This window comes from Arthrobacter sp. RCC_34 (assembly GCF_041360795.1).
Classification (GTDB): domain Bacteria; phylum Actinomycetota; class Actinomycetes; order Actinomycetales; family Micrococcaceae; genus Arthrobacter_E.
The window spans coordinates 518,016-574,330 of record NZ_JBFUPW010000003.1; the positions used below are offsets into that span (position 1 = coordinate 518,016).

Below are 56,315 nucleotides of genomic sequence, written 5' to 3' on the forward strand. Positions count from 1 at the left end.
GGCGGGCCCCGGCCCGGGCGGGGCCCCCCGGGGGGGGCCCACGGCCGGTCCGTTTAACAAGTCGGGCGGGAGCGGGCGTCAGCCCGCGAAGAACTCCGCGAGGGGCTCGATGAGGCGGGCGGGGGCGCGGTTCACGCCGTCGTGGCCGAGGCCGGGGATCACGCTGTACGCGGAGCCGGACAGGACCTCGTGCAGACGGCCGCAGGCCACCCCGAAGTACGCCGGGCTCTTCTCGCCGACCATGATGAGAGTCTCGAGCGGCAGTTCCAGGAACGGCTCGGCGGACATGTCGGCGGCGATCATCGCCTTGATCTCGCGGACGCCGTTGGGGAGCTGTTCGCGCATCTCCTTGCCGAAGCCGGTGGTGGCGGTCAGCTTGTTGCCGAGCGTCAGCATGTGCAGCGGCATGCGGGACAGGGCGCCGTGCGGTTCCAGGCCGCGCATCACGATCGCCAGGGCCTTCTCGGTGTCGCCGCCGGCACGGGCGGCCTCGTACTCGCCGATCCACGGAGCCTGGACGCTGCCGTCGATCGAGACGGCCGGGTCGTAGACGGCCAGGTGGTCCACGGGGATGCTGCGGGCCGCGTGCAGCACGAGGGCCCCGCCGAAGCTGTGACCGAAGAGGTCCCGGGTGCCGGTGTGCTCCAGCACGACTTTCAGATCCTCGACGTCCTGCTCGAGGGAGTACGAGTCGGTCTGCGGGGTCGATTTGCCCTGACCGCGGCGGTTGAGCACGTGGACCGGCCGCTTCAGCGCCTCGGAGAGGGCCTTGGCGAACTTGGCGTAATCGGCGGCGGTGACCAGCGAACCGATCACCACGACGACGCCCGGGCCCGAGGAGTCCTCGCCTCCGGCGTAGGTGTTCAGTTCCAGCTCGGCACCGTCAGCGGTGCGCACCAACTCACGCTTCATGACACGAGCCTAGCGGAGCAGTCTGGACGAGTCATGAACCCGTCAGGCGGCGGCCTCCGCCGGCCCGCGCTGCGGCGACTTCCGCTTCCGACCACGGTGCTGTTCCTCGCGGGCGCCGTGCACGTGGAACTCGGCGAGGGCGGTGACGAGCCGCTTACCGACGGCCGGGACGGACCCGTGCACGCAACGCGGCACCTGGCGCAGCGGGCCCGGCACGGAGCCGTGGAGGAGGCGCGCCGTCTGCTTGAAGTACTCAGGGCTGCGGGCACCGTAGAAGATGCAGCACTCCTGCGCGATGCCGGCGAAGTCCTCGGCGTGCGCCTCCTCTTCCAGGGCCGCTTTCAGCTCCCCGACGGAGGCGGGCATGAGCTCCGCGAACACCTTGTTGGCCTTGGTCCGGCCGAGCGCGCCGAAGAGGAGGCCGAGGATCGGTTCGGGCGCCCGGGAGAGGGCGGTGCCCGGCAGCATGCCCCGCCGCATGCGGGCCATGGCGCGGGGGACGTCGCCGTCGTTCACCGCCTGGGAGAAGGCGGGCAGCCAGTCCACGGGGGTGCTGCCGTCGATGTTGACGGCCGGGTCGTAGACGGAGAGGCGGGAGACGCCGAGCCCGGAGCCGCTGTGCCGTGCCGCGTTGAGCACGACGGCCCCTCCGAGCGAGTGTCCCAGCACGTGCTTCGCCCCGGTGTGCCGCAGTACGGCCTCCAGGTCCGCGATCTCCAGGTCCATGCCGTACTCAGAGCCCTGCTCGGGGGACTGCCCGTGGCCGCGGCGGTCGTAGACGTGCACGGACCAGCTGCGGCCGTCGTCCTCGGATTCGAGGGCGGTCACGAAGGCCTGCGCGAAAGGCCGGTAGAGCGCCGCGGTGAGGAACGCCCCGCCGACGACGACGAGACTCCGGTCCGCGTCCGCCTCGCCATAACTGTCCATCGCCAACTCCGCCCCGTCCCCGGCACGGACGATGGATTCGGTGCGGGGAACTTCCAGGACCTTCCGGAACTTCACGACCCCATGCTAGCGTCCAGGTGGGTGCCCTCTGCGTCACGTAAACTAAGGGACTGTGACTGCTGAAAACCCCACCCCCCTTTCCGAGGCCTCCGACGCGAACGAGCAGATGCGGGTTCGCCAGGAGAAGCGCCAGAAGCTGCTCGAGCTCGGCATGGAGGCCTATCCGGTGGGGGTGGAACGCACTCACTCCCTGGACGAGATCCGTGAGAAGTACGCCCACCTGGTGGCCGATGAGACCACCGGGGACATCGTGGGCGTCACGGGCCGTGTGGTCTTCGTGCGCAACACCGGCAAGCTCTGCTTCGCCACCCTCCAGGACGGCAACGGCGTCCGCCTCCAGGCCATGCTGAGCCTGGCCGTGGTGGGCGAGGAGGCTCTCGCCCAGTGGAAGGCACTCGTCGACCTGGGCGACCACGTCTTCATCAAGGGCGAGGTCATCTCCTCCCGCCGTGGCGAGCTGTCCATCATGGCAGAGTCGTGGCGGATGGCCTCCAAGGCCCTGCGCCCGCTGCCCGTGCTGCACGCCGGACTGAACGAGGAGACCCGCGTCCGCCAGCGGTACGTCGACCTCCTGGTCCGCGACGAAGCGCGCCAGATGGTCTACACGCGGGCCTCCATCACGCGGTCCATCCGCGAGACGCTCAACCGCCACGGCTACGTGGAGGTCGAGACCCCGATTCTCAACCTGGTCCACGGCGGCGCCTCGGCCCGCCCGTTCGAGACCCACCTCAACGCCTTCGACCAGAAGATGACCCTGCGCATCGCCACCGAACTCTATTTGAAGCGTGCCGTGGTGGGCGGGATCGAACGTGTCTACGACATGGGACGCGTCTTCCGGAATGAGGGTGTCGATTCCACGCACAGCCCGGAATTCACCACTCTGGAATGCTATGAGGCGTGGGCCGATCAATTCGTGATGGCCGAGCGGATGAAAGAGATCATCCTGGACGCCGCGGACGCAATTGGCGCGGGCCGTGTGATCCAGACCGAGGCCGGCGAAATCGACCTCGGCGGGGAATGGGCCTGGCTCGGTGTCTATCCCGGTCTCTCCAGTGCCGTCGGCCAGGAAATCACCCCGGACACCACCGAGGAAGAACTGCGCGCGATCGCTGAAAAGCACGACGTGAAGATCGACCCGGCATGGGGTGCGGAAAAACTCGTGGTCGAGCTTTTCGGCGAGATCGTGGAACCGACCCTGCTGAATCCGACTTTCGTCTACGATTACCCGCCGTCGGCTCAGCCGCTCGCCCGCCCGCACCGCGAGGACGGCCGGCTGATCGAGGCCTGGGATCTGATCATCGGCGGCATGGAACGCGGCACCGCTTTCTCCGAGCTGATCGACCCCGTGATCCAGCGCGAGCGTCTGACGGAGCAGTCCCGTCTGGCCGCCGCCGGCGACGACGAGGCGATGCAGCTGGATGAGGATTTCCTGCGCGCCCTCGAATACGGCGCTCCGCCCATGGGCGGCATCGGCCTCGGCGTGGACCGGCTGGTGATGCTCTTCACCGGCGCCGGAATCCGCGAGACGATTCTCTTCCCCCTCCTCAAGCCAGAGGCGAACTGATATGGAATACATCGCCGTTATTCTGCCGTCCCTCGTGGTCGGCCTGCTGTTCTGGTTCGCCATCCGCGCTTTGCTGAATGCGGACCGTTCAGAGCGTGAGGCGCTCGCCAAGGCGGAGGAAGAGTGGGACGCCAAGGCAAAGAATAACAACGGTGAATCCGGCGGCTCCGCCAATAATTCGGGTGCTGACTAATCCGGATTATTGACTCATTGAATTGATTCGTCCATACTTTAGTGCGGGGGCGCAGCCAATACGGGTCGTATGACCTGCTTTAACCACCACACGATGGGAGCCATAGTTCATGGCACAGCGAGTCAAAATCATTCTTGTCGACGACGTCGACGGCGGCGTAGCCGATGAAACCATCCGCTTCGGGCTGGATGGAAACAACTATGAGATTGATCTCTCCGCTGAAAATGCTCAGAAGTTCCGGGGCGCATTTGAGGAATACATCACTGTCGCCCGTCGGGTGACCAGCACCACCCGCACTCCGAAGCGCGCCGCGGCGAAGGGGCAGGACACTGCCCAGATCCGCAAGTGGGCTCAGGAGAACGGCTACAAGGTCAGCTCCCGCGGCCGCGTGCACGCCGACATCATCGAGGCGTACCACAAGGCCAACAGCTGACCTCAGGGGCAACGGCTTCGCGGCCGGTCCTGGACTTCAGAGTCCGGGGCCGGCCTTTTCCGTGTCCTCTTCCAGACCCTCCTCCGTGTCCGCGCAAGTCGGGGTGATTCCCCCTCTGGCGAACACGCCCCACAAGCCGCTGGTCCGCACGTAGCATCTAATTACGTCGTATCTGAGGAGTGTGGCGAAATGTTTGAGAGATTCACGGACAGAGCTCGCCGGGTAGTCGTCCTTGCACAGGAAGAAGCCCGGCTGCTCAACCACAATTACATCGGGACCGAGCACATCCTGCTGGGCCTCATCCACGAGGGTGACGGCATCGCCGCGAAAGCGCTCGAGTCCCTGGGAATCTCGCTTGACGGCGTCCGCGAGCAGGTCCAGGAGATCATCGGCCAGGGCCAGCAGGCGCCGTCGGGTCACATTCCCTTCACCCCGCGTGCCAAGAAGGTCCTGGAGCTGTCTCTGCGTGAGGCACTCCAGCTCGGCCACAACTACATCGGCACCGAGCACATCCTGCTGGGTCTCATCCGCGAGGGTGAAGGCGTCGCCGCGCAGGTCCTGGTCAAGCTGGGCGCAGACCTCTCCAAGGTCCGCCAGCAGGTCAACCAGCTCCTGACGGGTTACCAGGGTGGCAAGGAGACCGCCGGTGCCGGCGTGGGCTCGGGCCAGCAGGAAGGCACCCCGGCCGGTTCCGTGGTGCTGGACCAGTTCGGCCGCAACCTGACCCAGGCCGCGCGGGAGAACAAGCTCGATCCGGTCATCGGCCGTGAGCACGAGATGGAACGCGTCATGCAGGTCCTCTCGCGCCGCACCAAGAACAACCCGGTCCTGATCGGTGAGCCCGGCGTCGGCAAGACCGCCGTCGTCGAAGGTCTCGCTCAGGCGATCGTGCGCGGCGATGTCCCGGAGACCATCAAGAACAAGCAGCTCTACACCCTGGACCTCGGGTCTCTGGTGGCGGGCTCGCGGTACCGCGGTGATTTCGAGGAGCGCCTGAAGAAGGTGCTCAAGGAGATCCGCACCCGTGGCGACATCATCCTGTTCATCGACGAGATCCACACCCTGGTGGGTGCGGGCGCCGCCGAGGGCGCGATCGACGCCGCGTCGATCCTGAAGCCGATGCTGGCCCGTGGTGAACTCCAGACCATCGGCGCCACCACGCTGGACGAGTACCGCAAGCACATCGAGAAGGACGCCGCGCTCGAGCGCCGCTTCCAGCCCATCCAGGTGGCGGAGCCGAGCGTGGAACACGCCGTCCAGATCCTGAAGGGGCTGCGCGACCGCTACGAGGCGCACCACCGTGTGAGCATCACCGACGGCGCCCTCGAGGCCGCCGCCACGCTCGCGCAGCGGTACATCTCGGACCGCTTCCTGCCGGACAAGGCCATCGACCTGATCGACGAGGCCGGAGCCCGTCTGCGCATCCGCCGCATGACGCCTCCCGCCGAGCTCAAGGAGATGGACGTCGCCATCGAGGCGGTCAAGCGGGAGAAGGAATCCGCCATCGACGCCCAGGACTTCGAGGGCGCCGCGGCACTGCGTGACCGTGAGCAGAAGCTCGTGACCGAGCGTCACGAGAAGGAAGAGGCCTGGCGCAACGGCGGTCCGGACGAGATCGCCGAGGTGGATGAGGAACTCATCGCCGAAGTGCTGGCCAACTCCACGGGCATCCCGGTCTTCAAGCTGACGCAGGAGGAGTCCAGCCGTCTGCTCAAGATGGAGGACGAGCTGCACAAGCGTGTGGTGGGCCAGGACGACGCCATCAAGGCACTGTCCCAGGCCATCCGCCGCACCCGTGCCGGCCTCAAGGATCCGAAGCGCCCGGGTGGCTCGTTCATCTTCGCCGGCCCCACCGGCGTCGGAAAGACCGAGCTGGCCAAGGCTCTCGCGGAGTTCCTGTTCGGCGACGAGGACGCCCTCATCACGCTGGACATGTCCGAGTACTCGGAGAAGCACACCGTGTCGCGGCTCTTCGGAGCGCCTCCCGGATACGTGGGCTACGAAGAGGGCGGCCAGCTGACGGAGAAGGTCCGTCGCCGTCCGTTCTCCGTGGTGCTGTTCGACGAGGTGGAGAAGGCTCACGCCGATCTCTTCAACTCGCTCCTGCAGATTCTGGAGGACGGCCGACTGACCGACTCCCAGGGCCGCGTGGTGGACTTCAAGAACACCGTGATCATCATGACCACGAACCTCGGCACCCGGGACATCTCCAAGGGCGTCATGACGGGCTTCCAGTCCGGCACGGACACCAAGACGGGCTACGACCGGATGCGGGCCCGGGTCACGGAGGAGCTCAAGCAGCACTTCCGCCCCGAGTTCCTGAACCGTGTCGATGACGTCGTGGTGTTCCCGCAGCTGACGCAGGACGAGATCATCGAGATCGTCGACCTGTTCGTGAACCGCCTGGAGAACCGTCTGAAGGACCGGGACATGGGCATCGAGCTCACGCCCGCCGCCAAGGTCCTGCTGGCCACCCGTGGCTACGACCCCGCGATGGGTGCCCGTCCGCTCCGCCGGACCATTCAGCGCGAGATCGAGGACCAGCTCAGCGAGAAGATCCTCTTCGGGGAGCTCAAGGCCGGGGACATCGTCCTGGTGGACGTCGAGGGCGAAGGCGACGAGGCGAAGTTCACCTTCGCCGGCACCGCCAAGCCCACGGTCCCGGAGCTCGCTCCGAGCGCCCACGGTGACAGCAGTGCCGGGGAGCTGGGCAGCGGCGCCGCCTGAGGCCCGCAGCACCGTGTGTGACTGAAGGACGTGCCTGACTGAGCACCGTGCATGACTGAAGGCCGGCGACGGAGGGGAGACCCGCCGTCGCCGGCCTTTCGCATGCCCGGATGTGCATCCCTCCTCATCCGTGAGTCCGCTACGGCCGGGGCGAGTCCGCTACATCATGTAGCGGACTCGGCGCCTCGGCAGCGGACTCAGCCCGGAAGCACGGCGGCGTGCGGCGATGTCCACCCTGCGTCGCACGTTCAACCGGGGCCGGGGGCAAGCCCTACGATGGAGGAATGCCAGCAGCCGACTTCACGCTCCGCCCCGCACGCACCTCCGACGTCCCGGGGATCAAGCGACTCGTGGCGCCGCTGGCTGAGGAACGAATCCTCATGGCCAAGGAGACGGTCGCCTATTACGAAGGCATCCAGGAACTGCGCGTCGCCGAATCCTCCGAGGGTGAGCTGATCGGCTGCGGCGCCCTCCACGTCATGTGGGAGGACCTCGCGGAGATCCGCACTCTCGCCGCCGCGGACAGCTGGCGGGGCAGGGGAGTGGGCCACGCCCTGGTCAAGCGCCTCCTGGAGGAGGCCCGCGCGCTCGGTGTCAGCCGCGTGTTCTGCCTGACCTTCGAAGTCGGCTTCTTCCAGCGCCACGGATTCGAGGTCATGGCGGACCAGAGTGCCGTCGATCCGGCCGTCTACGCCGAGCTGCTGCGCTCCCATGATGAGGGTGTCGCCGAGTTCCTGGACCTCGCCCGGGTCAAGCCCAACACCCTCGGCAACACCCGCATGATCCGCCGGCTCTGAGCTTCACGGACAACCCCCAGGACGCTTCCAGCCCGTCCCTCTACCGTGCCCGGGGCGCTGGTAGTAGGGTCACAAAGAGGCGCTCCGAGACAAGGCAGGTAGTCCCATGAAAAAGCTCATCAATGACCCGCGCGCAGTGGTGGAGGAGGCCGTCGAAGGATTCGGTCTCGCCCACCCCGATCTGGTGACCGTGACCGCGGACCCGCTCTTCATCACCCGCAAGGATGCGCCGGTCGCCGGCAAGGTGGGACTGGTCTCCGGAGGCGGCAGCGGGCACGAACCGCTGCATGCCGGGTTCGTCGGACTCGGGATGCTGGACGCCGCCGTTCCGGGCGCCGTCTTCACCAGCCCCACCCCCGACCAGATCCTCCCGGCGACCCTCGCCGCGAACTCGGGCGCCGGCGTCGTGCAGATCGTCAAGAACTACACCGGTGACGTGCTGAACTTCGAGACCGCCGCCGAACTCGCCCAGGCCGAAGGCGTGGACGTGCGCTCGGTCCTGGTGAACGACGACGTCGCGGTCGAGGACTCGCTCTACACCGCCGGCCGCCGTGGTGTCGGCGGCACGGTGCTGGTGGAGAAGATCGCCGGCGCCGCCGCGGAGCGGGGCGACTCGCTGGACGCCGTCGAGGAGATCGCCAACCGCGTGAACCGCAATGTCCGCACCATGGGCGTCGCTCTCAGTGCCTGCACCGTCCCGCACGCCGGGGTTCCGAGCTTCGACCTGGCCGAGGACGAGATCGAGATCGGCATCGGCATCCACGGCGAGCCCGGCCGGCACCGCATCCCGCTTGAGAACGCGGACGCCATCACCGCACGGCTGCTGTCCCCGGTCCTGGAGGACCTCCAGGCCGCAGCGGGCCAGAAGGTGCTGCTGTTCGTGAACGGCATGGGCGGCACACCGCAGAGCGAGCTCTACATCGTCTTCCGGGCCGCCACCCAGATCCTGGCGGAGGCGGGGCTCGAGGTGCAGCGGAGCCTGGTGGGCAACTACATCACGGCACTTGAGATGCAAGGCTGCTCGATCTCCGTCCTGAAACTGGACGATGAGCTGGTGGAACTCTGGGACGCTCCCGTGCACACCGCGGCACTCCGGTGGGGGGTCTGACGATGGCGCAGACGCTCGACCTTTCCTGGGCCCTCGACTGGCTGCGGCGCTCGGGCGCGGTGCTCGCGGAGAACCGGATGGCGCTCATCGAACTCGACCGGGCGATCGGGGACGCCGATCATGGCGAGAACATGGACCGCGGGTTCACGGCGGCGCTGGCCAAGCTGGAGGAACAGCCCCCGGCGACTCCCGGGGCGGCCCTGAAGTCGCTGGCCATGTCCCTCATGTCCAAGGTGGGCGGCGCCGCGGGGCCGCTCTACGGGACGGCGTTCCTGCGCGCGGCCACGGCCCTGGGCGACGCGGAGGAACTCGACTCTGCGGCCCTGGCGGCAGCCCTGGCGGCGGCCCGCGACGGAATCGTCGCACGGGGCAAGGCCGAACCCGGGGACAAGACCATGATCGACGCCTGGACGCCCGCCGTCGACGCTGCCGAGGCCGCTGTGGGGGATAGCCCCGCCGAACTCCTGGACCGCGCCGCGACCGCCGCCGAGGAGGGCGCCGCCGCCACGGAGCCGCTCGTGGCGCGGAAGGGCAGGGCCAGCTATCTGGGCGAACGCAGCGCAGGGCATCGCGATCCCGGGTCCCAGTCGACGGCTCTTCTGCTCCGTGCCGCTGCGGATGCCGCGGCTGCGGCGTCCTGACCGCTCCTCGCTGGTCAGCGGACCCCGGCCCGCCCGGTGGGCGCTCCCTGTGAGCTGCCGCACCGGCGGTCCGATCCCTGGACAGGAGCCGTCCCGGAGCCTGTCCGGACGGCTAGAATCTACCCTGCGGCCCGCCTCGGCGCGCCGCCCCCTGGCACCCTTCGGGACCAGGTCCATCTCGCTCGTTTCGCCGGAAGGGTCCCATGACTGTCGGAATCGTGGTCGTCTCCCACAGCTCCAAGATCGCGGAGGGGGCCTGTGAGCTGGCCGCCCAGATGGCCCCGTCGGTGCGCCTCGAGGCCGCCGGCGGCACCGACGACGGCGGCCTGGGCACCAGCCTGGAGAAGGTGATGGCCGCGATCGAGGCGGCCAACTCCGGCGAGGGTGTGGTCATCCTGTGCGATCTGGGCTCGGCCGTCATGGTGGCCGAGAGCGCCGTGGAGTTCCTGGGCACGCCGCAGGACGTCTCGCTGGCCGACGCCCCGCTCATCGAGGGCCTCGTCGCAGCGTCGGTCGCCGCTCAGGGCGGCGCCGGAGTGGCCGCGGTGAAGGCCGCCGCCGAGTCGGCGCTGGCGCAGCAGGTGCAGGCCCGCATCGACGACAGCACCGCGCCTCCCGTGCGTCCGCGCACCGTCGCGGATGACGCCGGCGAACCCGTCTCCGTGGGCGGCGCGATCGTCGAGGACTTCGAGGTGCTGAACCAGCTCGGCCTGCATGCCCGCCCCGCCGCGGTGCTCGCAGGGTACCTGGGCGGCCTGGACGTGGAGGTCGACATCAACGGCGCCGACGGCCAGTCCGTCATGATGCTCATGACCCTCGCCGCGGGCCGGGGAACGGTGCTGCATGTGCGCGCGAGCGGCCCCGACGCCCGCCGGGCCATGGATTTCATCGCTGAACAGTGCCGGACGGGTTTCGGAGAGCTCTGACCCCTCGTCCCCCCGTCATCGACTGCTCCATTGGATGCCGTTTCCCGCCGTTTTCGGGGAGAAACGACATCCTGTGGAGCAGTCGATGGGTCAGGTCGACGGATTAAAGGGTGACGCCCGCGTCGCTTTCGGTGGCCAGCCGGTCCTTGAGCAGGCCCGCCAGGCAGCGTTCCAGCTGATCCGCCGGAGCCTGGAGACGGTGCAGCGCGTCGAGCTTCCGGAACACGCCGTCCGGGCCTCCCCACGCGAGATCGACCGACGCCGGGTCCGCGTCCCAGCCTGCCGGTCGTGCCAGGAAGAGCTCACGGGGCACCGGCGCCCCGGCTTCCCGCAGGACGGCCATCATCGCGCCGCGGACCTGCCGGTCGGTGCCGTGCCAGGACTGGCCCTTCGGTGTGTACTCGGGCTCCGGGCGGCCGGCCGCGAGCCACGCGCACTCCGCGGCGACGGGGCACTCCTCGCACTTCGGGGACCGCGCGGTGCAGACCAGGGCGCCCAGCTCCATGACGGCGGCGTTCCATGTGACCGACTCGGCACGGTCCTCGGGCAGGAGCTGCTCCGCGAGCCGGGCCTCCGCCGCCGTGAAAGCCGGCGCCGGTAGCGCGGACCCGGTGAAGAGGCGGGCATGGACCCTGCGGATGTTGGTGTCGACGACGCTCTCCCGCCGGCCGAACGCGAACGCGGCGATGGCCGCGGAGGTGTACGTGCCCACGCCCGGGAGCGCCTGGAGGGCTTCGCGCGTGTCCGGCACGGCGCCGTCGTGCTTCTCGACGATCGCGACGGCGGCCGCATGCAGCCGCTGCGCACGGCGGGGGTATCCGAGGCGGCCCCAGGCGCGGACGGCTTCGGAGGCGGGCTCGGCCGCCAGGTCGGCCGGCGTCGGCCAGCGTTTCATCCACGCCTCCCAGACGGGGAGCACGCGCACCACGGGGGTCTGCTGGAGCATGAACTCGCTGACCATGATGCCCCACGGGCTGCATCCCAGGGAGTGGGGGAGGGCGGTCCGCCACGGGAGGTCGCGGCCGGTGGCCAGGAACCAGTCCTCGATGAGCTGGGCGGTCTTCCGCTTGAGGCTGTCGCTGGGGTACGTGGTCATGGCGGAATCCACTGTATCGCCCCCCGCGTTCCCGGAGCGGCCCGGCGGCGTGCACCCAGGCTCACTGGGTAGGCTTGGAGGTATGGCACGGCAGGGTGTGAGCACAGGCAAGGGGACGCGGCGGAAGGTCAGTCCCGCCGTGTACCGGCGACGGCGCGTGGTGGTCCTCGGCGCATTGATCGTGGTCCTGGCGCTCGTGGCCTGGGGTGTTTTCGGGCTCATGTCGCTCATGAAGGGTCCCGCCGGACCCGCCGTGGCGGCGACCGGCACCGAGACGCCGGCGGTCACGCCACCCGCGACGTCGGCCAGTCCGTCCGCACCTGCGACCCCCGTCTGCGATGAGGGCCGCATCAAGGTCACCGCGACCACGGACAAGAAGACCTACGGGCCCAAGGAGAACCCGGTGCTGACTCTGAAGGTCACCAATGAGGGCGCCGTCGCGTGTCCCATCAACATCGGCACATCGCAGATGGAGTTCCTCATCTCCAGCGGCCAGGACCGGATCTTCAACTCCCGCGACTGCATGGACAAACCGAACGATCTGAAGAAGACCCTGGCGCCCGGTAAGAGCGAGAGCGCCAACTTCGTGTGGCAGCGCAACCGGTCGGTCGAGGGATGCCAGCTGATCACGGCGAAGCCCGGCGCGGGCGGCGCCACGTACGTGTTCCAGGCGACCCTGGGACAGCGCACGAGCGACAAGGCGATCTTCCAGCTCGGCTAGGGCCCTGCCGGTCCTGTCCGGGTCTAGATGTAGCGGTCCAGCAGGCTCGATTCGGCCATGCGGGACAGACCTTCGCGGACGCTTCGGGCACGCTGCTCACCGATGCCGTCCACCTGCATGAGGTCTTCGATCGTGGCGGCCATGAGGTACTGCAGCCCGCCGAAGTGCTCCACGAGGCGGTCGGCGACGGCGCCCGGCACTGCCTTCAGCCCGGAGAGCAGCCGGTAGCCGCGCGGCTCGACGACGGCGTCCGGCGACGCTTCGCCGCCCGCCCCGGCGATGATCGCCGCGATGCGGTGAGGGTCCACGAGATCCTGCGCGCTCAGCTCACGCAGCGCCGCGACGGCCTGCTCGATGTCCTCGGCGGAAGCGTCCGAACCGGCGTAATCCCGCAGGATCACCTCGCTGCCCGGTCCGCGGCCCGCGGTGAGCTCGTCCAGTTGCAGGGCGAGGAGGCGGCCGTCCAGGCCGAGCTCCAGGACGAGCTGGGAGATCTCCTCGGAGATCCGGCGCACCATCTCCTGGCGCTGGAGCGTGACCGCGACGTCGCGCACGGTCACCATGGCCTCGATCTCCAGGGAGGAGAGGGCCGCGGTCACCTGGTCCAGGCGGGAGCGGTAGCGTTCCAGCGTGGCGAGGGCCTGGTTGGCGCGGGCGGAGACCTTCTCGGAACCCTCCAGCACATGGCGGAGGCCGTTCACATAGAGGGCGATGATCTGCATCGACTGGCTGACCGAGATGACCGGGAAGCCCGTCTGCTTGGCGACGCGCTCGGCGGTGCGGTGCCGGGTGCCGGACTCGGTGGTTTCAATGCTCGCATCCGGAACGAGCTGGACGCCGGCTCGGACGATGTGGCGGGCGTCCTTGTCGCAGACGATCGCGCCGTCCATCTTCGCGAGCTCCCGCAGACGGGTGGGGGAGAACTCGATGCCGATCTCGAAGCCACCGGAACAGATGGAGTCGACCGTGCGGTCCGAGCCGAGCACGATGAGCGCGCCGGTGCGTCCGCGGAGGATACGCTCCAGGCCGTCCCGCAGGGCGGTGCCGGGCGCGACGCGGGCCAGCGTCGCCGTGAGCGTCTCTTCTGGTGTGCGGGCCATGCTGACTGTTCCCTTCAGGCGTCCGGGCCGGGGTCTTGCGGCCCGGCTCCAAGAGCCGTTGGACGATCTGCATCGCAGCGCACGCAAAGTGCACCTTCCACGGCTGACACCATCATAGGGTCCTGTGGGGCCGGATTCCGCATCAGGACGCCGGAAAGTGCCCCGTGAAGCCTCGCGTCGGGAGCACGGAAAGTGGTCTCTCCGGTGCTCTCCGGATCACGCGGTTTCGCTCAGCACCGTCTCGATCCTGCCGAGGACCCCGGGCCAGCCGTGGCCCATTCCGTCGAGTGCCTGACGGCCTGCCGGAGTGTCCAGACGGAAGCCCGCGTGCTCGAAATGCAGCACGGTGCCGTCCGCCACGCTTTCCAGCCGCCAGGTGACCGTGGTGTCGAGGACTCCCTCGGCGAAGAGGATCGTGAGGGCCCGGCCGGGCTCGACGGCGAGGACTTCGCAGCGCTGCTCGCCCCAGTGGGCCATGTCGAGCGTGAACCGGTGCCCGACGACGGGCGCGATGTCTCCCGCGGCCCACCAGCGGGCGAGGAGCTCCGGCGTCGTGATGGCTTCCCAGACGCGCTCGATCGGGTGCGGGAAGTGGCGTTCGAGACGGATGGCGTTCTCGGGGTTCTCAGTCATCATCGGTCCGTTCTGTGGGGTGGGGAAGGGGGTCCTGTGCGGAGGTGTCCTGGTGTGGTGAGTGGTCTCCTCCCGCGGACGCGGTGGCGTCGAGGAGGTCTCCCAGGACGTCGAGGCGACGGTTCCAGTACTGCTCGTACGGCTTGAGCCAGTCGCCGGCCTGCGCCAGCCCTGCCGGCTTCAGGTGATAGACGCGGTTCCTGCCTCGGCGTTCCTCCCGGACGAGGCCGGCCTCGCGCAGCACGGCGAGGTGTTCCGAGGCGGCCGACCGGCTCAGCGCGAGCAGTCCGGTGAGCTCGCCGGCCGTGAGCGGTCCCGTGCGCAGGGCATCCAGCATCCTGCGCCGGGCGGGATTGGCGAGAGCGCCGAAGACGTCGGGAAGCACGATGTCATGATATGTCGGAAATATCCGACATATCAAGTCTCCGTCGCGTTGCGTGCTCAGTTGTTGTGGGTTCTGGGGCCTGACACCCGCAACAACTGAGCACGCAACGACGACGGCGTCGGGGCGGCGGAGCTCAGCCCGCCGTCACATGCCCGCCCGCACTCTCACCCGTGGAACAGCAGTTCCAGAGCCTGGGCCAGGTGCTCCACTTCCTTCACCGTGAAGCCGTCCGGCACCGGGCCCGGTCCGTTGGGGCTCGATGGCACGATGGCGTGCGTGAAGCCGAGCCTGCTCGCCTCCTGGATGCGTTTGTTGATCCCGGGCACGGGGCGGACCTCCCCGGCCAGGCCCACTTCGCCGAATGCGATCAGACGGCTGGACAGTGCCTTGCCGGCCTTGGCGGAGGCCACGGCGAGGGCGACGGCCAGATCCGTGGCGGGTTCGCTGAGTTTCACGCCGCCCACGGTGGCCACATAGGAGTCGTCCTTGTGGAGCTGGCAGCCGGCCCGCTGCTGCAGCACCGCCAGGAGCATCGACACCCGGGAGGAATCCAGGCCGCTCGTCGCGCGGCGGGGCTGGGCGTTGGGGGACGTGGCCAGGAGGGACTGCACCTCGGCCACGAGAGGCCGCCGACCCTCGAGGGTCACGGTGATGCAGGTCCCGGACACCGGCTCCTTGGTCCGCGAGACGAAGAGGCCGCTCGGGTCCGCCAGACCCTCGATGCCGTCCTCGTTCAGATCGAAACAGCCCACCTCGTCAGTGGGCCCGTAGCGGTTCTTCACAGCGCGGATGAGCCGCAGCCGAGAGTGACGCTCGCCCTCGAACTGGCACACCACATCGACGAGGTGTTCCAGCAGCCGCGGCCCGGCGATCGAGCCGTCCTTGGTCACATGGCCCACCAGGAGCGTGGTCATGTTCCGTTTCTTGGCCGCGGCGATGAGGGACGCCGCCACCTCGCGCACCTGGGAGACGCCGCCGGCGGACCCTTCCACCTCAGGACTGCTCAGGGTCTGCACGGAGTCCACCACAAGAAGCCGCGGCTCCACGCGTTCGACCTGGCCCAGAGCCTGCGAGAGGTCCGTTTCGGCGGAGAGATACAGGGTGTCCGCCACGGCGTCGATCCGCTCGGCGCGGAGCTTCACCTGCGCGGCAGACTCCTCGCCGGTCACGTAGAGGACGTCCTGGCCCGTGCGGGCGAAGCGCGCCGCGACATCCAGGAGCAGGGTCGACTTGCCGACGCCCGGCTCTCCGGCCAGCAGGATCACGGCGCCCGGCACGAGACCGCCGCCGAGCACCCGGTCCAGCTCGTTCACGCCCGTTGGCAGGAACGCCGCCGCGGCGGCGTCCACCGAGGCGATCGGGAGCGCCGGCTCCAGGACAGTGGCGGCCGCCGTCGTGCGGGCGACCGTGGCGCCGGTCTCCACCACCGTGCCCCACGCCTGGCACTCACCGCAGCGGCCCACCCACTTGATGGTGGTCCAGCCGCATTCGGTGCACTTGTATCCCGGCGCCTTGCTGCCGCGGGTGGTCTTGCTTGCCATGCCCTCAAGCCTATCGGCGGGCACTGACACCAAAGCCGCGGGGCTGCCGATGTGGAAAACCCCGGGGTCAGAGATCCGGCAGGTAGTCCCGGGCCTCCTTGGCCTCCACGCCCGCGGTCTCCAGGAGATCCACCATGAGCGGCCGGAACAGCATGACCACCGTCTCGCCCTCCAGGCGGCTCACCCCCAGCAGGCGGGGATGCAGGCGCGTGGCGATCGACGCGAGGTCCTGCTGCGCGTCCCGCAGCGCGGAGTCGCGGCCCCGGCCGTCGTCGCCCGCATAGCCCACGGCCATGAGGTCCACCGCGTCAGCAGTCTCGAACAGCACCTCCGCGATGCTCTGTGTCGCCTCATCGCTCAGCGCGGTGTGGTTGATGGCGCTGGTCAGCCGCCGGGCGAACACCCGGCAGTTGCGCAGGGCGAGATCGAGGTACTCGACCGCCTCGCCGAGCTGGGAGACCTCGGACCGGTGCCGTCGGTACAGCGGGGACATGGTCGTGACCTCGCCGGAGGCCCGCAAGGTCATCCGCAGGGCGTCCAGACCGGGCTGGCAGTTCCGGGCGCGCACCAGGGCGTGCCAGGCCAGGGTCGAGTCATTGTCGAGGAGGCTCTTCCCGCATTCGCGCAGCACTTCGGAGGTCTGCTGGAGCGTCGAGCGCAATTGCAGCCGTGGCTCCTCGCGCGGATCCCGGGGGGTCAGGAACGTCACGAGCAGGGCGAACACCCCGCCCACCACAGCGTCGAGGCTCCGGGTGAACGGCCCGCCCGCGGGGGCCGGGAGCAGCACCACCAGCAGCGACTGAAGGCCGAGCTGTGTGGCGAAGATGGCGCCACTGTCCAGGAAGCGCGCCAGGAGGATCGAGAAGAGCAGCACGACGGCGGCCTGCCAGATCCCCGAACCGAGCCAGTGCAGCAGGACGTCCCCCACCGCGATGCCCAGCGTGCAGCCGAGGCCGACCTCCAGCACACGGCGCAAGCGCGTGCCCCGGGCGAAACCGAGAGCGATCAGCGAGGACGTCGCCGCGAACAGCGGCCCCACATGCCCCAGGACGAGCTCGGCGAACGTGTACGCCCCCACCGCGCAGAACGTCATCTGCAGTGCGGGGATGAGCGATTCACGCATGCGGATGACGCCCGTCGTGGCGCGCTCCTTCGCTTCCCTGCCGATCGGCTTCACACCGCCCAAGCGCACCATGGGCTCAGTCTATTGCGGAGCCGACGACGGCGCCGTGCGGCCGGCCGTTCACGTCGCCGTGGCCGGTGGTTCAGGAAGTGTCCTTACGGCGTGCGGCAGGCCAACGCAATGCGGCCCGGCCAGAAGTCACGGACTATCCATGGCCGGTTAACCTCGCGTTCACCTTTAACCGCGGATCCCTTTACCTCGGCTCTTTAGTTTCGTTGAAGGTACAAAGGTACGCATCGTCGGCAGGACCGTCACGCACCCGATCGGGGCGGAAGGCAGAGTCCGGGCCGGCGCGACATCAGGACCCTGAAAGGGAACATTGTGAAGGCTCTCCGCTTCGGCCGCCATGCGGCACTCGCAGTCGTCGCAGCAGGCGCTCTGGCGCTGACTGCTTGTGGCTCGGACAACGCGACCGGCAACAACTCGGCTGCTCCCAGCAACAACGGGCCCAAGGTCACCGGCACTCTGACCGGCGTCGGCGCCTCCTCGCAGGGTGCGGCCATGGACGCCTGGAAGACCGGCTTCGCCAGCGCCAACTCCGGCGCCAGCGTGCAGTACTCCCCGGACGGCTCCGGCGCAGGCCGCAAGGCCCTCCTGGACGGCTCCGCCCAGTTCGCCGGTTCCGACGCCTACCTGAAGGACGAGGAGTACGCCTCCTCCAAGGAGAAGTGCGGCCCCAACGGCGCCATCAACATCCCGGTGTACATCTCCCCGATCGCCGTGGCCTTCAACCTGCCGGACGTCAAGGAGCTCAAGCTCGACGCCGACACCACCGCCAAGATCTTCCGCGGCCAGGTCTCCAAGTGGAACGACGCGGCCATCGCGAAGCTGAACCCGGGCGTCACCCTGCCCGACCTCAAGGTCACCCCGGTGAACCGCTCGGATGACTCCGGCACCACCACCAACTTCACCCAGTACCTGAGCGCCGTGTCCCCGTCCGTGTGGACCGACAAGGCTTCCGGCGTCTGGCCGTCCTCCCTCAAGGGCGAGAACGCCAAGGGCACCTCCGGCGTCGTCAAGACCGTCACCGACACCCCCGGCGCCGTGACCTACGCGGATGACTCCGCCGTCTCCGGCAAGCTCGGCGTGGCCTCCATCAAGGTCGGCGAGAGCTTCGTGAAGCCGACCGCCGAGGGCGCCGCCAAGGCCGTCGAGACCGGCAAGTCCGTGGAAGGCCGCGCTCAGGGCGACCTCTCCCTCAAGATCGACCGCACCAGCAAGGATTCCGCGTCCTACCCGCTGACTCTGGCGTCGTACCACATCCTCTGCACCACCTACAAGGACCAGGCCACCGTGGACCTGATCAAGGCGTTCGAGAACTACGTGGTGAGCGACGCCGGCCAGCAGGCCGCCGCCGACGCCGCCAAGTCCGCTCCGCTGAGCAAGAGCCTTCAGGAGAAGGCCAAGGCCGCGATCGAGCAGATCAAGGTCAAGGGCTAGCATTCCCCGCCCGGGAATGACGAGTTCCCTGTCCAGAGCATTCTCCCCGACGTCGTGGGAACCGGGTTCCACACCCGGCGACCACGGCCCGGGGACGCGGAAGGCCTGGACAGGGAACTTTGCCGTTACCCACCCGATCGGGGAATCCGGCTGGGCCGGGACACCCACACTGGACTGGAAGGCAGTTAAGTGAGCAGCAACACCATGACCGAGTCATCGGCCGCAGGACGGGCCGGCGACAAGGTCTTCTCCGGAGCCACGCTCGGCGCCGGGATCCTGATCCTCCTCGTCCTCTTCGGTGTGGCCGCATTCCTGGTCGCTCAGGCGATCCCCGCGCTCGTGGCCGACCCGGCCGACATCCAGGGCGGCGCCGGATTCTGGGCTTACATCTGGCCCATCATCATCGGCACCCTGATCGCCGCCGCGATCGCCCTGGTCATCGCGACTCCGGTGGCCATCGGCGTCGCGCTCTTCATCTCGCACTACGCCCCGCGCCGCCTGGCCTCCGCCCTCGGTTACGTCATCGACCTGCTGGCAGCCATCCCCTCCGTGGTGTACGGCGCCTGGGGCGCGGCGTTCCTGGCCAAGGAGATCTCCCCGGCCTACGACTGGCTGGCCGACAACCTGGGCTGGATCCCGATCTTCGCGGGGCCCGCCTCGGCCACGGGCAAGACCATCCTCACGGCCGGCATCGTCCTGGCGGTCATGGTCCTGCCGATCATCACGTCGCTGTCCCGCGAGATCTTCCTCCAGACGCCCAAGCTGCACGAGGAGGCCGCGCTCGCCCTCGGCGCCACGCGCTGGGAGATGGTCCGCATGGCCGTCCTGCCCTTCGGCCGCCCCGGCATCATCAGCGCCATCATGCTCGGCCTCGGCCGCGCGCTCGGCGAGACCATGGCGGTCGCCCTGGTGCTCTCCTCGGGCGCCCTGACGGCCAGCCTGATCCAGAGCGGCAACCAGACCATCGCCGCGGAGATCGCCCTGAACTTCCCGGAGGCGTCCGGCATCAAGGTGAACACGCTGATCGCCGCCGGCCTGGTCCTCTTCGTCATCACCCTCGGCGTGAACATGATCGCGCGGTGGATCATCACCAAGCACAAGGAATTCTCGGGGGCCAACTGACATGACCACCACCCTGACACCCAATCGCCGCCGCTCCGCGCTGACCAAGGGGCAGCTGCCCAAGTACGCCCCGTGGGTCGTGCTGGGCGCGTCCCTCGTCGTCGGCGCGGCGCTCGTGAACCTCATCGGGTTCAACCCGTTCGGCTGGGGCCTGATCTCCGCCATCCTCTTCACCGTGGGCCTCGTGGCCTGGAGCGGTTCCGTGGAGGGCGCCCGCAAGGCGAAGGACAAGCTGGCCACCTGCCTGGTGTTCGGCTCCTTCATCATCGCGGTGCTGCCCCTGATCTCGGTCATCTGGACGGCGCTGGTGAACGGCATTCCGGGCCTCATGACCCCCGGCTTCCTCGGCACCTCGATGAACGGCGTGACCGGTGTGGCCGACAACAAGGCCGTGGAGAACGGCACCAGGGTCCTGGGCGGCGTGTACCACGCGCTGATCGGCACCCTGCAGATCACGGCCCTGGCCACGGTCATCTCCGTGCCGGTGGGTCTGCTCACGGCGGTCTACCTCGTCGAGTACGGCAACGACCGTTTCCTGGCCCGCGCCATCACCTTCTTCGTGGACGTCATGACCGGCATCCCGTCGATCGTGGCCGGTCTTTTCGCGGCGGCGTTCTTCTTCATCGTGGTGGGTCCCGGCACCAAGACCGGCGCGGTCGCAGCGATCGCGCTCTCGGTGCTCATGATCCCCGTGGTGGTGCGCTCCAGCGAGGAGATGCTCAAGATCGTCCCGAACGAGCTCCGCGAGGCCGCCTACGCCCTGGGCGTGCGCAAGTGGCGCACGATCGTGAAGGTCGTCATCCCGACGGCGATCTCCGGCATCGCGTCCGGCGTCACCCTGGCGATCGCTCGCGTGATCGGTGAGACGGCGCCCATCCTCGTCACGGCCGGCTTCGCGACCGCGATCAACAACAACGTGTTCGGCGGGTGGATGGCTTCGCTCCCGACGTACATCTACACGCAGATCCTGAACCCGACGTCGCCGTCCAACCCCGGTCCGTCGGACCAGCGGGCCTGGGGCGCGGCCCTGGTCCTGATTATCCTGGTGATGCTGCTGAACCTCATCGCCCGCCTGATCGCACGGGTCTTCGCGCCCAAGCAGGGCCGCTAGAGACACCCACTGAAGATTCCGAAGGAACCACAGCAATGAGCAAGAGAATCGACGTCAAGGACCTGAACGTCTACTACGGCAACTTCCTGGCCGTGGAGGGTGTCAACATCAACATCGAGGCCAAGTCGGTCACGGCCTTCATCGGCCCGTCCGGCTGCGGCAAGTCCACTTTCCTCCGCACCCTGAACCGCATGCACGAGGTGCTGCCGGGCGCACATGTGGAAGGCGAAGTCCTGCTGGACGGCGCGGACATCTACGGCCCCGGCGTCGACCCGGTGACCGTCCGCACGAACATCGGCATGGTGTTCCAGCGCCCCAACCCGTTCCCCACCATGTCCATCCGGGACAACGTCCTGGCCGGCGTGAAGCTGAACAACCAGCGGATCTCCAAGGGCGAGGCGGATGCCCTGGTGGAGAAGTCCCTGCAGGGCGCCAACCTCTGGAACGAGGTCAAGGACCGTCTGGACAAGCCCGGTTCGGGTCTTTCGGGCGGCCAGCAGCAGCGTCTCTGCATCGCCCGTGCGATCGCGGTGGAGCCGGCCGTGCTGCTCATGGACGAGCCGTGTTCCGCTCTGGACCCGATCTCGACCCTCGCGGTGGAGGACCTCATCAATGAGCTCAAGGACTCCTACACCGTGGTGATCGTGACCCACAACATGCAGCAGGCCGCCCGTGTCTCGGACAAGACGGCGTTCTTCAACATCGCTGGCACCGGCAAGCCGGGCAAGCTCATCGAGTTCGCGGACACCAGCACCATCTTCAACAACCCGAGCCAGAAGGCCACCGAGGACTACGTCTCCGGCCGCTTCGGGTGATCCTTCCGGACGACCACCGCCAATGCAGAAGACCCACGGAAATGTCCGTGGGTCTTCTGCATTGGCGGAGGTGAAGCCGGCCGGTGTCAGTGCGTCGGTGCGTTCAGTGCGTGAAGTCCGCCGAGATCTCGGCGAGCGTGCGGCCCTTCGTCTCCGGCGCGAGCCACTGGGACAGCGCCGCTCCCAGGAACGCGACGACGGCGGCCACCACCATGCTGGGCCCCATGCCGATGTTGGTGATCGCCCAGGGCAGGGCGAAGGTGCCGAGGGCGGCGCCGATGCGGCTGAACGACGCCGCGAAGCCCATCCCGATGCCCCGCAGGTGGCCCGGGAAGACCTCCGCCGGGTAGACCTGGGTCATCGTGGTGTACCCGGCGTTGAAGAACGAGAACGCCAGGAAGAGCACGAGCACGAGGATCGCGGGGGCGTCCGCCCAGACCCCGATCACGAGCAGGATGCCCGCGCAGAGCCATTGACCGGGCACGGTGAGGATGCGGCGTCCGAGCCGGTCGATCAGCAGCACCGTGGTGACGACGCCCGCGGCCGCCAGCGCGGACAGCCCCACGCCGCCCGCCCAGCCGCCGCCGAAGCCGAACTGGTGGAGGACGTCGTCGGCGAACGTGGCGATCGCGAAGTACGGGGTGACGGCGCAGAACCAGAAGCCCGAGGTGAACAGGGTGGTCCGCCAGTACTGCGGGGAGAACAGCATCTTGAACGAGGCGTTCTTGATCGGGGTCTTGTCCCGGGCGGCCTGGGCTTCCTGGATCGCGCGCAGGTCGATCTCCTCCGTGATGCTGTGATGCATCTGCGGGGACTCGACGTACTTGCGGGCGATCGCGAGCGCCTCGTCGCGACGGCCCTTGGTGATGAGCCAGCTCGGGGACTCGGGAAGGCCGATGCGGGCCAGGAACAGGACGAGGGCGAGGACCGTGCTGGTGCCGATCACGATCCGCCAGGGGGTGCCGGCGTCGTGCAGGGCGGTTCCGATGATGAACGCCATCATGAAGCCGATGTACCAGGCGATCAGCGTCAGCCCGAGGAGTCGCCCGCGGAGTTTCGGCGGGGAGAACTCGGACAGCAGCGGCCCGCCGATGGAGTACTCGCCGCCGATCGCGACGCCCATGAAGAAGCGGATGAGGGCCAGCTGGACCACGGCTCCGTCCCCGGTGGTCACGAAGAACTGGGCGGCGGAGGCGAGCAGGAACAGGCCCATGTCGATCAGGAACATCGGTTTGCGGCCGAACTTGTCGGCCGCCCAGCCGGCGAGCGGCGATCCGACGAAGATGCCGACGAGCGGTCCGGCCGCGATCAGCCCGAGGGACAGCTCGTTCAGCTGAAGATCGGCCCGCATGAGCCCCGTGACGGGGCCGATGATCCCGAGGATGTAGCCGTCGAGGAACATGCCCCCGATGAACACGGCGACGAGCCGCACCATGAACCGGCGCTTGAATCTGGAGTCGGTCGGTTTCGCAGTGGAGGGGTAGACGGAGGCCGTCGTACCGGTCGGTTGGGTCATGGAGTGCAGTTCCCTTCTGGCTTCAGCGGAGACCGCTGACGGCGCCAGAGCGCCTTGTCCGGGACGCGCGGGTGACCTGTGGTCCTGTGTGCGGCGGATGGACGAGCCGTGAGGCCCGCTGCCAGCCGGGATGCCGCGCTGGACGCACGAGGTGACTCCGGCGTCGTCATGGATCACGGTCCGCCGAGCCGATCCTGCGGGTTCCTGGCCTCCTGGTCGCACGCGGCGCCCCGAGGTCAGATCCCGGACCGGCGTCGGCGGGAGTGTGACATATGACTCATATATCAGAACCCTAGGGTGACGCTCCGGCTTGGTCAAGAGTATGACGGAGCGGTTCCCGGCCTGGTTTCCGGCCCGCGACGGCGGCGGGAGGCCTGGGTGCCCCGGCTGACCTGGGCGAGTCCTTGAACGCCGAAACCGTGGGTTTCCGTCGAAACCGCGTGTTTAATACACGGTTTCGACGGAAACCCACGGTTTCAGCGCGGGCCGCGACGCCGGGGCCGCGCCGGGCCCCGACGCCGGCCCTCAGACGAGCGCGTCCGCCTTCGGGGTGCGGGTCCGCTTCCAGGCCGCGATCAGCAGCGGGGACACGGCGATCAGCGCGACGATCACGTACACCGTCACCCCCACGGGCTCGTTGAACAGGCCCGAGAGGTCGCCGCCGCTCAGCTGGAGTGCCTTGCGGAGCTGCCCTTCGATCCGCGGTCCGAGGATCAGGCCGATGACCAGGGGCAGCACGGGAAACCCGAAGCGCCGCATCGCGAATCCGAGGGCGCCCAGAACCAGGAGGATCAGCAAGTCGAAGGCCTGGAGATTCACCGCGTACGCCCCGAGCGAGGCGAAGAACAGGATGCCGGCGTACAGGTACGGACGCGGGATCTGCAGCAGCTTCGCCCAGAGCGGCGCCATCGGCAGGTTGATGACCAGCAGCAGCGTGTTCCCGATGAAGAGGCTCGCGATGAGGCCCCACACCAGATCCGGCTCCTTCTGGAAGAGCAGCGGACCCGGCTGGATGTTGAACTGGGTCAGCGCCGCCAGCATGATGGCCGCCGTCGCATTGGTCGGCAGGCCGAGCGCCAGGGCCGGCGTCAGCGTGCCCGCCGCGGAAGCGTTGTTGGCCGCTTCCGGACCCGCGACGCCCTCGATGGCGCCGTGCCCGAACTCCTCCGGGTGCTTGGACAGCTTCTTCTCCGTGACGTAGGAGAGGAAGGTCGGGATCTCGGCGCCGCCGGCCGGCATGGCGCCGAAGGGGAAGCCCAGTGCGGTGCCCCGCAGCCACGGCTTCCAGGACCGCTTCCAGTCCTCCTTGCCCATCCACGGCTGCCCCACCGGAATGGTGTCCATCCGCTTTCGGCGCAGGTGGGCGGCGATCCAGAGGGCCTCGCCCACCGCGAAGATGGCGACCGCCACCACCACGATGTCCAGACCGTCCGTCAGCAGCGGGATGCCGAACACCAGACGCTGCTGGCCGCTGACCGGGTCGAGCCCGATCAGGCCGATCGCCAGGCCGAGGCCCAGGGAGGCGAAGCCGCGGATCTTCGAGGACCCCAGCACCGCGGTGACGGTCAGCAGGCCCAGGATCATGATGGCCAGGTAACTCGAGGGGCCCAGGCTGACCGCGAACTGCACGACGGCGGGCGCGAACGCCGCCAGGAGCGCCGTGCCGATGGTGCCGGCCACGAAGGAGCCGATCGCCGCGGTCGCGAGGGCCTGTGCCGCTCGTCCCGCTTTCGCCATCTTGTGGCCCTCGATGGCCGTGATGACCGTGGACGATTCGCCCGGGGTGTTGAGCAGGATGGAGGTCGTCGACCCGCCGTACATGCCGCCGTAGTAGATGCCCGCGAACATGATGAGCGCGCCGGTGGGTTCGAGGTTGGCCGTCACCGGCAGGAGGAGCGCCAGGGCCATGGCCGGGCCGATGCCCGGCAGCACGCCCACGGCGGTGCCCAGGAGGACGCCGATGCAGGCGAAGAGGAGATTGGTGGGCGTCGCCGCCGTGGCGAAGCCGTGCATGAGGTTATTGAGGATGTCCATGTCAGAGAATTCCCGCCAGGATCCCGGCCGGCAGGTGGATGCCCAGGCCGAGGTAGAAGCCGTAGAAGGTGCCGACGGCCAGAATCAGCGAGACGATGCCGTCCCGCACGTAGTGGCGGCTGCCCAGCGACCAGACGCTGCCCCAGAACATGATGGTCCCGGAGATCACCCAGCCGAGGGGGTCGATCAGCACGATGTTCAGGATGAAGAAGCCGATGAGCGGCAGCACGGTCTTCCAGTCGGTGGGATGGCTGAGGTCGACGTCCTCGCCTTCCTCGGCCTGGCCGCTGCCGCCCCGCAGGACGTTGACGGCCAGGAGCACGGCGCTGACCACGAGCAGCGATCCGACGATCACCGGCATGGTCTTCGGCCCCACCACGTCGGAGACGGAGTAGGGCACCGTGATGCGGGAGGCGTCCCAGAGCACGACGACGCCGGCCACGCCGAGCAGGGCGGCGATGCCCAGCTCGGCGCGGCTCCGGCCGCCGGGCGCGGCGACCGCGGCGCGCTCGCCGCCGTCGTCGTGCCCGGCGCCGAGGCCTCCGGGGTCCGCGTGACCCCCGGCGTCTGCGGCGGAATGGCTCACGCCAGCCCCAGCTTCTTCAGGACGTCGGCCACGCGCTGGTCCTGGTCCTTCAGGAAGGTGCCGAACTCGTCGCCCGTGATGAACGCGTCGGTCCAGCCGTGGGTCTTGAGCGCGGCCTTCCACTCGTCCGTGTCGTGCATCTTCTTGAGCGTGGCGATCACCTTATCGCGGTCGGCGTCGGAGATGCCGGGAGGGGCCACGATGCCGCGCCAGTTGGTGAACTCGAGGTCGATGCCGGATTCCTTGAAGGTGGGGGCATCCACGCCGTCCAGCCGCTGGGCGCCGCTCACGGCGAGCACCCGGATCTCGCCGGTCTTGATCTGGTCGATGTACTCGCCGGCGCCGGAGGCGGCGAAGCCGAGCTTGTTGCCGAGGATGGCGGGCAGAAGGTCGCCGCCGCCGTCGAAGGAGACGAAGTTGACCTTCTTGGGCTCGATGCCCACGGCCTGGGCCAGCTGCATCGGCAGCAGGTGGTCCGGTCCGCCGGGGTTGGAGCCGCCGCCGACGGCGAGCTTGGACGGGTCGGCCTTCCAGGCGTCGACCAGGTCCTTGATGGTCTTGTAGGGGGAGTTCTTGGGCACCATGATGGCGCCGGGCTCCTGGATCAGGCGGGCGAGCGGCACGGTCTCGGTGAGCTTGGCCGGGGACTTGTTGGTGTAGCTGGCGCCCACCACGCCCAGGCCCATGAGCATGGTGAGATCCTTGTTGCCCTTTTCGTTGACGAGTCGGGCCAGGCCCACGGTGCCTCCGGCGCCGGCCAGGTTGAAGACCTCGACATTGCTGGCGGTCTTGGTCTCGCCCATGACCTTCGCCGCAGTGCGGGCCGTGGTGTCGTACCCGCCGCCCGGGCTGTTGGGGACCATGATGCGCAGGCCCTTGAGGGGCTCGCTGGAGACGCCCGACGCCGAACCCTGGGGATTCGAACCGCCGGAGCCGGTGACGCCGCAGCCGGTGGCGGCCAGGATCAGACCCAGCGCGGCGGCGGCCAGGCGGACGGCTTTGAGTGAACGCATTGGTACTTCCTTTGTTCGCATGACGTCGCTGTCATGAGGGGGTTCCGGAGAGAACGTCCCTCACGCTATGCGGGGATGTGAGGTGGGTCACCCTTGAGTTCTCAAAGATCGTTGTGTTCATTGTGTTCTCGGTCACATACCCTTCGGGCTGTCATGATGGACGCGGGGACGTCCGTCCCCGAGGAGAAAGGACAAGGACCTGTCCCGTGAGTGCCCCATGACGCGTTGGTGGCCTCGGCGGGCCAGGATGTCCCTGGCCGCGCAGTACCTGGTCCTGCAGCTCCTGATCGTGCTGGCCGTCCTGGTGGGCGTGATCGCGGTGTCCCTCGCGCAGTCGGAGGACACCTTCGAACGGGTCGAGGGCCGACGCGCCCTGTCCGCGGCCGAGTCCGTGGCGGCCATGCCCGCCGTGCGCACGCTCCTGCCGAGCGCCCAGCCCGGCCACGGCGCCGCCCTACCGGCCGTGGCGGAATCCGCCCGCACCGTCTCCGGTTCCAGCTTCGTGCTGCTCGTGCGTCCGGACCGCATCATCCTCACCACCCCGGACCCGTCGCTGCTGGGAACCCGGCTGGACCTCGGCCAGAGCCACGTCCTGGAAGGCCGCGCGTGGACGGGCGCGGCGGATGTCTCCGGTCACCACGCACTCGTGGCGCACGTGCCCGTGCTGAGCGACGGCGGCGAACTCGTGGGGTTCGTGGCGGTGGGCAGGGAGTACCCGTCCGTGCTGGACCGCCTGGGCGAGGCGCTGCCGGATCTGGTCACGTACCTGGGAGTCTCCCTGGCGCTCGGCGCGGCCGGTTCGGTCCTGCTTTCGCGGAGGGTCAAGAAGCAGACGCTGGGCCTGGAACCCGAGGAGATCGTGGGTCTCGTGGAGCACCGCGAGGCCATCCTGCACGGGGTGAAGGAGGGCGTCCTCGCCCTCGACCAGAAGCAGCGCATCACCCTCCTCAACGAGAGCGCCCGCGCCATGCTCGGATTGCCGCGCTCCGCCGAGGGGCACAGCCTGGAGGAGCTCGGGGTGGATCCGCGGCTCCGGGAGGTCCTCGCGGGGGAGGACGCCGTGGAGGACCGGATCGTCCTGGCCGGCGAACGGCTCGTGAGCCTCAACCGCCGGCCGGTGGTGAACCGCGGCCGGGAGATCGGCTCCGTCACCACGCTCCGGGACCGGACCGAGCTCGCCGCCCTGGAACAGGAGCTCGGCGCGACGCGCAGCGCCACCGACACCCTCCGGGCCCAGACCCACGAGTTCGCGAACCAGCTGCACACCATCTCCGGCCTCATTCAGCTCGGCGAGTACGACGACGTGCTCCGTTTCGTGGACGGCGTCCGGCTCAGCAGGACCCGGCTCTATGACGAGGTCACCGAACGCCTCCAGGACCCCGCGGTCGCCGCGCTGGTCATCGCGAAAGCCAGCCTCGCGGCCGAGCGGGCCGTGCCCCTGGATCTCGACCCGGAGTCCCGGCTGGGCCGCGTCGGCGAGGGGCTGTCGCGGGACCTGTGCACCGTCGTCGGGAATCTGGTGGACAACGCGCTGGACGCGGTCGCCGGACGCCCTGACGCCCGGGTGACGCTCCTGATCAGCGACGACGGCGGCCGCGTCGGCGTGCGGGTGCGGGATACTGGACCGGGCGTGGCCGGGGACAAGATCCGCGAGGTCTTCCGCCAGGGCTACACCACCAAGGACGCTCTGGGCGAAGGCGGGCACGGCTTCGGTCTGGCCATCACCCAGCTGGTCTGCCGGCGTCGTGGCGGGGACGTGGAGGTCCTCAACGACGGTGGCGCGGTGTTCACGGCGGTGCTCGGACGGGGCGCGGAGGCGGGGGAGAAACCGCCGGAGAAGGAGAGGGCGGAAGCGTGATCAAGGTCCTGATCGTCGATGACGACTTCATGGTGGCCAAGGTCCATGCGGGATTCGTCCGTCAGGTCCCCGGGTTCGGCGTGGTCGGGGTGGCCCACACGGCAGCTCAGGCGCTCCAGGAGGTGGAGCGGACCCGGCCGGATCTGGTGCTCCTGGACATCCATCTGCCCGACCGGAGCGGACTCGAGCTTCTGCAGGAGATGCGGGCGCTCCAGCCCGAGCTCGACGTCCTCGTCATCAGCGCGGCCCGGGAGATGGAGACTGTGCGCAAAGCGCTGCGGGGCGGGATCGTGCACTACCTCATGAAGCCCTTCACGGCCCAGGACCTGGCGGAGCGCCTGGTGCACTACCAGCAGAGCTACCGCCCTCTCGCCGAGTCCGGCAGCGTGGCGGACCAGGCCGATGTGGACCGCGTCTTCGGCGTCGCGCACCGCGAACGGCCCCTGCCCAAGGGCTGCAGCGTCGAGACGCTGCGCATGGTGGAGACTCTTCTGAAGGACCACGACGGCGACGTCTCCGCCACGGAGGCGGCCGCGGTGCTCGGCACGTCCCGGGTGAGCGCTCGCCGCTATCTGGAGTACCTCGCCGAGGAGGGCCGGGCCGTGGTGCGCCTGCGGTACGGGGGAGTCGGCCGGCCGGAGCGCCGGTACGTCTGGAAGTGAGGGCGGCGCCGACCCGGCTCACCGGGTTGAGCGGACCTCTCGCCGCTTCGCCCGGCCGCCCGCCTCACCGCCGAGACAGTGACTTTCCGCTGAAACAGTGTGCATAACACGCTGTTTCAGCGGAAAGTCACTGTTTCGCGAAGGACCTCAGGTCAGTGCGGAGAGCGCCATCTGGAACACGAACGCCAGTGCCGCCGTGGCCACGGGGGTGATCACCCAGTAGCCGAGGATCTTCAGGATGAGGGGCCGGTTGGCCTGGGAGAAGCGCTGGTTCGTCCCCGCGCCCCACATGCCCGCCGCCATCGTGTGAGTGGTGGAGATCGGCCAGCTCAGGGCGATGGCCCCGGCGAACTGGAGCGCGAAGCCGACCGCCTGCGTGACGAAGCCCCGGAGCGGGTCCACCCGGATCATGCGATGCCCCAGCGTGTAGGAGATGCGCCAGCCGCCGAACAGCGTTCCGGCCGTCATGGCCGCGGCCACGAGGGTCACCATCATGAAGGCGAGCTGCTGGCCGTCCTCGTAACCCGCCACGAAGAACGCCATCAACAAGACCAGGAAGGTGCGCTGTCCGTCCTGCAGCCCGTGCCCGAACGCCACCGCGCCCGCCGTGATCGCCTGGGCCCTGCGGAGCCGGCGGTTCACCACGTTGGGCGGCTGGTTCCGGGCCACCCAGGTCGTCGGCCAGACCAGCACATAGGACAGAAGGAACGCCAGGGCCGGGGAGAGCAGCAGGGGCAGCGCCACGGAGTTCCACAGCGTGGCGGAAGCCTCGGGGATCTCCGTGCCGCCCTTGAGGATGGCCGCGGCGCCCGCGCCGAACAGGCCACTCAGCAGCGCGTGGGTCGAAGAGGACGGGATGCCCTTCCACCAGGTGAAGATGTTCCAGATGATGCCGGCGGCCAACCCGGAGACCAGGAGGCTGAGGCCGTTGAGGCCCTCGGGGAGGTGCAGCCAGTTGGTGCCGATCTCGAGCGCGAGCGGGAACGCCAGGACCACGCCGAGCAGGTTGAAGAAGGCGGCCAGCACCACCGCCACGCTGGCGGTCAGTGCCCGTGAGCGGACCGCGAAGGCGATGGCGGACGAGACGTCACGGAAGCCGTTGAGAAAGGTGAAGGTGACCGTCAGCAGGACCGTGAGGACCAGGAAGAAGGCGATCACTCATGATTCCTTGACGATGATCGCACCGACGCTCGTGGCGACGCGGCGCAAGTCCTTGGTGACCTCGACCAGCTGGTTCGCCACGTCCCGGTGCCGGGTGTACTGGGCGAACTTCATGTCGCGGAGCATGTCCGCGACCCACACGCGGTGGCTGCGCTCGGCCCGCTTGGCCAGCCGGAGCACCTCGATCCAGTAGTCCTCGAGCTCGTCCAGGTCGTCCAGCCGACGCATCGCCTCCACGGTGAGTTCCGCCTGGCGGGTGATGATCTCCAGCTGGTCCGCGGCGCGGGTGGGAAGACGCTCGAGTTTGTACAGGCCGATCAGTTCGGCGGCGCCGTCCAGCTTCTCCATGGCGTCATTGAGGTACCGGGACAGGTTGAACATGTCTTCGCGCGGGAGGGTGTTGATGAAACTGGTGCGCATATGGGTCAGGAGCGCGTAATGCAGGTTCATGGACTCGCCCTCGTGCTGATGCATCTCCTCGACCAGGCGGTCGAAGTCCGCGGCGGGGGCTCCCAGGAGCTCGGAGAGAGTGCCGGTGCCCAGCACCAATTGGCGGGCCAGCTGGGTGAGGAGCTTGAGGCCTGCAGTCTCCTGCGGGAAGAGGCTGAGTTTCACGTCGTACCGGTGTCCTTGGCTGGCGTAAAGATCTTGAGGCACGGACCTCAGCATGAGAATGGTGCCGGACCGGATACGCCTCTCGGCGGTAGGCCGCTCGAAGCGGCGAATTGTTGAAGCCCGGGGGTTTCGCGGCCCGACACCAAGTTCAGTTTTCTACTTCCGTGGCCCGGAGTCAACATTGACAGCCGCCGGAATGAGTGATTCAGTCCGCCGTCAGTCCAGGTGGCCGTTGCGCCATGCCGCGGCCGCGAATTCGAGGTCGTCGGCCGTGCGGACCAGGCGGTGGGAGTCTCGTGTGAGACGGGTGGCGTTCGCCTCGTTGCCCAGTTCGGCGGCGTCGGCCAGGCGCGCCTGGCCCAGGGCGATCACCCGGCAGAATGCGGCGAAGCGTTCCAGTGCGACGTCGAACTCGCCGTCGAACGCTCCGGAGAGGATGGCGTCCGACATGTGGCGGATCTCGTCGGCGCCCGGGGGCTCGGCCGCGCCCGCCACGACGTGGGAGACCTGCGCGCCTTCCTTGCCGGCGTTGAAGTACAGGGCCATCCGGTCGGGATCCTTCACGACGGCCGCGCGCAGCGCGTACAGCCGCCAGAGGGCGCCGGGAAGGGAGTGGGCCGGGCTTTCGGCCCAGAGCTCGGCGATCACTTCGATGCCCTGCCGGTCGGCGAGCTTCACGAGGCGTTTCGTCACGTCCGGGTCGTCCGCGGCGCGGCCGTGTTTCACCAGGGCGTGCGCCGCGAGGTGCGCCGCCTCGGAGACACGCGCCGGGTCGGCGCCGCCCGCGAACGGCTCGAAATCGAGGGGTGCGAAGGGCTTCGGCTTGTGGTGCCGTGGGGCTGCTCCCGGGTTCTCGCTCATGCCCTTACGCTACGCCTGGTGCGGGAGCCATGCCAGAGTGGCGTGGAGGCGCACGACGGCGCCGACGGGCACGGAAGGGACGTCGCCTGCGGAGCAGTCACGCCTGCCCGAACCCCTTGCGTGCCTACGGTAGAGTAGTGACGTCCCTAGGGACGGTTGGGCCTTTAGCTCAGTTGGTAGAGCAGTGGACTTTTAATCCATAGGTCGAGGGTTCGATCCCCTCAGGGCCCACCGGGAACGGCCCCGGAATCTCAGGATTCCGGGGCCGTGGTCGTTAACCGGTGCGGGTGGTTCGCGGCGGCGGCGCCGGCCGCCCAGCGCAGTTCCGTTGTCCACAGGCGCTTGGGGGGTCTTCGACGGCGATAAATGTAGGACATATGATGCTGGGAGACGTGTGCACGGGTGCGCGTGGGGGACACGGATGGAGTGGGGATGAATTCAGCGGGCAAGGGTGCCGTCACCATCCGCGAGGCCAGGCCGGGGGACCGCCCGGGACTGATCCGGGTGATGGCTGAGGCGGGCCTGAGTGAAGGCTTCCTGGTGGAGCACGGCGTCGGAGATCCCCGGCTGGGGGACGCTGTGCCGCGCAGGGCGTTCGGCATGAAGGCGTTCCGCAAGGCGATCGTCAAAGGCGCCGGCGAACCGTGGTCCGGCGCTGCGCTCATGCTCGCCACCACGGTCTTCGTGGCGGTGGACCAGGAGGGGATCGTGGTGGGCGGTGGCGTCGTCGCCCCCAGCGTCGCTTCGATCCATGACGCGGTGGCCGGAAGTTCCGCGCGCCGGGAGGAACTCACACTCCGCGGTCTGGCGGACACCCCTCAGATGGTGGCGATCGCGGTGGACCCGGCGCGCCGCAACCGGGGAGTCGGCAAGGCTCTTTTCGACGCGCTCGTCTGGCATTACCGGCTGTCCGGGGCGCCACTCCTCCACGGGGTCATTGAGGCGGAGGCGGAGCCGTGGGTTCCGGAATTCCTGAACCGGGCCGGGTTCCGGGTTGCCGGGCCGGACGCCTTCCTCGACCTCACCTCCGTGTATGCCACCCGGTCATATCTGGCGAGCGGTCCCGGCCGCCGGTTCTTCTATCTGGACCTCCGGAATCCCGGCGTCCACGATTGGGAGATCCCGGCGGCGGTGCGGAACGGCGAGGACGGCGCGGCGTCACGATCGGTGCGGTCTGCTCCTCGCGAACGCTGAAGCCGCGAGGGAACCCTTGCGCGGAACACCTCCCCGGACTGCTGCCCGGATCACTGCGGGAAGTCGAAGGACGCGACGAGGGCCAGATGATCGCTGTCGCCGGCGCGTAGCATCGTGTTCTCCTGAGGCAGGAGCCCGCGCTGGAACACGTGGTCGATGCGGGCGAGCGGGAGGCCGGCCGGCCAGCTGAAGCCGAAGGACGGCGTGCTTTGCGGAGGCTCTGTCAAGGTCGAGCGGATCCCGGCCAGGGCGGGGTCCTGGGCCACCGCGTTGAAGTCCCCCACCGCGACCGCCCGCGGGGCGTCGTCGTCGGCGATCACCTGGGACAGGTCCCGGAGCATCTCATCCCGGGCGTCCTGTTCCCCGGGCCGGACCGAGGCCGCGTGGACGGCGTACAGGGTGAGGGTCCCGCCGGGGGTCTCGACATCCGCCGCCAGCGCTCGTTTCCAGCCCAGCCCCAGTCCCAGCGCCCGCGTGTTGTTCAGGGGGTGCCGGCTCCAGATCCCGACCGTCCCCACGGTGTAGGCGTGGGGGTAGCGCTCCGCCAGCACCTCACGCGCGGCGCTCCGCCCGGCGTCGTCGAGCTCCACCAGGACCACGACGTCGGCGCCCCGCTCGGCGAGTGCGCCCGCCGCCCGCGCTGTGGAGTCCGTTCCGCTGCCGGCCTTCAGGTTCTGGCTCGCCACGGTGATCCGTCCGCTTCCGGCGCCGCCCTGGGCCGGGGTCTGGGCCTGCGCCTGAACCTGGGGAGCGGCGTGCGCCTGCAGGGGGATCAGCGCGGGGGCGGCCATCAGTCCCCAGGCCAGCAGCGGCGCCAGGAGCACGGCCCGGGCCCGGCGCCGCACCCAGGGCAGGCACGCCACGCACAGCAACGCCGGGATCCAGAGCCACGGGAGGATGATCGCGAAGAACGTGCCCGCCGGGCCGGGGAGCACGAGGTGCAGGAACACGGCCGCCGTGACCGCGGCCGCGCAGCCGAGCGCCACCCGGTCCCGCGGGCGGAGCCGGGGAGGGCGAGGCCGGTCCTCCGGGGCGGAGGTGACGGGCGGGTTCGGAGGGTTCACGCGGGGTCCTGAGGTCGGGGACAGGGACGGGGCGCTTGCGGCACGGAACGGGCGCCGGCCCGGATCGTTCTACAGGTATCAGGCGAATCCGGGAGCGGGCTGGGCGCCGACGAGGAGGCCGCCGGCGCCGGGCGTACACTCACACTCACAAGTTTTCGTCCGTCCCCGGCCCCGAACGCAGGTGATCCCTCCCGTGTCCCGTCTCGCCAGCACGCCCGACGAACCCGTGGACCGGCTGCGTCGGCTGCTCAGAGCAGGGGAGTGGCCGGTCGGGTCGAAGATTCCCAACGACGCGGCGCTCGAGAAGATTCTGGAGGCTCCCCACAGTGCGGTCCGGGAGGCCGTGAGGTGCCTGGTGCACGCTGGCCTCCTGGAATCCCTGCCCGGCAAGGGAACGTTCGTCCGGGCATCCAGCGAGCTGCCGGGCGCGCTCGTGGGGCGGGTCAAGGACGAGCTCACCCTTCATGCGATGGAAGCGCGTGAGGCGCTCGAATCGTATGCGGTCCGGCTCGCGGCGGGGCGGATCACGGAAGCACAGCTGGCCGGTCTCCGCGAGGCCGTGGCGGCCCGGGGGAGCGCCGCCGACCTGGAGACTGTGTCCCGGGAGGACGTCCGTTTCCACCGTCTGGTGGTCGCGGCCACCGGCAACTCGCTCATGATGGAGATGTACGAGGGACTCGACCAGGGCAGGGTCTTCGACTTCAGCAGTATGAGAGAGGTGTCCCGGGAAGAGTCGCTCCAGGCTGAACACGAGGACCTCGTGGAGGCGCTGGCCTCACATGATGTGCAGGCCTGCACTCGCGCCGTCGAGCATCTTCTGACGCATGTCCGCTCCAAAGTGCTGGCGACCGGCGCCGCGGACTCAGCCGTGGATCCGGCCGTGGACTCAGCCGGAGGTTGATTCGCGGACGCGCCGCGCTCGGGCCTCACCGGAGACCTTAGGCCTCTCGGGAGATGCGGCCGTTCAGGGGATGCGGTCCGCCAGCAGCGCGGCCGCCTTCGGCTGACGCGTGGTGATCGCTCTCAGGAGCTCGCGGCGCGCGAACTGGATCCTGGCGGAATCGATCGTGGTGGCGGTCTCCGCCGTCTGGGTCATGGCTTCGAGGATCATGAGCCGGTCGTAGATGCGCAGCATGAGGTCATTGCCGGAAGCCACGATGACCTCGCGTTCGAAGTCCTCCCGCCCGGCGCCTCGGTGTTCGCCGCGGAGACCCGTGTCCTCGGCGTCGTCGGTCCGCTCCGCCCCACCAGTCAGGAGACCGCTCAGCCTGGCGAGGCGATCGGTCGAGGCACGCGTGGCGGCGAGCCGGGCTGCCTGGGTCAGAAGCGCCCTGCGGGTCTCCGACACCAGGTGCCAGCGATCGCCGTCGGGTCCCGGTGTTCCCTGGGAGGCGGCGAGGGTGGAACTGTCCTGCGCGCCGCCCTTGACGCCGATCACCACGCGCCCATCCTCGGGCCTCGTGGTGAGGATCCCTCGACGGTGGAGCCCATCGAGGACTTCGTGAGCGTGATCGAGGTCGGAGGCGCCGAAGATCATCGCCAATTCGTCGCGAGTGGGCAGCAGCCCGCCTTCCGGCCAGACCCCTGAGTCGATCCAGTGCTCGAGCTTCGTGCCGAAGTCGTCGGGGACGGGCAGGGGCTTCTGGGGAGTGTGTTCGGAACGCACTCGGCAATTGTACGACAGCTGGACATTTAATTGAATGAATGTGTGCGGAAGTGCGCGTTTGAGTTCGGGGCGATCCCCGGGGCGCTATTTCGAAGCGCTGGGCCTATTGGCGCCGTCGAGCAATTGAAGCGTCGCGGCGACCGCGCCGTCCGGATCGTGATTTTCCAGAGCGTCGAGGATCGCCTGGTGTTCGTCCAGGAGGAATCCGTCCGTATTCAGCCCGGAGTAATTGCTCTCATCGTGAATGACCGCAGGCTCGAGGCCGTGATGCAGTTCGGTGATCAGGGGATTTCCGGAAGCGGCGACGATCCCTTGGTGAAAGCGCACATCCGCCCGCAGGCGCTCGGCCGGAGTCGCGCCTTCGTAGCGTTCGCGGAGGAGCTGCCGGAGTTCGCCGATCTGGCTCTCCGTGATCCGCGAGGCGGCCAGTCGGGCCGCCTGGACCTCCAGTGCTTCGCGGACCTCGAACACCTCATTCACCGATTCCTCGGTGATGCGCCGCCCCAGCACGGCTCCGAGTTCGCTGGTGGAGCGGACATACGTCCCGTCGCCGGGACGGGATTCCAGCAGTCCGAGGTGAACCAGGGCCCGCAGCGCTTCGCGAACCGTGTTGCGGCTGGTGCCGAAGGTCCGGACCAGGTCGTGCTCACCCGGAACCTTGGTCCCCACGGGCCAGGTTCCATTCATGATCTGCTCGCGCAGCTGCGTTCCGATCTGGACGGACAGCGGGACGTTGCGGACAGTGGGTTGTAGGTGATGCACCCCATAAGAGTAGGACATTTAGCACGGAAATGCGTGGGTGATGCGTAAATCCGAGCGGTATGACTCTCCGGAGTGTCGAGGCTCACGGAAATCGCCGGAGGTGCCTTCCGTGTCGTTTTCCAGGGGAATCACACTCGGGGAATGACCGCCGATGGATTGCGGTCGAGGGAATCGCCTGCGGCGGTCGGATCCGCAAGGATTTCTTTTCGCCCGCCGGGAGAAAGTCGTTTCACCTCCGCCGCCTGCTTCCTGTGGATGCTTCACCCGGGCGTTCGCGGTGGGCGCCGGCGGGAAACCGGCAGGCTCGACGATCGTCTTCAAATGTCCGACATTTGCTGATACCTTAACGGCTGAGGGCCGCCGGCGTAGCGGTGGAGGCCGGAGAGAGGGGGAGCCTGATGGGCCGGTTATTCGGCAATCGCCTGCGTGCGGAACGTCTGTCGCGAGGGCTGACGCAGGAGCAGCTGGGCGGGCCTGAGTGTTCGCACAGTTACATCTCTCTGCTGGAACGAGGTGTCCGCGAACCGTCCATGGAGATCCTCGGTGGCCTGGCCCGGCGCCTCGGCCTGCCGCCCGGCGAGCTGGAGCAGTGGGCGCTGCAGCCGACGCTGCAGGACCAGGAGTACTCGCTCGCGGCGCTGCATGCCTGGTGCGCCTGGGATGCCCGCAATTACGAGTCGGCCGCTTCGCACGCCCTCGTGGCGGCGCAGTTCGCCCGGGAGAGCCGGAAAGACGCGACCGTGTGCGAGATGAACCTGCTCCGGGCCGAGTGTCTGACCCGGCTGGGCCGTCACGAGCAGGGCCGGAATCTGGTGACCTTGCTGCTGGCCAACACGCTGGCCTCGGGAAACGCCGGTCTGCGCTCGGAAGCGCTCCAGCTCTCGGCTCGGATGGCCCTGGCGGATCGGTCCTTCCGTGACGCGTCGGCACAGGCGCAGGAGGGCCTGACCCAGGGCGCCGTCCTGCGGGAGGATTCCACAGTACGCCTGGCCGCCCTGCATCTGGTGATCCGGGCCCTGCTGAGCGAAGGCCACAAGGAGGCGGCCTGGCGCCACTGTGAACTGGCGTCCGACGACGTCGTGCCGGAGAGGGCGCCGTCTCACCTGAGAGGCCGCCTGGCCTGGGTGGTCGGGGATGTCGCTTTCGCCCGCGGGATGGCAGAGCGGGGGATCGAACGCCACGAGCAGGCAGCCGCGCTCCTGCGGCCCCAGGTCGATCTGAAGGAGTGGGCCGCGTTCAATCTGAGTTCCGCCCGGGCCCGGCTTGAGGCCGGGGTGGCGGACGAGGGCACGCTCGCCTGTCTCGACCGGGCGGCGGCCGCCCAGGACATCCTGGATCTGAGTGGCGAGGCGCGCCGGGAGCTCAGTCTTCTGAGTGCCCTGTGGCTCCATGCGCGGGGCCGTGACGCCGAAGCCCTGGAACGTCTGGCGTCCTTCGAGGAGCGCACTCAGCGCATGGATCGGCTCTCCTCGGAAGCCGCTTTTCTCGGCGGGCGGATCCTGCTCGGGATGGGTGCGCCGGACGAGGCGCTCGCCCGCCTGGCCCTGGCACAGGAGGGCTTCTTCCGCCTGCGGAACCTCAAGGGCGCGCAAGGGGTCGCCGATCTGATCCTGGAGATCTCCCGTGCGCGGTACGAGGACGCGCCCCCGGTTCTCGCTCACAGCGCGGCGAGCTGACGGCGGGCGGCCCTGAATTCACGGGTTGCCCGGGCTTTACAGGCCGCCCGGGCCTCACGGGTTGAGGGTGCCGCCGGTCTCTTGGAGGTAGCAGCTGCCGCACAAGGACTCGTACTGGACCTCTTCGCCGTCGATGGCGACCTGGCCGCCGTCGAACACGAACCGGCCGCCGACGATCCGGGTGTTGAAGACCGCCTTTCGACCGCAGCGGCAGATGGTCTTGAGCTCTTCGAGCGAGTGGGCGATCTCGAGGAGCCGCGCGGCGCCCGGGAAGGCCTGGGTGCGGAAGTCCGTCCGGATGCCGTACGCCAGCACGGGGATGTCGTCCAGGACGGCGATCCGGAAGAGGCCGTCCGCCTGCTCGGGAGTGAGGAACTGCGCCTCGTCCACCAGGAGACAGGCCACCGGGGCCATGTCGACGTGTTCCAGAAGGGCCTCGGGGTCGTCGCCGGCCGCGCGCTGCCGGACCAGGGAACGGACGTCGGCGTCGTGCGGGATCACGAAGTCGACCTCACGCTTCACGCCGAGGCGGGACACGATCGAGGTGTCGCCCTTCGTGTCGATCCCGGGCTTGGCCAGCAGGACCCGCTGGCCGCGCTCCTCGTAATTGAAGGCCACCTGCAGCAGGGCCGTGGACTTCCCTGAATTCATGGCGCCGTAGCGGAAATAGAGCTTGGCCACGGTCAGCGGCCCTCGGTCCGGGGCGCGGCGGAGGCGCGGCAAGAGAAGGACATGGTTGATAAGTCTAGTGCCGCACGAAGCCGGGTGACTCAGGCGCTGACGTACACCTTGCGCAGCGTCTCGTGCACGGTCCAGACGGTGCGCTGGCCCTCCCGCAGGCGCACGAGGTCGCCCGGCCCGACGTCCAGCGTGTGCGTGACCGCGCCGTCCTCCCCCTGGAAATTGATCCGGGCCGAGCCGCTGAGCACAACGAACACCTCTTCGGCCTCCACGTCCGTGGCGACGCCCGGGGTCATCTCCCAGATGCCCACGCCCGAGCCGTCGAGGTCCTCGAGCTCCAGGACGGCCGCCGTGGGCGAACCACTCAGGACCTGCTCGGCCGGCAGGGCCTCGTGGACCAGTTCGGCGGTGGGGACGTGGCGCAGCGCTGCGGCCGGGGATGTGATTCCCATGATTCTCCTGCTCGGGTGAGGTGCGATGGCTGTCCGCATACTATACCGAGCAGTCCAGTTTGCGGAAGGGTCACCACCGGGCAGGGGCGGGGTGCCGACGACTGGCCGCGGGTGCAGAATGGCGGAAGGGCTGGATGCCGGTTCGGGTGTCCTGGCAGGGATCGGCTGCTCCGTGGGCGACCCGGCCCCGCGGCAAGGAGGCAGGCATGAGGATTGCCATCGCAGGAGGCAGTGGCACCGTGGGCGAGCGTGTCACGCGGGCCGTCCGGAAGCGGGGGCACGAGGCGGTGGTGCTGTCGCGCGCGTCCGGCGTGGACGTCCGTGACTCCGGGGCTGTCCGCCGGGCGCTGGAGGGGGCGGACGCCGTCGTCGACGTGCTGAACATCAGCACTCTGAATGTCGACCGCGCCACCGAGTTCTTCACCGCCGCCACCGCGACCCTGCTGGACGCGGAGAAGGTGGCAGGCGTCGGGCATCATGTGGCGCTGTCGATCGTCGGTGTGGACCGTGCGCCGCACGGTTACTACGCGGCCAAGCTGGCCCAGGAGCGCCTGGTGGAGTCCGGCGACGTCCCGTGGAGCATCCAGCGTGCCACGCAGTTCCACGACTTCGCCCGGCAGATGTACGACGGCGCGCGGCTGGGTCCGCTGCACCTGGCGCCCCGCGGGCGGGTCCAGCCGGTCAGCGTCGAGGAGGTCGCGGACCGTCTGGTGGAGGTCGTCGAAGGCGGTCCCGCCGGACGGGTGGCCGACCTCGCCGGACCGCAGGAGGAGAGTCTGGAGCGGATGGTGCGGGCCTATGCACGTGCACAGGGGGCGGGTGGCTGGGTCCCCGCGATCTCCTTGCCCGGTGGACTCGGCCGGGCACAACGGGACGGGTCGCTGCTGCCCGGCCCCGGCGCGATCCTTGGCCGGCAGACGTTCGACGCGTGGCTGAGCGGGCCGGATCGGGATTGATGCCTCGCGGAGTATGTGATGGACAACACATACTCCTCTCGGGATGTCTGTGCACCGGCGGCGAGTACAGAGATTCCAACGATCGTTGTTCACCTGCACATGGGGAGCCCGTGACCGGTTTTCTAGGCTTGAAGACAAGCTTTCAGAGAACTAGCAAGACAACGAGGGGTTTCAACGATGAAGCGCATCGCCTTGGTCCATGAACGTGCCGTCTCCACTGCGGAGACCGGCGCTCACTGCCCGGCCTCGGGCCACTGGTTCCCGGAGGGCGATCCCTCCAAGGAGCAGTTCATCCCTGAGGGGCACGTGCTTCCCATGGTGGACGGGCGTCCCGCCGTGTGGGTGCGGCGGTCGAGCCGTGCCGCCCAGATGGCCTGACGCCGGAAAGCGCGAGGGGATTCCCTCCGCATCGCCCGATGCGCCTGAAGGATGCCGCCGGACCGAGAGTCCGGCGGCATCCTGCATTTCTCGGAGGTTCCACGGGAGTTCAGTTCCGCGGCGCGTCCAGATCGCTCAGCTTGAGTTCCTTCGTCTCTTTGGCGCAGGCCACCGCGATGATCGAGATGACTCCCATGAGCGCCAGGTAGAGGCCGATCGCCAGCCCGCTGCCGAAGGCCTGGTACAGCGCCAGGGCGACGATCGGGGAGAGCGAGCCCGCCACGAGGGAGGCCAGGTTGTAGGCGATCGACGTTCCTGAGTAGCGCACCGACGTCGGGAAGAGCTCGGAGAAGAAGGCGCCGATCACCGAGCTGTAGGCGGCGAAGATCAGGAGGCCGCCCACGGCCGCCAGGATGATCATCCCGGGATTCCTGGTGTCCAGCAGGGCGAAGAAGGCGAAGCCCCAGGCCACCGTGGCGACGGAGGCGGCGATCATGACCGGCTTGCGGCCGATCCGGTCCGCGAGGATCGCGAGCAGCGGGATGGCCACCACGGCTACGGCCTGACCGATCATCACGGCGTTCAGGCCGACCTGGCGGTTCAGCTTCAGGATCTCCGTGACGTAGGTGATGATGAACAGCGAGTAGATGTAGAAGCCGGCGTTCTCGCCCATCCGGCTGCCCGCCGCGATGAGGATCTCCCGCCAGTGCTTGCGGAAGACGGTGAAGACCGGCTGCTTGGCCGCCGCGCCGTGCTGCGCCTCGGCCTGCGCCTGCGACGCCTTGAAGAGCGGCGTCTCCTGGACATACAGCCGCAGGATGAGGCCGATGATCACGAGCACGGCGGACATGCCGAAGGCGATGCGCCAGCCCCAGGCGAGGAACTCGGCCTGCGGCAGCGTGGCGGAGAGGATCGCCAGGACGCCGGCGGCCAGGAGGTTGCCGAGCGGAGGGCCGACGTTCGGCCAGGAGGCCCAGAAGGCGCGCCTGGTGCTGTCGTCGCTGTATTCGGAGACGAGAAGCACCGCGCCTCCCCATTCGCCGCCGAGGGCGAAGCCCTGCACCAGGCGGAGGAAGAGCAGTATCAGGGGAGCCCAGACGCCGATCGAAGCGTAGGGCGGGATGACGGCGATCAGGGCGGTGGCGATGCCCATGAGCAGGAGGCTGGCCACCAGGGTGGTCTTGCGGCCGTGCTTGTCGCCGTAGTGGCCGAGGACCAGTGCGCCCAGTGGCCGCGCCACGAAGCCGGCCGCGAAGGTGCCCATGGCCAGCATGGTGCTCACCACGGGGTCTCCCGTGGGGAAGAACAGCTTGTTGAAGACCAGGGCGGCGGCCGTGCCGTACAGGAAGAAGTCGTACCACTCGACGGCGGTGCCGGCCAGACTGGAGGCTGCGACCGCCGGGAGGGTGGTGTGTTTGCGCCGCTCCGGGCGCGTGACGGTGGGTGTGCTCATGTGAACCTCGTTGATGCCGGGGCCGCCGCGTCAGGGTGGCGGAGCCAGGGGTGGAACGGTGATCCCGAGCCGGGAATGTGACCGTACACACACTGTAGATTGAGTGTATACAACGTGTCTACGATTTTTCCGAGGTTGCTGAGGCGTGAAGCCGGTGGCGTGGAGCGGGGTGACGCCCGCGAGATGACAGTTGGCGCCCTCACCCGACCCGGGTGAGGGCGCCAACTGTCATCTCGCGGAGAGGGTGAGGCTCAGTGCCAGAACCCCAGGGAGAACTCGGCGATCAGGGTCGCGAACAGGAACGACGCCGTGATGGCCACGAGGCCCACCGGGACGATCCGCCAGCCGATCTTGCGGAGCAGTCCGATGTCCTTGCCGAGGGACAAGCCCGCGAGCGTCAGGACGATCGTGGTGATGGACAGGAAGTCCACGCCTCCGACCGTGCTGTGCATGAAGGCGGCCAGCGGAGGGATGAGCGGGCTCGACGCCAGAGCTCCCTGGGTGGTCAACCAGATGACCGCCTGCACCTTGTTGCGGGTGAGCTTGGCCAGGCCGTAGGCGGCGAGCAGCATGGCGATGATGACCAGGTAGCCCACGACCGTCAGGACGTTGAAACCCTTGCCGGCGGCGAGATCCGCCATGGTGGCCGTGACGAGCCCCAGTCCTCCGACGATCGGCAGCGCGACCCGGGAGGGGACGGCGGTGTGGGCCGTCGCGTCGGCGACCTCGGTGCGGAAGGTGGCGTTGCCGGCGTCGTCAGTGGCGGGAGTGGTGACGGGGGAGGCGGCGACGGCGGCAGGGGTGCGGGTGAGCAGGCGGTAGACGCGGTCCGCGAGCGGCAGCGCGATGTACATGCCGACGTAGACGCCGAGCAGGCTCGTGATCATGTTGGACACGGCGGCCATGCCGAGGATGGCCGTCTTGTCGTCCGGGTAGGCGCCGATGATGCTCGCCGCCGAGGCCGCCATCATCGAACCGGACCCCACGCCCGCGCCCATGGCGAGGGCCAGCGGGTCGAAGATCTTCCAGTTCGCCACGAGGGACGAGATCAGGCTGATGTACACGGCGCCGAACACCGTGCCGAAGACGTACATGGCCAGCACGCCGCGGTACTCGTCCGAGTTGGGCCCGAAGCGCTCGGAGACCATGGCGAACGCGGGCTCGCGGTCCAGCGAGAACGTGGCGCCCACGGTCGCACGGCCCATCTTCAGCAGCACCGCCAGCGGCAGCGCCAGCACGATGGTCCCGAGCAGGTGCCCGAGCTCCTGCAGGAGCAGCGCCGGCCCGGCCTTGAGCATGGTGGGGATGTTCGGCCCGATGTCCACGGACAGGCGGGCGCAGAGCACCAGGACGGCGACGCCGGACAGGGCGGCCGCGAGCCGCTGGTACTTGACGGGCAGCGGCTTGATCTTCTGGACCGAGATGACGAGCCCCATGAGCAGTCCCCACACCATGGGGAAGATCAGGAGAGCGCCGACGCCGATGCTGACCTTGAGCGGGCCGATGAGCTGCGCCGTGATGGCGACGGCGAGGGCCATGGCCGCGAGGGGGAGGGCCTTGGTCCGGGTGGTCTGGGGAGAGGTGGTGGTGGTCATGCGACGGCCTCAGTGGTGACGGGGTGGTAGGCGGCCGCGGTGAAGCGCGCCTTCTGCTCGGGATCCGATGCCGCGGCGGCCACGGTGGAGGCCATCGCATAGGCGGCGTCGAACATGGCCTCGTAGGCCTGGGGGGTGTCGGCGGCGGCCGTGAAGCCGGCGGAGTGGATCGGGGAGATCGCCCCGGGGATGGAGAACATGGGGTGGATGCTGGGGATCACCTGGCTGATGTTGCCCATGTCCGTGGAGCCTCCGCCGGAGGAGTCCTTGGCGGGGGTGACGTCGTGCCCGCGGGAGCCGAACGCTTCGCTCCAGTGGGCGGAGAGCTGGGGGTCCTGGAACAACGGCTCGTAGAGCGGTTCGATGTCCTCGATGCTCAGATCCGTGCCCGTCGCCAGGGCCGCGCCCTCGAAGCAGTTCTGCACGCGGGAGACGAGCGATTCGTACTCCGGGAGCGTGAAGGCGCGGCACTCGAAGTCGACGACCGCGTGATCCGGGATGATGTTGGTGGCCACGCCGGCCTCGCGGACGAAGAGCGCCACCCGGTGGTCGTCGGGAAGCTGCTGGCGCAGGAGGCCGACGGCCACCTGACTCAGCACCGCGCCGTCGGCGGCGTTGATGCCACGGTGCGGCATCGCGGCGGCGTGTGCGGCCTGGCCGGTGAAGGTGGCGCGGAAGCGTCCGACGGCCTGGGAGCTGGTGCCGAGCGGATTGGCGGTGCGGCCCTCGGGTCCGGGATGGGCCATGAGCGAGAGCCCGACGCCGTCGAACGCGCCCGCGTCCAGCAGGAGGGACTTGCCGCCCCCGTGCTCCTCGGCGGGGGTGCCGATCGCCTTGAGGGTGATGCCCAGTTCGTCGACGAGGGGTGCGAGGGCCAGGGCCGCGCCGACGGTGGAACCCGCGATCAGGTTGTGGCCGCAGGCGTGGCCGACCTCCGGGAGGCAGTCGTACTCGACGCAGATGGCCACGACGAGGTCGCCGGAGCCGAGGGTGGCGCTGAACGCGGTGTCGAGGCCGCCCGTGCCCCGTTCGACGTCGAAGCCGGCGCTTTCCAGCACCTTCGTGATGGTGGCGGCGGCCTGGAACTCCTCGAAGGAGAGTTCCGGATGGGCGTGGATGAATCGGGCCATCTCCAGGACCGCGGGGCGTGCGGCGCTGAGGGCCTGGTCGATTTTTTCGCTGAGGGGGGCTGCGGAAGGCATGGTGCTCCTGAGGCAGGGGGTGTGAAAGGACGGCCCGGGGTGTGGGGCAGCGGCCGGAGGCGTAGGCGCGGGACCGGCGGGGATGCGGGGAGGTGCGGGTTGTGGGAAGGGTGGCGGGCGCGCCGGACTCAGGTGGTGTAGAGGTCCAGGTCCTGCCAGAACTGCGAGGTTCTTTCGATGCCGGCTTTGACGCGCTCAGGTTCGCGCGCTTCCATGCCGGCGAGCAGGCCGTACGCCACGGATGTCGAGGCGGTGGCCGACTGGAAGGCGTAGACGCCTTCGGACGGGACGAGCAGCAGGTGGTGGCTCGCCTTGGCAAGATCGGTGGACTTGAGGTCCGTGACGGCCACCACCGTGGCGCCCGCCTGGTGGGCGAGCTGGGCGGCGACCGTGAGGTGCTTGAGAGGGCGCCACAGGTGGAACACCACCAGGACGCCCCCGGGGCCAAGCGAGCTGACGAGCGAGGCCAGGTGCACTCCGGCGCGGCCTTCGAACGTCACGGGATAGCCCATGGTCGCGGCCAGGTGGGAGAACACGACGGCGGCGCCCGCGTAGGAGCCCTGCGCGACGACGGCGATGCGGCGCGCGCCGCAGAGGGCGGCCACGGCGTCGTCGGCGGCCTGGGGGTCCACGCTCTCCATGGCGAGGCGGAGGTTCTCCGCGTCGTGGGCCAGGGAGTCGTGGATGGGCGAGCGGACCTCCACGCGGTGCGACAGGGGCGCGGTGTTGGCGATGTGCACGAGGTACCGGGCGCGGAGCTCGCGCTGGAGATCCGGCCAGCCGCGGTAGCCGAGCGCCTGGGCGGTCCGGACCACGCTGGAGCTGTTGACTCCGGCGCGGTTGGCCACCTCGGTGACGTCGCCGTAGGACGCGAGCTTCGGGTTGACCGTCAGCGCGTCCACCACGCGGGCCTGGGCCTTGGTGAGCTTGAGGGGCGGGATGGCGTCGCCGAGCCACTGCTGTCCGACGACGGCGGCGTCCTCGGATTCCGGGGCGCCGGTGGGCTGGGCTTGAGTCATCGCCACCTCCTTCTCGCTTGTGATGCTCGTCTCATTTGCAATTGTATGTGCAGATTGCCATTTCTGCACAAGTTTTTGCAGAACTGGGACGAGCGGCTTGTTTCGAAGTGGCGGAGAGCGTCGGGGATCAGGAGCCGGACAGATCGTGCCAGAGCAGCGCGACCGTCAGTGAGGCCCGTGATTCCGGGTCTTCCAGGGGAAGTCCGAGGAGGCTCTGCAGGCTTTTCACGTGGGCGTACAGGGCCTGGCGGCTCACGTTCCGAGCCTTGGCCAGGGACGTCATGTTGCCGCTGTGCGCCAGGTAGTCCCGCAGCAGCTGGAGGGCGTGCGCCTGACCGGTGTCCAGCACGGGCCCGAGTTCCGCCTGGGCGAAGGCCTTCACTCGGGAGTCGTCGCTGAGGAGGGCGAGGAGGCCGCGGAGCCGGATGTCCGCGAACCGGTAGAAGGGCAAGTGGCGAGAGCCCAGGGTCGCCGCGGTCTCGGCCACCTGATCGGCGGCATCCAGGCCACGGGCCGCGGCGACCAGAGACCGTTCCGCCGGACCGGCCCCCAGCGTCCAGCGGAAACCCGCCAGCTGGGGCGCTGCTGCCAGGCGGTGCAGCGCGGAGTCCTCCAGTTCCAGGGCCGCGAGCGGGAGGAGGATCGCCACGGATCCGGCGTGCAGACTCGAGGCGAGCGCCGACTGCCGGGTGCTCTGTGCCCAGGCCTGGAGCGCGTCGAGGAAGGCACGCTCGCGGAGCTGCACTTCCGTGGCGTCCGGAGTGTCCACTGGGGACGCCGGTCCGGACGACCCTGCCCCCGCGGCCCCTGGCCCGGTGCTTGTCCCGCCCGTCCCACCGGCCTCCAGCCGGGCGACCAGCGGCACATACGCAGCGCCCCGGGACAGCCCGAGCGCCGTGGCACGCGCCAGCGCCTCCTGTTCGTCGGGTGGTGTGGCCTGACGGAGGTCCTGGATGAGGCCGGAGCGAGCCTGGAAGAGCACCTCCCGCCGGTCGCGGCCGGCCATCCGGGCCATGGTGAGCGCCTGCCCGGCCCGTTCCAGGACCTGGAAGGCGTCGGCGAAGTCCCTGTCTGGGACGTCCCTGCCCGGGAAGTCCCCGTCCGGGCGGCCCGAGTCCTCCGGGACGAGCTCTGGCGCGACGAGCCGGCCCCACCGTTGCCCCGTGAGGCCCACCGGCGTCTGCAGCCAGCGGTCTCCGCCCGTGCCGAACTCCGTCTGGTTGCGGTACCCGACGAATCGGGACCGCTCCGCCCAGCCGTCCAGCAGCCGTGCGGGATCGCGGTCGCGCGCCGAATAGCTGAGCACCAGGTGGGCCGGGTCCTCGAAGACCACGGGACTGCCCAGGAGTGCTGCGGTGGCGTCCACGATGCCCTTCTCCCCGGCGTTCTCCAGGCTCAGGGCCGTGAAGACCTCGTGGACGTGACGCGCGCGTTCGAGCCGCCGGACCTGGTGGTCCATCAGGGCGCGGTGGGCCTCCTCGGTCACCTGGACGAAGCGCACGCGGCGTGTGAGGAGGATCAGCGGGCAGCCCACGGCTCCGGCCGCGGCACGGAGGTGCGCCGCCGCGCGGGTGTCGGGGGCGCCGTCGTCGTCCACCAGTTCGACCGCGACGGCGGCCGCCCCCGCCGCCTGGTAGCGCTCCAGGAAGGTGCGGGTCAGGTCCGCCGAGTGCCGGAAGGCGAGGCCGGTGGTGAGCACGAGTTCGCCGCCCTCAAGCAGCGAACTGGCCTCCGCCTCCTCGGCGATGTGCACCCAGCGGACCGGGGCGTCGAGACCGGCCTCGCCCGCCAGCACCTCCGGGGAACCGGCCCGGAGGGCGTCCAGTCCGAGGGCGTCGCGCACGGTGAGGGGCCGCTGGAAAGGGAACGAAGCCGGGATCATGGACACAGTGTATGGTTTTCCGCTGAATGCGCGACAGTATGTCACGTGTGCAGGGTGATTTCCCGGCGCAGGATGATCCCAGGACATTCCCTGAAAGGACCACCATGCAGAACATCACGCACTGGATCAACGGCAAGCCGGTCGAGGTCGACGGCAGCCGCTTCGGCGACGTCACCAACCCCGCCACGGGCAAGGTCAGCGGCCGGGTCGCGCTCGCGAGCAAGGCCACCACCGACGAGGCCGTGGCCGCGGCGGCCGCCGCCTTCCCGGGCTGGCGCGACACCTCCCTGGCCCGCCGCGTGCAGGTCCTCTTCGCCTTCCGCGAGCTGCTGAACGCCCGCAAGTCCGAACTGGCCGCGATCATCACGGCCGAACACGGCAAGGTCCTGGAGGACGCCCTGGGGGAGATCGCCCGAGGTCAGGAGGTCGTGGAGTTCGCCTGTGGCATCCCGCACCTGCTCAAGGGCGGCTACACCGAGAGCGCCTCCACCAAGGTGGACGTCCACTCCCTGCGTCAGCCGCTGGGCGTCGCCGCGATCATCTCGCCCTTCAACTTCCCGGCGATGGTGCCCATGTGGTTCTTCCCGGTCGCGATCGCCGCCGGCAACACCGTCGTGATCAAGCCGAGTGAGAAGGACCCGACCGCCGCCAACTGGCTCGCCTCCCTCTGGAAGGAAGCCGGGCTGCCGGACGGCGTGTTCAACGTCCTGCACGGTGACAAGGAAGCCGTCGACGCCCTGCTGGACTCCCCGGAGGTCTCGGCCGTCTCCTTCGTCGGCTCCACCCCGATCGCCCGCTACGTCTACGAACGCGGCACCGCCACCGGTAAGCGCGTCCAGGCACTCGGCGGGGCGAAGAACCACATGCTGGTCCTGCCCGACGCCGATCTGAACCTCGCCGCCGACGCCGCCGTGAACGCCGGATTCGGCGCCGCGGGCGAGCGCTGCATGGCCATCTCCGCCGTGGTCGCCGTGGACGCGATCGCGGACGAACTCGTGGCCAAGATCGCCGAGCGCACCCGCACCCTGCGGATCGGCGACGGCACCCGCGGCTGCGACATGGGACCGCTCATCACCGCAGCCCACCGCGACAAGGTGGCCGGCTACATCGACGCCGGTATCGACCAGGGCGCCACCGTGGTCCTGGACGGCCGCCACCCCAGCCCCGACGCCGAGGGCGACGGCTTCTTCCTCAACCCCACCCTCTTCGACAACGTCACCCCGGACATGACCATCTACCAGGACGAGATCTTCGGCCCCGTCCTCTCCGTGGTCCGCGTCCCCGGCTTCGACGAGGGCCTGGAGCTCATCAACTCCAATCCCTACGGCAACGGCACGGCCATCTTCACCAACGACGGCGGGGCGGCGCGCCGCTTCGAGAACGAGGTCACCGTGGGCATGGTCGGCATCAACGTGCCGATCCCCGTGCCGATGGCCTACTACTCCTTCGGCGGCTGGAAGAACTCCCTCTTCGGCGACACCCACGCCTACGGGGCCGACGGCGTGCACTTCTTCACCCGCGGCAAGGTGGTGACCACGCGCTGGCAGGACCCCAGCCACGGCGGGCTCAACCTCGGTTTCCCCACCAACTCCTGAGTCGTTCCGGGCTCCCCGCGGCTGCGGGGAGCCCGGGCGGCCGTGTGACGGACCGCCCGGGCGGGCGCGCCGTCGTCGTGCATTCCCTTCAGATCCATCCTTAGACTCCACTCTTAGACGCAAAGGACCCTCTCATGAGCCTCGAGACGCTCCCCGGCACGGAGACCACCCCGCCCACCGCCGAAGAGATCGAAGCCGGACGACGCGCCCACGAACTGGACCGCGCGCACGTCTTCCACTCCTGGTCCGCCCAGGACACCCTCAACCCGCTGACGATCCTCAAGGCCGCGGGCTCCGAGATCTGGGACGGGGAGGGCCGGCGTCTGATCGACCTCTCCAGCCAGCTGGTCAACACGAACATCGGGCATCAGCACCCCCGCGTGGTCGCCGCCATCCACGCTCAGGCCGGCAAGCTCTGCACCATCGCGCCGCAGCACGTGAACGAGGCCCGCTCCGAGGCGGCCCGTCTGGTCACCGAGCTGGCGCCGGAGGGCCTGAACCACGTGTTCTTCACCAACGGCGGTGCGGACGCCAACGAGCACGCCATCCGCATGGCGCGCCTGCACACCGGCCGTCGCAAGGTCTTCTCGGCCTACCGCAGCTACCACGGCGGCACGGAGCTGGCCGTCAACGTCACCGGCGACCCGCGCCGTTTCCCCAACGACGCCGGCGACTCGGGCGTCGTGCACTTCCTCCCGGCATACCTGTACCGCTCGTACTTCGGCTCCACGACCGAGGCCGAGGAGACCGAGCGCGCGCTCCGGCACCTGGAGGACATGATCCTTCTGGAGGGCGCCGCGAACGTGGCCGCCGTCATCCTGGAATCCGTCCCCGGCACTGCAGGCATCTACGGGCCGCCCGCGGGGTACCTGGAAGGCGTGCGGGAGCTCACCCGCAAGCACGGGATCCTGTTCATCGCGGACGAGGTCATGGCCGGTTTCGGCCGCACCGGGGAATGGTTCGCGATCGACCGCTGGGGCATCACTCCGGACCTCATCACCTTCGCCAAGGGCGTCAACTCGGGCTATGTTCCGCTCGGTGGCGTGATCCTCTCCGACGAGGTCTTCGACACCTTCCGCCAGCGCGTGTACCCGGGCGGTCTGACCTACTCCGGTCACCCCCTGGCCTGCGCCGCGGCCGTGGCGACCATCGAGACCATGCGGGAAGAGGGCATGGTGGAGAACGCCCGGCGTCTGGGCGAGGAGATCATCGGCCCGGCTCTGGAGGCGTTCAAGGAGAAGCACCCGAGCGTGGGCGACGTCCGTGGCTCCGGCGTCTTCTGGGCGATCGAGCTGGTGTGGGACCGCGAGACCCGTGAGCCTCTGGCGGCCTACGGCGGTTCCAGCCCCGAGATGAACGCCGTGATCGCGGAGATCAAGGCCGGGGGCGTGCTGCCCTTCGCCAACTTCAACCGCATCCACGTGGTCCCCGCGCTCAACATCCCGGACGAGCAGCTGCGGGAGGCGCTCGCCGTCATCGACCGCGCGCTGGATGTCGCCGACGCCGCCGTGGCCGCCCGGGCCTGACCGCCGGATCTCCCACGCGCTGCCGGGCCGGCTGAGTAGGCTGGAGCCGAACGTTCGACGGCGCGTGGGAGCCGATGCGGCCCCCGACGGGAAGGGATGGATTGCATGAGGGTTCTGCTGGTGGGTGCCGGAGGGCACGTGGGGCGGGCTGCTCTGGAGGCGCTCCAGGGCCGGCACGAGGTGCTGCAGGCGTCCCGGCATGGCGACATCCCGGTGGATCTGCGGGACGAGTCGTCAATCCGGGCGATGTATGAGAAGGCCGGAACGGTCGATGCCGTGATCTGCTGCACGGGCTCGGTGCCGTTCAAGCCGCTGGGGGAGCTCTCGGCCGAAGACTTCCGGTCAGGCTTCGAGGACAAGGTGCTCGGCCAGGTCAATGTCGTCCGCCTGGGGACGGACCTGGTGGCCGACCGCGGTTCCTTCACCCTCACGAGTGGCGTTCTGGCCCGCGAGGCGATCCTCACGGGTGCTGCGGCGTCCCTTGCCAATGGCGCTCTGGAGTCGTTCGTCCTGGCGGCCGCCCCTGAACTGCCCCGTGGCCTGCGCATCAACGCGGTGAGCCCGAGCGTCTTGGAGGACGCTCCGGGGTACTTCGACTCCTTCCCCGGCTTCACCCGGATCCCGTCCGACGTACTGGGACAGGCGTATGTGAAGTCGGTGGAGGGGATTCAGACAGGCCAGGTGTACGCGCTCGGCTGAGTTGGGGAGCGTGGATGACGGCGGCCAGCCCGGCGGGCGCCCTGCTGGGGGTCTCCGAACCTGCCTCTGAGTCCGCTGCCTCTGGGTCCGCAGCGTCTGGGTCCGCACTCGCGTCGTCGTGGGGCTCAGCCTCCGCACCGCCCTCGACGGGAGATCCGGTGACGAGGCCTTCGTCGTCGTGGACCTCAAGCCGGTCCCCGAGCGGCAGCGCCAACTGACCGCGGACTCCGGCGCGGGAGGTGCCGACCGGGCGAGCGCCGAGTTCCTGCAGGTTCCGGACCATCGCCGCGCGCGCATCCTGGCCGTTCTGGCCGCCCTCGGAGCTGCACAGCGACTCGAGTGCTCCGGCTTCGGCGAGCTTCCTGACGGTCGCGCGGGAGAGGGCGGCCCGGGTGAACAGCTCTTCCACCGAGCGGTAGGGGCGTCCGGCCACCAGGCGTTTTCGCTCGGCGGTCGACACCCCGGACACGTCACGCAGCCCCGGGCGCAGTCCGCTGCCGCCGGATCGTCCGCCGGTTCCGGGGGCGACTCCGTCGGCCGTCGCCCGGTCAGCCTCCACCGCACACTCCTCGGAACTCTGGTTCACATCGAGCGGCAGCACAGGAATCCCCAGGCGCCTCGCTTCGGCTCGGAGCAGGTGACGCGGTGCTGACTCCGCTGGACAGTCCCAGCATGCGGCGATGAACGCCGCCGGGTGGCGGGATCTGAGCCAGGCCATGTGGTGAGCGGCCATCGCCTCCGCGGGATCGGTGAAAGCAGGCGTCTCCGACTCGGTCGCGGTGACCGGGGCGGTTGCCTCAGCCGGTTCCATGTCCAGCGCGGTGAGACCGGTTGAGGGCTCCTCGCTCTGAGGTTTTCGGAGCGGTGGTTCCTGGAGCCCCAGTTTCCGGAGGGTCCGGGCGATGACGGTCTGCGTCGCCGATTCCCGCAGAGTGACGCGAAGGGCTCCCCAGTGAACCAGGTCGTCGGGCGCGTACTGGCTGAGCGGCAGGCCCGAGCCGCCCGGCTGGGTCGGGACGCGGTGCAGAAGCGAAGCGTCTCCGAAGAGCAGCCCGGAGCTCTGCCGGGAGAGCCCGCCGGGAAGCGTGCCGGAGGGATCGGAAGTCCCGAGCAGCGGCTCCACCACCTCGTTGGGCAGCACAGGGGCATCGGGCAGTGCAGGTGCCTCAGGCAGCACGGCCGCCTCGGCCAGTACGGGGGTGTGGGGCAGCACGCGGGCCTCGAATGGCGCATCCGCAGCGGGCACTGAGCCCAGGAGGCACACCCGGCCCTTGCCGAATCGCCGCGCCAGGGCCCGGTGAACCTCACGCAGTCTGCCTGATTCGAGATCCAGCTCGATCCCGGGGAAAACCGGAAGCTGCTCCGTGCCGTCGGCCGCTGCGCTCGCGGCGAAGAAGCCGTCATACGCCGTTCCGTGGTTGAGCGGATTGACGGGCGTGATGCCCAGCAGATGGGCGGCAAGGCTCGCGTTCGCGACACCCCTGCCTTGTACGCGGATGCCGAGACCGCTGATCGTCTGAGTGACTTCAGCGGCGGCGAGCAGGAACGGTGCGGCGCCGCGGGATTCGACGACGGCGAGCTCGTGGGCCAGGCGTGCACGCAGCTCCGGCATGATCGCTTCCCTCCCGGCCTCCACGCTGCGTTCCAGGGCTTCCCGGCATCGATCGGCAAGCTCCGCGTCCGGGGATTGCGTGAGATCGAGGACCGCCGGTTCGGGCAGTGACCACGAGCCCCAGCCCAGATCACGGGCTGGATCCAGTCGGCAGCTCTCCGCCAGTTGCTCCGTGTCCTGGAGGAGACGGGTCAGGTCCTTCACTCGGAGGTCGGCCGCATGACCGATCTCTCGGGCGGTCTGCTCCATGCCACGGACATCCTTGAGGTACGCCTGGGCCCCTGCGGCCTGCGGATGATCCCGACGGGACGGTGAACGGGAGTCTCTGAGGGAATTCCCCGCGCTGAGGGAGCGAGGTCCCGCGACAGCGATGGCGGCGCGGGGTCCCTCCGCCGGGTAAGGGGGGTCTGTGAGGTGACGGACGGCGTTGCTCAGAATCGCCGGCACGTGGTGTTCCCGGGCCAGTTTGAGCATCCGTGCCGCATGCGCCGTGGTGAACGTGCGCCCCTGGGGCTCGTGGTGGCTGACGACTTCCGCGGCGAGGGTTCCGGTGGGCATGGCCGCGAGCCATTCCTTGAACAGCGTCCGGGGCCGCAGGTAGCGGGGCCCGTGCATGGCGAGGCCGACGTCCGACTCCGGCCCGACCAGGACCGTCAGCACCGGCGATCCAGTCACAGGGTCCACGGATCGAGCGGCCAGTTCCTGGCGCGTCACGCCCACCACGACGGTGCTTCCCGAGCGGCCTGCGGAGTGCGCGTGAGCGTCCGTGACCAGGCGGCAGAGGGCAACGTATCCAGAGCTTCCACCCCGTGCCAGGACCACCACCCGACCGGAGACTCGACCCCGGCCACCTTCCCCGTCCGGCTCGAGCACGGCGAGGTCCACGCCGAGAACGGGGTCCAGCCCTTGGGAGCGACAGGCGACGACGTGCTCGACGGCGCCGTACAGCCCGTCACGGTCGGTGCAGGCCAGGGCCGTCGCACCGTCCCGGGCCGCAGCCTCCGCCAGCTCGGCGGGGGTGGCTGTGCCGAGCCCGGGGGTGAAGGTCGTGGCGACGTGCAGATGGGTGAAGCTCATGGCTGGTGAGTTCTGCCTGCGACTCAGACCGTCTGGGTGAAGTCCGCGTAGAGGACGTTGCCGGATCGCTCCCCGAGATCCGCGGAGTCCGCGCGGTCCAGCAGCGGCGCATCGTGGACCTTGATCAGACGCCACTGGTCCGGCTCGGTGTAATGGGCGAGGTCCAGCGTCAACTCCTGGCCGTTCAGATCCCTCACCAGCTGGACCCGCCAGATCTCGTAATCCACCAGGTCCCCGCTGTGTCCGCAGCCTGCCCGGCTGTCCTCGGCCCACCGGGCCTTGCGGGTGTACCAGCGGCTGGGGATCTGGCATACCCGGTACTCCCGCCCGTCATAGGACACGAAGGCCGGAATGTTCCCCGTGGAGCAGATGACGTTCAGGCGCTGGGTGAAGGAGCCCATGGTGTACCTCCGTGGTGGACCGGGACGGACGATGCGCCCTGGCCCCAGAGGCGCACCTTCGAATGTATGTTCGAATAACGCCAGTCTACGTCAGCCCCACTGACATTAATTCCCCACCCCGGACGTCACCCGTCCGCGTCGGACGTGTCAGCCGATCTTGAAACCGCCGTCGCTGTGCAGCAGCTGTCCATTGATCCACGAGCCCGCGTCGGAGAACAGGAAACGCACCAGGTTCGCCGTGTCCTGGGCGGTCCCGAGCCGTCCCGCCGCGGTCTCCCTCAGACACCAGGCGCGCACCTCATCACTCATCCATCCGGTGTCCACGGGGCCGGGATTGATGACATTGGCCCGCACGCCGCGGTCCGCGAGCTCGGTGGCCGCCGCAATCACGATGCGGTCCAGGGCGCCCTTGCTGGCGCCGTAGGGGAGGTTGTAGGCCACGTGATCACTCGTCAGTGCGACGATCCGGGCCTCCGCCCGCCCGGGTTCGTCGAGCACCGGCAGCCGGTCGGCGAAGGCTTTGATGAGGAGCCAGCTGGCCCGTGCGTTGACGGCGAAGTGCCGGTCCCAGCTTTCCAGGCCGGTGTCCAGAAGAGCGCTGTCCACCGACTCGCAATGGGACATCACCAGTCCTGTCAGCGGTCCGAGCCGGTCGGCGGCATCCCCGATGAGGGCCGCCGGCACCTCCGGGTCGGCGAGGTCTCCGGGTAGCAGCTCGACCACGGCGCCCAGCGCACGGCACTCCTCGGCGACGGCGGCGGGGGCGTCGGCGTCCCGCTCCAGGCCGAGGCGCTCGTTGTAGGGGGTCCAGTAGTTGAGGGCCAGATCCCACCCTTCTTCGGCCAGGGCGAGGGCGAGGGTGGCCCCGATCGACCGACGCCGCCCGACACCGGTGATCAGTGCGATGGGCCGCTGTTCTCTGTTCATGCCCCGATCTCTGTTCATGCCCCGACTCTAGGGGGCGCCCCGTGCAGTGGCCACCCCTGGGGATCCGGCGAGCAGATGCGGCCTTTCTCTGCCGGGCCAGTCTTCACCGGGCCAGTCTTCGCGGTGCCATTTCGTCAAGGTGCCGCTGCTTCGCGGGGTCAGTTGCTTTACGGTGTCAGTCCGACGGCGCCGGCAGCGACGTGATCAGTTCCTCGACCCGGGCCCGGATCTCATCGCGGATCGGGCGGACGGCTTCCACCCCTTGTCCGGCCGGGTCGTCCAGCACCCAGTCCTCGTAGCGCTTGCCGGGGAAGTAGGGGCAGCTGTCGCCGCACCCCATGGTGATGACGACGTCGGAATCCCTGACCGCCTCGGTGGTGAGGACCTTCGGGATCTCCGCCGAGAGGTCGATCCCGACCTCCGACATGGCTTCGACAGCGGCGGGATTGACGGCGTCGGCCGGTTGAGAGCCCGCGGAGCGCACCTCGATGGCGCCCTGCGAGAGGTGAGTCAGGAAAGCAGCCGCCATCTGGGACCGCCCCGCGTTGTGGACGCAGACGAAGAGCACGGATGGACGGGCGGCGCTCGCAGGCAATGTCATGACGGGTTTCCTTGGTGTCGAGAATCGCAGATCGGGGTGGTCGGGGGAGTGGAGACGACGGCGGCACAGGCCTGGCAGGTCAGAACAGCGCCCCCGATTCCCTCAGCAGTGCGGGGGAGTTGTTGCGGACGTTCCCCA

At 69.1% G+C, this 56,315-nt stretch carries 53 protein-coding genes and 1 tRNA gene (1 of these 54 only partly in view); 24 read left to right on the plus strand and 30 right to left on the minus strand.

Features of this window, described 5'->3' with window-relative positions:
• Window positions 1–78 precede the first annotated feature (78 nt).
• Window positions 79–912: an alpha/beta fold hydrolase gene (locus AB6732_RS14110; RefSeq protein ID WP_370960540.1), complete on the minus strand. Its 834-nt coding sequence runs from the start codon at window positions 910–912 to the stop codon at window positions 79–81.
• 42 nt (window positions 913–954) lie between these two features.
• On the minus strand, window positions 955–1,914 hold the full coding sequence (locus AB6732_RS14115) for an alpha/beta fold hydrolase (RefSeq protein ID WP_370960541.1): 960 nt from the start codon (window positions 1,912–1,914) through the stop codon (window positions 955–957).
• A gap of 109 nt (window positions 1,915–2,023) precedes the next feature.
• On the opposite strand from AB6732_RS14115, the gene lysS reads away from it, so the two are divergent.
• From lysS to dhaM, 8 genes are all read left to right on the plus strand, one after another.
• Complete coding sequence (gene lysS, locus AB6732_RS14120) at window positions 2,024–3,481, plus strand: lysine--tRNA ligase (protein WP_370960591.1); 1,458 nt, start codon at window positions 2,024–2,026, stop codon at window positions 3,479–3,481.
• Between the two features lies 1 nt (window position 3,482).
• A complete protein-coding gene (locus tag AB6732_RS14125; RefSeq protein WP_370960542.1) occupies window positions 3,483–3,674 on the plus strand; it encodes a hypothetical protein in 192 nt (63 codons plus the stop codon).
• 109 nt (window positions 3,675–3,783) lie between these two features.
• Complete coding sequence (locus AB6732_RS14130) at window positions 3,784–4,107, plus strand: Lsr2 family protein (RefSeq protein ID WP_066213296.1); 324 nt, start codon at window positions 3,784–3,786, stop codon at window positions 4,105–4,107.
• 189 nt (window positions 4,108–4,296) lie between these two features.
• On the plus strand, window positions 4,297–6,834 hold the full coding sequence (locus AB6732_RS14135; RefSeq protein WP_370960543.1) for an ATP-dependent Clp protease ATP-binding subunit: 2,538 nt from the start codon (window positions 4,297–4,299) through the stop codon (window positions 6,832–6,834).
• 284 nt (window positions 6,835–7,118) lie between these two features.
• A complete protein-coding gene (locus AB6732_RS14140) occupies window positions 7,119–7,631 on the plus strand; it encodes an amino-acid N-acetyltransferase (RefSeq protein ID WP_370960544.1) in 513 nt (170 codons plus the stop codon).
• Window positions 7,632–7,737: 106 nt separating this feature from the next.
• A complete protein-coding gene (gene dhaK, locus AB6732_RS14145; protein WP_370960545.1) occupies window positions 7,738–8,739 on the plus strand; it encodes a dihydroxyacetone kinase subunit DhaK in 1,002 nt (333 codons plus the stop codon).
• Window positions 8,740–8,741: 2 nt separating this feature from the next.
• A complete protein-coding gene (dhaL, locus tag AB6732_RS14150; RefSeq protein WP_370960546.1) occupies window positions 8,742–9,380 on the plus strand; it encodes a dihydroxyacetone kinase subunit DhaL in 639 nt (212 codons plus the stop codon).
• Window positions 9,381–9,583: 203 nt separating this feature from the next.
• Window positions 9,584–10,306, plus strand: a complete 723-nt coding sequence (dhaM, locus tag AB6732_RS14155; protein WP_370960547.1) for a dihydroxyacetone kinase phosphoryl donor subunit DhaM — start codon at window positions 9,584–9,586, stop codon at window positions 10,304–10,306.
• Window positions 10,307–10,409: 103 nt separating this feature from the next.
• On the opposite strand, the gene AB6732_RS14160 is transcribed toward dhaM, so the two are convergent.
• Complete coding sequence (locus AB6732_RS14160; RefSeq protein ID WP_370960548.1) at window positions 10,410–11,402, minus strand: A/G-specific adenine glycosylase; 993 nt, start codon at window positions 11,400–11,402, stop codon at window positions 10,410–10,412.
• A gap of 82 nt (window positions 11,403–11,484) precedes the next feature.
• On the opposite strand from AB6732_RS14160, the gene AB6732_RS14165 reads away from it, so the two are divergent.
• Window positions 11,485–12,123, plus strand: a complete 639-nt coding sequence (locus AB6732_RS14165) for a hypothetical protein (RefSeq protein WP_370960549.1) — start codon at window positions 11,485–11,487, stop codon at window positions 12,121–12,123.
• Window positions 12,124–12,146: 23 nt separating this feature from the next.
• Here the strand turns inward: AB6732_RS14165 and disA are convergent, their stop codons facing one another.
• The 5 genes from disA to AB6732_RS14190 all read right to left on the minus strand — a co-directional run bounded on the left by disA (window position 12,147) and on the right by AB6732_RS14190 (window position 16,977).
• Window positions 12,147–13,223, minus strand: a complete 1,077-nt coding sequence (gene disA / locus AB6732_RS14170; protein ID WP_066213272.1) for a DNA integrity scanning diadenylate cyclase DisA — start codon at window positions 13,221–13,223, stop codon at window positions 12,147–12,149.
• Window positions 13,224–13,439: 216 nt separating this feature from the next.
• A complete protein-coding gene (locus tag AB6732_RS14175) occupies window positions 13,440–13,856 on the minus strand; it encodes an SRPBCC domain-containing protein (RefSeq protein WP_370960550.1) in 417 nt (138 codons plus the stop codon).
• Entirely contained in the window at window positions 13,849–14,241 is a 393-nt protein-coding gene (locus AB6732_RS14180) for an ArsR/SmtB family transcription factor (RefSeq protein ID WP_370960551.1), read from the minus strand. The genes AB6732_RS14175 and AB6732_RS14180 overlap by 8 nt, the downstream gene beginning before the upstream one ends.
• Before the next feature lie 164 nt (window positions 14,242–14,405).
• Window positions 14,406–15,782: a DNA repair protein RadA gene (gene radA / locus AB6732_RS14185; protein WP_307498573.1), complete on the minus strand. Its 1,377-nt coding sequence runs from the start codon at window positions 15,780–15,782 to the stop codon at window positions 14,406–14,408.
• A 67-nt stretch (window positions 15,783–15,849) separates the two neighbouring features.
• The gene (locus tag AB6732_RS14190; RefSeq protein WP_066213259.1) at window positions 15,850–16,977 is read right to left on the minus strand and encodes an aromatic acid exporter family protein; all 1,128 of its coding nucleotides are present in this window, start codon (window positions 16,975–16,977) and stop codon (window positions 15,850–15,852) included.
• Window positions 16,978–17,286: 309 nt separating this feature from the next.
• Here AB6732_RS14190 and pstS point away from each other — a divergent pair, with 309 nt between their 5' ends.
• The 4 genes from pstS to pstB all read left to right on the plus strand — a co-directional run bounded on the left by pstS (window position 17,287) and on the right by pstB (window position 21,453).
• Window positions 17,287–18,405 (plus strand): phosphate ABC transporter substrate-binding protein PstS, encoded by a 1,119-nt coding sequence (pstS, locus tag AB6732_RS14195; RefSeq protein WP_370960552.1) that lies wholly within the window; start codon window positions 17,287–17,289, stop codon window positions 18,403–18,405.
• Window positions 18,406–18,609: 204 nt separating this feature from the next.
• Window positions 18,610–19,527 carry a phosphate ABC transporter permease subunit PstC gene (pstC, locus tag AB6732_RS14200; protein ID WP_370960592.1) on the plus strand — a complete coding sequence of 306 codons (918 nt, stop codon included), beginning with the start codon at window positions 18,610–18,612 and terminating at the stop codon, window positions 19,525–19,527.
• 1 nt (window position 19,528) lies between these two features.
• Window positions 19,529–20,638: a phosphate ABC transporter permease PstA gene (gene pstA / locus AB6732_RS14205; protein ID WP_307498576.1), complete on the plus strand. Its 1,110-nt coding sequence runs from the start codon at window positions 19,529–19,531 to the stop codon at window positions 20,636–20,638.
• A 35-nt stretch (window positions 20,639–20,673) separates the two neighbouring features.
• Window positions 20,674–21,453, plus strand: a complete 780-nt coding sequence (gene pstB / locus AB6732_RS14210; RefSeq protein WP_370960553.1) for a phosphate ABC transporter ATP-binding protein PstB — start codon at window positions 20,674–20,676, stop codon at window positions 21,451–21,453.
• A 103-nt stretch (window positions 21,454–21,556) separates the two neighbouring features.
• Here the strand turns inward: pstB and AB6732_RS14215 are convergent, their stop codons facing one another.
• From AB6732_RS14215 to AB6732_RS14230, 4 genes are all read right to left on the minus strand, one after another.
• A complete protein-coding gene (locus AB6732_RS14215) occupies window positions 21,557–22,969 on the minus strand; it encodes an MFS transporter (protein ID WP_370960554.1) in 1,413 nt (470 codons plus the stop codon).
• A gap of 525 nt (window positions 22,970–23,494) precedes the next feature.
• Entirely contained in the window at window positions 23,495–25,003 is a 1,509-nt protein-coding gene (locus AB6732_RS14220; protein ID WP_370960555.1) for a tripartite tricarboxylate transporter permease, read from the minus strand.
• Between the two features lies 1 nt (window position 25,004).
• On the minus strand, window positions 25,005–25,469 hold the full coding sequence (locus AB6732_RS14225; protein ID WP_370960593.1) for a tripartite tricarboxylate transporter TctB family protein: 465 nt from the start codon (window positions 25,467–25,469) through the stop codon (window positions 25,005–25,007).
• 116 nt (window positions 25,470–25,585) lie between these two features.
• The gene (locus AB6732_RS14230; protein WP_066213239.1) at window positions 25,586–26,602 is read right to left on the minus strand and encodes a tripartite tricarboxylate transporter substrate binding protein; all 1,017 of its coding nucleotides are present in this window, start codon (window positions 26,600–26,602) and stop codon (window positions 25,586–25,588) included.
• A gap of 247 nt (window positions 26,603–26,849) precedes the next feature.
• Here AB6732_RS14230 and AB6732_RS14235 point away from each other — a divergent pair, with 247 nt between their 5' ends.
• Together AB6732_RS14235 and AB6732_RS14240 are read left to right on the plus strand one after the other, a co-directional pair.
• Window positions 26,850–28,460: an ATP-binding protein gene (locus AB6732_RS14235; RefSeq protein ID WP_370960594.1), complete on the plus strand. Its 1,611-nt coding sequence runs from the start codon at window positions 26,850–26,852 to the stop codon at window positions 28,458–28,460.
• A complete protein-coding gene (locus AB6732_RS14240) occupies window positions 28,457–29,122 on the plus strand; it encodes a response regulator (RefSeq protein WP_370960556.1) in 666 nt (221 codons plus the stop codon). Before AB6732_RS14235 ends, AB6732_RS14240 begins: the two co-directional genes overlap by 4 nt.
• Window positions 29,123–29,269: 147 nt before the next feature.
• On the opposite strand, the gene AB6732_RS14245 is transcribed toward AB6732_RS14240, so the two are convergent.
• The 3 genes from AB6732_RS14245 to AB6732_RS14255 form a co-directional block, all read right to left on the minus strand.
• Window positions 29,270–30,280: an anion permease gene (locus AB6732_RS14245; protein WP_370960557.1), complete on the minus strand. Its 1,011-nt coding sequence runs from the start codon at window positions 30,278–30,280 to the stop codon at window positions 29,270–29,272.
• The gene (locus tag AB6732_RS14250; protein WP_370960558.1) at window positions 30,281–30,898 is read right to left on the minus strand and encodes a DUF47 domain-containing protein; all 618 of its coding nucleotides are present in this window, start codon (window positions 30,896–30,898) and stop codon (window positions 30,281–30,283) included.
• A gap of 216 nt (window positions 30,899–31,114) precedes the next feature.
• Window positions 31,115–31,759, minus strand: coding sequence for a hypothetical protein (locus AB6732_RS14255; protein WP_066213228.1), 645 nt, complete (start codon window positions 31,757–31,759; stop codon window positions 31,115–31,117).
• Window positions 31,760–31,917: 158 nt separating this feature from the next.
• Here AB6732_RS14255 and AB6732_RS14260 point away from each other — a divergent pair.
• Window positions 31,918–31,990, plus strand: a tRNA-Lys gene (locus AB6732_RS14260).
• 201 nt (window positions 31,991–32,191) lie between these two features.
• Window positions 32,192–32,953 carry a hypothetical protein gene (locus AB6732_RS14265; protein ID WP_370960559.1) on the plus strand — a complete coding sequence of 254 codons (762 nt, stop codon included), beginning with the start codon at window positions 32,192–32,194 and terminating at the stop codon, window positions 32,951–32,953.
• Window positions 32,954–33,003: 50 nt separating this feature from the next.
• Here AB6732_RS14265 and AB6732_RS14270 read toward each other — a convergent pair whose 3' ends face one another.
• Complete coding sequence (locus AB6732_RS14270; RefSeq protein ID WP_370960560.1) at window positions 33,004–34,017, minus strand: endonuclease/exonuclease/phosphatase family protein; 1,014 nt, start codon at window positions 34,015–34,017, stop codon at window positions 33,004–33,006.
• Between the two features lie 193 nt (window positions 34,018–34,210).
• Between AB6732_RS14270 and AB6732_RS14275 the strand changes: the two genes are divergently transcribed.
• A complete protein-coding gene (locus AB6732_RS14275; protein WP_370960561.1) occupies window positions 34,211–34,918 on the plus strand; it encodes a FadR/GntR family transcriptional regulator in 708 nt (235 codons plus the stop codon).
• 63 nt (window positions 34,919–34,981) lie between these two features.
• On the opposite strand, the gene AB6732_RS14280 is transcribed toward AB6732_RS14275, so the two are convergent.
• The gene (locus AB6732_RS14280) at window positions 34,982–35,683 is read right to left on the minus strand and encodes a FadR/GntR family transcriptional regulator (RefSeq protein WP_370960562.1); all 702 of its coding nucleotides are present in this window, start codon (window positions 35,681–35,683) and stop codon (window positions 34,982–34,984) included.
• Between the two features lie 84 nt (window positions 35,684–35,767).
• Entirely contained in the window at window positions 35,768–36,445 is a 678-nt protein-coding gene (locus AB6732_RS14285; protein WP_370960563.1) for a FadR/GntR family transcriptional regulator, read from the minus strand.
• Window positions 36,446–36,843: 398 nt separating this feature from the next.
• On the opposite strand from AB6732_RS14285, the gene AB6732_RS14290 reads away from it, so the two are divergent.
• Window positions 36,844–38,121, plus strand: a complete 1,278-nt coding sequence (locus AB6732_RS14290) for a helix-turn-helix domain-containing protein (protein WP_370960564.1) — start codon at window positions 36,844–36,846, stop codon at window positions 38,119–38,121.
• A gap of 54 nt (window positions 38,122–38,175) precedes the next feature.
• On the opposite strand, the gene AB6732_RS14295 is transcribed toward AB6732_RS14290, so the two are convergent.
• Window positions 38,176–38,802 (minus strand): thymidine kinase, encoded by a 627-nt coding sequence (locus AB6732_RS14295; RefSeq protein WP_370960595.1) that lies wholly within the window; start codon window positions 38,800–38,802, stop codon window positions 38,176–38,178.
• A gap of 89 nt (window positions 38,803–38,891) precedes the next feature.
• The gene (locus tag AB6732_RS14300; protein WP_370960565.1) at window positions 38,892–39,254 is read right to left on the minus strand and encodes a cupin domain-containing protein; all 363 of its coding nucleotides are present in this window, start codon (window positions 39,252–39,254) and stop codon (window positions 38,892–38,894) included.
• 206 nt (window positions 39,255–39,460) lie between these two features.
• Here AB6732_RS14300 and AB6732_RS14305 point away from each other — a divergent pair, with 206 nt between their 5' ends.
• A complete protein-coding gene (locus tag AB6732_RS14305) occupies window positions 39,461–40,210 on the plus strand; it encodes an SDR family oxidoreductase (RefSeq protein WP_370960566.1) in 750 nt (249 codons plus the stop codon).
• A gap of 177 nt (window positions 40,211–40,387) precedes the next feature.
• Window positions 40,388–40,588, plus strand: a complete 201-nt coding sequence (locus AB6732_RS14310) for a hypothetical protein (RefSeq protein WP_066213198.1) — start codon at window positions 40,388–40,390, stop codon at window positions 40,586–40,588.
• 109 nt (window positions 40,589–40,697) lie between these two features.
• Here the strand turns inward: AB6732_RS14310 and AB6732_RS14315 are convergent, their stop codons facing one another.
• From AB6732_RS14315 to AB6732_RS14335, 5 genes are all read right to left on the minus strand, one after another.
• Complete coding sequence (locus AB6732_RS14315; RefSeq protein ID WP_370960567.1) at window positions 40,698–42,041, minus strand: MFS transporter; 1,344 nt, start codon at window positions 42,039–42,041, stop codon at window positions 40,698–40,700.
• Between the two features lie 251 nt (window positions 42,042–42,292).
• Window positions 42,293–43,636, minus strand: a complete 1,344-nt coding sequence (locus AB6732_RS14320; RefSeq protein WP_370960568.1) for a DUF3100 domain-containing protein — start codon at window positions 43,634–43,636, stop codon at window positions 42,293–42,295.
• Window positions 43,633–44,838, minus strand: coding sequence for a M20 family metallopeptidase (locus AB6732_RS14325; protein ID WP_370960569.1), 1,206 nt, complete (start codon window positions 44,836–44,838; stop codon window positions 43,633–43,635). The genes AB6732_RS14320 and AB6732_RS14325 overlap by 4 nt, the downstream gene beginning before the upstream one ends.
• A gap of 128 nt (window positions 44,839–44,966) precedes the next feature.
• Window positions 44,967–45,857: a MurR/RpiR family transcriptional regulator gene (locus AB6732_RS14330; RefSeq protein ID WP_370960570.1), complete on the minus strand. Its 891-nt coding sequence runs from the start codon at window positions 45,855–45,857 to the stop codon at window positions 44,967–44,969.
• A gap of 127 nt (window positions 45,858–45,984) precedes the next feature.
• On the minus strand, window positions 45,985–47,739 hold the full coding sequence (locus tag AB6732_RS14335) for a PucR family transcriptional regulator (RefSeq protein WP_370960571.1): 1,755 nt from the start codon (window positions 47,737–47,739) through the stop codon (window positions 45,985–45,987).
• A gap of 104 nt (window positions 47,740–47,843) precedes the next feature.
• Between AB6732_RS14335 and AB6732_RS14340 the strand changes: the two genes are divergently transcribed.
• The 3 genes from AB6732_RS14340 to AB6732_RS14350 all read left to right on the plus strand — a co-directional run bounded on the left by AB6732_RS14340 (window position 47,844) and on the right by AB6732_RS14350 (window position 51,559).
• Complete coding sequence (locus AB6732_RS14340) at window positions 47,844–49,334, plus strand: CoA-acylating methylmalonate-semialdehyde dehydrogenase (RefSeq protein ID WP_370960572.1); 1,491 nt, start codon at window positions 47,844–47,846, stop codon at window positions 49,332–49,334.
• A gap of 134 nt (window positions 49,335–49,468) precedes the next feature.
• On the plus strand, window positions 49,469–50,860 hold the full coding sequence (locus tag AB6732_RS14345; RefSeq protein WP_370960573.1) for an aspartate aminotransferase family protein: 1,392 nt from the start codon (window positions 49,469–49,471) through the stop codon (window positions 50,858–50,860).
• A 105-nt stretch (window positions 50,861–50,965) separates the two neighbouring features.
• On the plus strand, window positions 50,966–51,559 hold the full coding sequence (locus tag AB6732_RS14350; protein WP_370960574.1) for a short chain dehydrogenase: 594 nt from the start codon (window positions 50,966–50,968) through the stop codon (window positions 51,557–51,559).
• On the opposite strand, the gene AB6732_RS14355 is transcribed toward AB6732_RS14350, so the two are convergent.
• The 5 genes from AB6732_RS14355 to AB6732_RS14375 all read right to left on the minus strand — a co-directional run.
• Window positions 51,471–54,248, minus strand: a complete 2,778-nt coding sequence (locus AB6732_RS14355) for a PHP domain-containing protein (RefSeq protein WP_370960575.1) — start codon at window positions 54,246–54,248, stop codon at window positions 51,471–51,473. The genes AB6732_RS14350 and AB6732_RS14355 overlap by 89 nt on opposite strands.
• 23 nt (window positions 54,249–54,271) lie before the next feature.
• The gene (locus AB6732_RS14360) at window positions 54,272–54,649 is read right to left on the minus strand and encodes a hypothetical protein (protein ID WP_370960576.1); all 378 of its coding nucleotides are present in this window, start codon (window positions 54,647–54,649) and stop codon (window positions 54,272–54,274) included.
• A gap of 147 nt (window positions 54,650–54,796) precedes the next feature.
• Window positions 54,797–55,594: an SDR family oxidoreductase gene (locus AB6732_RS14365; protein ID WP_370960577.1), complete on the minus strand. Its 798-nt coding sequence runs from the start codon at window positions 55,592–55,594 to the stop codon at window positions 54,797–54,799.
• Between the two features lie 157 nt (window positions 55,595–55,751).
• Window positions 55,752–56,177, minus strand: a complete 426-nt coding sequence (locus AB6732_RS14370; RefSeq protein WP_370960578.1) for an arsenate reductase ArsC — start codon at window positions 56,175–56,177, stop codon at window positions 55,752–55,754.
• A 79-nt stretch (window positions 56,178–56,256) separates the two neighbouring features.
• Window positions 56,257–56,315 carry the final stretch of an SOS response-associated peptidase gene (locus AB6732_RS14375; RefSeq protein ID WP_370960579.1) on the minus strand. The gene runs 694 nt beyond the window's last position, so 59 of the gene's 753 nt are visible here — the last part of the coding sequence; its start codon lies beyond the right edge, outside the window; the stop codon is at window positions 56,257–56,259.

Bases quoted from the DNA above. Each gene is read 5' to 3' on its own strand.
- AB6732_RS14110 (WP_370960540.1), bottom strand. From the start codon at position 912: ATGAAGCGTGAGTTGGTGCGCACCGCTGACGGTGCCGAGCTGGAACTG.
- lysS (WP_370960591.1), top strand. From the start codon at position 2,024: ATGCGGGTTCGCCAGGAGAAGCGCCAGAAGCTGCTCGAGCTCGGCATG.
- AB6732_RS14125 (WP_370960542.1), top strand. From the start codon at position 3,483: ATGGAATACATCGCCGTTATTCTGCCGTCCCTCGTGGTCGGCCTGCTG.
- AB6732_RS14130 (WP_066213296.1), top strand. From the start codon at position 3,784: ATGGCACAGCGAGTCAAAATCATTCTTGTCGACGACGTCGACGGCGGC.
- AB6732_RS14135 (WP_370960543.1), top strand. From the start codon at position 4,297: ATGTTTGAGAGATTCACGGACAGAGCTCGCCGGGTAGTCGTCCTTGCA.
- AB6732_RS14140 (WP_370960544.1), top strand. From the start codon at position 7,119: ATGCCAGCAGCCGACTTCACGCTCCGCCCCGCACGCACCTCCGACGTC.
- dhaK (WP_370960545.1), top strand. From the start codon at position 7,738: ATGAAAAAGCTCATCAATGACCCGCGCGCAGTGGTGGAGGAGGCCGTC.
- dhaL (WP_370960546.1), top strand. From the start codon at position 8,742: ATGGCGCAGACGCTCGACCTTTCCTGGGCCCTCGACTGGCTGCGGCGC.
- dhaM (WP_370960547.1), top strand. From the start codon at position 9,584: ATGACTGTCGGAATCGTGGTCGTCTCCCACAGCTCCAAGATCGCGGAG.
- AB6732_RS14160 (WP_370960548.1), bottom strand. From the start codon at position 11,402: ATGACCACGTACCCCAGCGACAGCCTCAAGCGGAAGACCGCCCAGCTC.
- AB6732_RS14165 (WP_370960549.1), top strand. From the start codon at position 11,485: ATGGCACGGCAGGGTGTGAGCACAGGCAAGGGGACGCGGCGGAAGGTC.
- disA (WP_066213272.1), bottom strand. From the start codon at position 13,223: ATGGCCCGCACACCAGAAGAGACGCTCACGGCGACGCTGGCCCGCGTC.
- AB6732_RS14175 (WP_370960550.1), bottom strand. From the start codon at position 13,856: ATGACTGAGAACCCCGAGAACGCCATCCGTCTCGAACGCCACTTCCCG.
- radA (WP_307498573.1), bottom strand. From the start codon at position 15,782: ATGGCAAGCAAGACCACCCGCGGCAGCAAGGCGCCGGGATACAAGTGC.
- AB6732_RS14190 (WP_066213259.1), bottom strand. From the start codon at position 16,977: ATGGTGCGCTTGGGCGGTGTGAAGCCGATCGGCAGGGAAGCGAAGGAG.
- pstC (WP_370960592.1), top strand. From the start codon at position 18,610: ATGACCGAGTCATCGGCCGCAGGACGGGCCGGCGACAAGGTCTTCTCC.
- pstA (WP_307498576.1), top strand. From the start codon at position 19,529: ATGACCACCACCCTGACACCCAATCGCCGCCGCTCCGCGCTGACCAAG.
- pstB (WP_370960553.1), top strand. From the start codon at position 20,674: ATGAGCAAGAGAATCGACGTCAAGGACCTGAACGTCTACTACGGCAAC.
- AB6732_RS14215 (WP_370960554.1), bottom strand. From the start codon at position 22,969: ATGACCCAACCGACCGGTACGACGGCCTCCGTCTACCCCTCCACTGCG.
- AB6732_RS14220 (WP_370960555.1), bottom strand. From the start codon at position 25,003: ATGGACATCCTCAATAACCTCATGCACGGCTTCGCCACGGCGGCGACG.
- AB6732_RS14230 (WP_066213239.1), bottom strand. From the start codon at position 26,602: ATGCGTTCACTCAAAGCCGTCCGCCTGGCCGCCGCCGCGCTGGGTCTG.
- AB6732_RS14235 (WP_370960594.1), top strand. From the start codon at position 26,850: ATGTCCCTGGCCGCGCAGTACCTGGTCCTGCAGCTCCTGATCGTGCTG.
- AB6732_RS14255 (WP_066213228.1), bottom strand. From the start codon at position 31,759: ATGAGCGAGAACCCGGGAGCAGCCCCACGGCACCACAAGCCGAAGCCC.
- AB6732_RS14265 (WP_370960559.1), top strand. From the start codon at position 32,192: ATGAATTCAGCGGGCAAGGGTGCCGTCACCATCCGCGAGGCCAGGCCG.
- AB6732_RS14290 (WP_370960564.1), top strand. From the start codon at position 36,844: ATGGGCCGGTTATTCGGCAATCGCCTGCGTGCGGAACGTCTGTCGCGA.
- AB6732_RS14300 (WP_370960565.1), bottom strand. From the start codon at position 39,254: ATGGGAATCACATCCCCGGCCGCAGCGCTGCGCCACGTCCCCACCGCC.
- AB6732_RS14305 (WP_370960566.1), top strand. From the start codon at position 39,461: ATGAGGATTGCCATCGCAGGAGGCAGTGGCACCGTGGGCGAGCGTGTC.
- AB6732_RS14310 (WP_066213198.1), top strand. From the start codon at position 40,388: ATGAAGCGCATCGCCTTGGTCCATGAACGTGCCGTCTCCACTGCGGAG.
- AB6732_RS14315 (WP_370960567.1), bottom strand. From the start codon at position 42,041: ATGAGCACACCCACCGTCACGCGCCCGGAGCGGCGCAAACACACCACC.
- AB6732_RS14320 (WP_370960568.1), bottom strand. From the start codon at position 43,636: ATGACCACCACCACCTCTCCCCAGACCACCCGGACCAAGGCCCTCCCC.
- AB6732_RS14325 (WP_370960569.1), bottom strand. From the start codon at position 44,838: ATGCCTTCCGCAGCCCCCCTCAGCGAAAAAATCGACCAGGCCCTCAGC.
- AB6732_RS14330 (WP_370960570.1), bottom strand. From the start codon at position 45,857: ATGACTCAAGCCCAGCCCACCGGCGCCCCGGAATCCGAGGACGCCGCC.
- AB6732_RS14335 (WP_370960571.1), bottom strand. From the start codon at position 47,739: ATGATCCCGGCTTCGTTCCCTTTCCAGCGGCCCCTCACCGTGCGCGAC.
- AB6732_RS14340 (WP_370960572.1), top strand. From the start codon at position 47,844: ATGCAGAACATCACGCACTGGATCAACGGCAAGCCGGTCGAGGTCGAC.
- AB6732_RS14345 (WP_370960573.1), top strand. From the start codon at position 49,469: ATGAGCCTCGAGACGCTCCCCGGCACGGAGACCACCCCGCCCACCGCC.
- AB6732_RS14350 (WP_370960574.1), top strand. From the start codon at position 50,966: ATGAGGGTTCTGCTGGTGGGTGCCGGAGGGCACGTGGGGCGGGCTGCT.
- AB6732_RS14355 (WP_370960575.1), bottom strand. From the start codon at position 54,248: ATGAGCTTCACCCATCTGCACGTCGCCACGACCTTCACCCCCGGGCTC.
- AB6732_RS14360 (WP_370960576.1), bottom strand. From the start codon at position 54,649: ATGGGCTCCTTCACCCAGCGCCTGAACGTCATCTGCTCCACGGGGAAC.
- AB6732_RS14365 (WP_370960577.1), bottom strand. From the start codon at position 55,594: ATGAACAGAGATCGGGGCATGAACAGAGAACAGCGGCCCATCGCACTG.
- AB6732_RS14370 (WP_370960578.1), bottom strand. From the start codon at position 56,177: ATGACATTGCCTGCGAGCGCCGCCCGTCCATCCGTGCTCTTCGTCTGC.